The sequence below is a fragment of the Alicycliphilus sp. T452 genome, assembly GCF_054512775.1.
Genome location: NZ_JBTNEH010000008.1, coordinates 109,321 through 164,269, shown reverse-complemented (window position 1 = coordinate 164,269; position 54,949 = coordinate 109,321). Strand labels below are relative to the sequence as shown.

55 protein-coding genes and 1 pseudogene (2 of these 56 running past the window's edge) are annotated in these 54,949 nt (G+C 63.7%); 17 read left to right on the top strand and 39 right to left on the bottom strand.

The window, feature by feature from the left end; genetic code table 11:
• Positions 1 to 755 carry the 3' portion of a heavy metal sensor histidine kinase gene (locus tag ACX12L_RS09790; protein WP_172209247.1) on the top strand. 436 nt of this gene lie to the left of the window's left edge, so only the last 755 of its 1,191 coding nucleotides appear in the window; its start codon lies beyond the left edge, outside the window; it ends in the stop codon at positions 753 to 755.
• A 38-nt stretch (positions 756 to 793) separates the two neighbouring features.
• Here the strand turns inward: ACX12L_RS09790 and ACX12L_RS09785 are convergent, their stop codons facing one another.
• The 3 genes from ACX12L_RS09785 to ACX12L_RS09775 are packed head-to-tail and all read right to left on the bottom strand — an operon-like array spanning position 794 to position 4,043.
• Positions 794 to 1,486, bottom strand: coding sequence for a ZIP family metal transporter (locus ACX12L_RS09785; RefSeq protein WP_172206877.1), 693 nt, complete (start codon positions 1,484 to 1,486; stop codon positions 794 to 796).
• A gap of 3 nt (positions 1,487 to 1,489) precedes the next feature.
• On the bottom strand, positions 1,490 to 1,792 hold the full coding sequence (locus tag ACX12L_RS09780) for a double zinc ribbon domain-containing protein (RefSeq protein ID WP_172206876.1): 303 nt from the start codon (positions 1,790 to 1,792) through the stop codon (positions 1,490 to 1,492).
• Positions 1,793 to 1,814: 22 nt separating this feature from the next.
• Positions 1,815 to 4,043 carry a heavy metal translocating P-type ATPase gene (locus ACX12L_RS09775; RefSeq protein WP_172206875.1) on the bottom strand — a complete coding sequence of 743 codons (2,229 nt, stop codon included), beginning with the start codon at positions 4,041 to 4,043 and terminating at the stop codon, positions 1,815 to 1,817.
• Positions 4,044 to 4,143: 100 nt separating this feature from the next.
• Between ACX12L_RS09775 and cadR (ACX12L_RS09770) the strand changes: the two genes are divergently transcribed.
• Positions 4,144 to 4,599, top strand: a complete 456-nt coding sequence (cadR, locus tag ACX12L_RS09770) for a Cd(II)/Pb(II)-responsive transcriptional regulator (protein ID WP_172206874.1) — start codon at positions 4,144 to 4,146, stop codon at positions 4,597 to 4,599.
• A 159-nt stretch (positions 4,600 to 4,758) separates the two neighbouring features.
• Here cadR (ACX12L_RS09770) and lspA read toward each other — a convergent pair whose 3' ends face one another.
• Entirely contained in the window at positions 4,759 to 5,838 is a 1,080-nt protein-coding gene (gene lspA / locus ACX12L_RS09765) for a signal peptidase II (protein WP_172206873.1), read from the bottom strand.
• On the bottom strand, positions 5,835 to 8,234 hold the full coding sequence (locus ACX12L_RS09760; protein WP_201395551.1) for a heavy metal translocating P-type ATPase: 2,400 nt from the start codon (positions 8,232 to 8,234) through the stop codon (positions 5,835 to 5,837). The genes lspA and ACX12L_RS09760 overlap by 4 nt, the downstream gene beginning before the upstream one ends.
• 87 nt (positions 8,235 to 8,321) lie before the next feature.
• On the opposite strand from ACX12L_RS09760, the gene cadR (ACX12L_RS09755) reads away from it, so the two are divergent.
• Positions 8,322 to 8,756: a Cd(II)/Pb(II)-responsive transcriptional regulator gene (gene cadR / locus ACX12L_RS09755; protein WP_201395550.1), complete on the top strand. Its 435-nt coding sequence runs from the start codon at positions 8,322 to 8,324 to the stop codon at positions 8,754 to 8,756.
• 134 nt (positions 8,757 to 8,890) lie between these two features.
• Positions 8,891 to 10,825, top strand: a complete 1,935-nt coding sequence (locus tag ACX12L_RS09750) for a cytochrome c/FTR1 family iron permease (RefSeq protein WP_201398484.1) — start codon at positions 8,891 to 8,893, stop codon at positions 10,823 to 10,825.
• 44 nt (positions 10,826 to 10,869) lie between these two features.
• Here ACX12L_RS09750 and ACX12L_RS09745 read toward each other — a convergent pair.
• The 7 genes and pseudogenes from ACX12L_RS09745 to ACX12L_RS09715 all read right to left on the bottom strand — a co-directional run.
• Positions 10,870 to 11,066: pseudogene (locus tag ACX12L_RS09745) on the bottom strand (DUF3363 domain-containing protein); the annotation flags it as partial.
• Between the two features lie 13 nt (positions 11,067 to 11,079).
• Entirely contained in the window at positions 11,080 to 14,199 is a 3,120-nt protein-coding gene (locus ACX12L_RS09740) for an efflux RND transporter permease subunit (protein ID WP_172206869.1), read from the bottom strand.
• Complete coding sequence (locus ACX12L_RS09735) at positions 14,196 to 15,710, bottom strand: efflux RND transporter periplasmic adaptor subunit (RefSeq protein ID WP_172206868.1); 1,515 nt, start codon at positions 15,708 to 15,710, stop codon at positions 14,196 to 14,198. The genes ACX12L_RS09740 and ACX12L_RS09735 overlap by 4 nt, the downstream gene beginning before the upstream one ends.
• Before the next feature lie 15 nt (positions 15,711 to 15,725).
• Entirely contained in the window at positions 15,726 to 16,982 is a 1,257-nt protein-coding gene (locus ACX12L_RS09730; protein WP_172209245.1) for a TolC family protein, read from the bottom strand.
• 135 nt (positions 16,983 to 17,117) lie between these two features.
• Complete coding sequence (locus ACX12L_RS09725; RefSeq protein WP_236598192.1) at positions 17,118 to 17,654, bottom strand: hypothetical protein; 537 nt, start codon at positions 17,652 to 17,654, stop codon at positions 17,118 to 17,120.
• Between the two features lie 44 nt (positions 17,655 to 17,698).
• A complete protein-coding gene (locus tag ACX12L_RS09720; RefSeq protein ID WP_236598191.1) occupies positions 17,699 to 17,959 on the bottom strand; it encodes a hypothetical protein in 261 nt (86 codons plus the stop codon).
• Positions 17,960 to 17,994: 35 nt separating this feature from the next.
• Positions 17,995 to 20,337 (bottom strand): copper-transporting P-type ATPase, encoded by a 2,343-nt coding sequence (locus tag ACX12L_RS09715; protein ID WP_201395549.1) that lies wholly within the window; start codon positions 20,335 to 20,337, stop codon positions 17,995 to 17,997.
• Between ACX12L_RS09715 and ACX12L_RS09710 the strand changes: the two genes are divergently transcribed.
• Entirely contained in the window at positions 20,278 to 20,469 is a 192-nt protein-coding gene (locus tag ACX12L_RS09710) for a hypothetical protein (RefSeq protein ID WP_162096607.1), read from the top strand. The two genes, ACX12L_RS09715 and ACX12L_RS09710, sit on opposite strands and share 60 nt — an antisense overlap.
• A gap of 4 nt (positions 20,470 to 20,473) precedes the next feature.
• Here ACX12L_RS09710 and ACX12L_RS09705 read toward each other — a convergent pair whose 3' ends face one another.
• From ACX12L_RS09705 to ACX12L_RS09665, 9 genes are all read right to left on the bottom strand, one after another.
• Positions 20,474 to 22,336 (bottom strand): DUF3141 domain-containing protein, encoded by a 1,863-nt coding sequence (locus ACX12L_RS09705; RefSeq protein WP_013519550.1) that lies wholly within the window; start codon positions 22,334 to 22,336, stop codon positions 20,474 to 20,476.
• Positions 22,337 to 22,445: 109 nt separating this feature from the next.
• On the bottom strand, positions 22,446 to 22,949 hold the full coding sequence (locus ACX12L_RS09700; RefSeq protein WP_013519551.1) for a c-type cytochrome: 504 nt from the start codon (positions 22,947 to 22,949) through the stop codon (positions 22,446 to 22,448).
• A 55-nt stretch (positions 22,950 to 23,004) separates the two neighbouring features.
• On the bottom strand, positions 23,005 to 23,652 hold the full coding sequence (locus ACX12L_RS09695) for a methyltransferase family protein (RefSeq protein WP_013519552.1): 648 nt from the start codon (positions 23,650 to 23,652) through the stop codon (positions 23,005 to 23,007).
• A gap of 4 nt (positions 23,653 to 23,656) precedes the next feature.
• Positions 23,657 to 23,935 (bottom strand): DUF2933 domain-containing protein, encoded by a 279-nt coding sequence (locus ACX12L_RS09690; protein ID WP_013519553.1) that lies wholly within the window; start codon positions 23,933 to 23,935, stop codon positions 23,657 to 23,659.
• Between the two features lie 10 nt (positions 23,936 to 23,945).
• The gene (locus tag ACX12L_RS09685; RefSeq protein WP_013519554.1) at positions 23,946 to 24,416 is read right to left on the bottom strand and encodes a hypothetical protein; all 471 of its coding nucleotides are present in this window, start codon (positions 24,414 to 24,416) and stop codon (positions 23,946 to 23,948) included.
• 75 nt (positions 24,417 to 24,491) lie between these two features.
• Positions 24,492 to 24,833 (bottom strand): copper-binding protein, encoded by a 342-nt coding sequence (locus ACX12L_RS09680; protein ID WP_013519555.1) that lies wholly within the window; start codon positions 24,831 to 24,833, stop codon positions 24,492 to 24,494.
• A gap of 54 nt (positions 24,834 to 24,887) precedes the next feature.
• A complete protein-coding gene (locus ACX12L_RS09675; protein WP_013519556.1) occupies positions 24,888 to 25,394 on the bottom strand; it encodes a cupredoxin domain-containing protein in 507 nt (168 codons plus the stop codon).
• A 22-nt stretch (positions 25,395 to 25,416) separates the two neighbouring features.
• Positions 25,417 to 26,415 (bottom strand): copper resistance protein B, encoded by a 999-nt coding sequence (locus ACX12L_RS09670; protein ID WP_236598396.1) that lies wholly within the window; start codon positions 26,413 to 26,415, stop codon positions 25,417 to 25,419.
• Between the two features lie 206 nt (positions 26,416 to 26,621).
• Positions 26,622 to 28,481 (bottom strand): copper resistance system multicopper oxidase, encoded by a 1,860-nt coding sequence (locus ACX12L_RS09665; RefSeq protein ID WP_201395548.1) that lies wholly within the window; start codon positions 28,479 to 28,481, stop codon positions 26,622 to 26,624.
• A gap of 124 nt (positions 28,482 to 28,605) precedes the next feature.
• On the opposite strand from ACX12L_RS09665, the gene ACX12L_RS09660 reads away from it, so the two are divergent.
• The 6 genes from ACX12L_RS09660 (at position 28,606) to ACX12L_RS09635 (ending at position 32,830) form a co-directional block, all read left to right on the top strand.
• The gene (locus ACX12L_RS09660; RefSeq protein WP_201395547.1) at positions 28,606 to 29,289 is read left to right on the top strand and encodes a heavy metal response regulator transcription factor; all 684 of its coding nucleotides are present in this window, start codon (positions 28,606 to 28,608) and stop codon (positions 29,287 to 29,289) included.
• Complete coding sequence (locus ACX12L_RS09655) at positions 29,290 to 30,693, top strand: heavy metal sensor histidine kinase (RefSeq protein ID WP_013519560.1); 1,404 nt, start codon at positions 29,290 to 29,292, stop codon at positions 30,691 to 30,693.
• 131 nt (positions 30,694 to 30,824) lie between these two features.
• Positions 30,825 to 31,175 carry a DUF4148 domain-containing protein gene (locus ACX12L_RS09650; RefSeq protein ID WP_459262371.1) on the top strand — a complete coding sequence of 117 codons (351 nt, stop codon included), beginning with the start codon at positions 30,825 to 30,827 and terminating at the stop codon, positions 31,173 to 31,175.
• Positions 31,176 to 31,538: 363 nt separating this feature from the next.
• A complete protein-coding gene (locus tag ACX12L_RS09645) occupies positions 31,539 to 31,874 on the top strand; it encodes an ATP-binding protein (RefSeq protein WP_459262374.1) in 336 nt (111 codons plus the stop codon).
• A gap of 122 nt (positions 31,875 to 31,996) precedes the next feature.
• Complete coding sequence (locus tag ACX12L_RS09640) at positions 31,997 to 32,344, top strand: DUF4148 domain-containing protein (RefSeq protein ID WP_201395546.1); 348 nt, start codon at positions 31,997 to 31,999, stop codon at positions 32,342 to 32,344.
• A gap of 228 nt (positions 32,345 to 32,572) precedes the next feature.
• A complete protein-coding gene (locus tag ACX12L_RS09635; protein WP_201395545.1) occupies positions 32,573 to 32,830 on the top strand; it encodes a heavy-metal-associated domain-containing protein in 258 nt (85 codons plus the stop codon).
• 376 nt (positions 32,831 to 33,206) lie between these two features.
• Here the strand turns inward: ACX12L_RS09635 and mobH are convergent, their stop codons facing one another.
• Positions 33,207 to 35,057: a MobH family relaxase gene (gene mobH, locus ACX12L_RS09630; RefSeq protein ID WP_201395544.1), complete on the bottom strand. Its 1,851-nt coding sequence runs from the start codon at positions 35,055 to 35,057 to the stop codon at positions 33,207 to 33,209.
• Positions 35,058 to 35,371: 314 nt separating this feature from the next.
• Here mobH and ACX12L_RS09625 point away from each other — a divergent pair, with 314 nt between their 5' ends.
• Genes ACX12L_RS09625 through ACX12L_RS09615 form a run of 3 tightly spaced genes read left to right on the top strand, consistent with a single transcriptional unit; the run spans position 35,372 to position 36,540 of the window.
• Entirely contained in the window at positions 35,372 to 35,689 is a 318-nt protein-coding gene (locus tag ACX12L_RS09625) for a type II toxin-antitoxin system PrlF family antitoxin (protein WP_201395543.1), read from the top strand.
• Positions 35,689 to 36,147 carry a type II toxin-antitoxin system YhaV family toxin gene (locus ACX12L_RS09620; protein ID WP_187725733.1) on the top strand — a complete coding sequence of 153 codons (459 nt, stop codon included), beginning with the start codon at positions 35,689 to 35,691 and terminating at the stop codon, positions 36,145 to 36,147. The genes ACX12L_RS09625 and ACX12L_RS09620 overlap by 1 nt, the downstream gene beginning before the upstream one ends.
• A 27-nt stretch (positions 36,148 to 36,174) precedes the next feature.
• The gene (locus tag ACX12L_RS09615; protein ID WP_187725732.1) at positions 36,175 to 36,540 is read left to right on the top strand and encodes a DUF3742 family protein; all 366 of its coding nucleotides are present in this window, start codon (positions 36,175 to 36,177) and stop codon (positions 36,538 to 36,540) included.
• 11 nt (positions 36,541 to 36,551) lie between these two features.
• On the opposite strand, the gene ACX12L_RS09610 is transcribed toward ACX12L_RS09615, so the two are convergent.
• The 5 genes from ACX12L_RS09610 to ACX12L_RS09590 are packed head-to-tail and all read right to left on the bottom strand — an operon-like array spanning position 36,552 to position 41,182.
• The gene (locus tag ACX12L_RS09610; RefSeq protein ID WP_187725731.1) at positions 36,552 to 38,072 is read right to left on the bottom strand and encodes a conjugal transfer protein TraG N-terminal domain-containing protein; all 1,521 of its coding nucleotides are present in this window, start codon (positions 38,070 to 38,072) and stop codon (positions 36,552 to 36,554) included.
• Positions 38,073 to 38,087: 15 nt separating this feature from the next.
• Positions 38,088 to 38,450 (bottom strand): hypothetical protein, encoded by a 363-nt coding sequence (locus tag ACX12L_RS09605; protein ID WP_187725730.1) that lies wholly within the window; start codon positions 38,448 to 38,450, stop codon positions 38,088 to 38,090.
• The gene (locus ACX12L_RS09600; protein WP_187725729.1) at positions 38,447 to 39,841 is read right to left on the bottom strand and encodes an integrating conjugative element protein; all 1,395 of its coding nucleotides are present in this window, start codon (positions 39,839 to 39,841) and stop codon (positions 38,447 to 38,449) included. Before ACX12L_RS09600 ends, ACX12L_RS09605 begins: the two co-directional genes overlap by 4 nt.
• 10 nt (positions 39,842 to 39,851) lie before the next feature.
• A complete protein-coding gene (locus ACX12L_RS09595) occupies positions 39,852 to 40,799 on the bottom strand; it encodes a TIGR03756 family integrating conjugative element protein (protein ID WP_201398482.1) in 948 nt (315 codons plus the stop codon).
• A complete protein-coding gene (locus ACX12L_RS09590; RefSeq protein WP_226858639.1) occupies positions 40,799 to 41,182 on the bottom strand; it encodes a TIGR03757 family integrating conjugative element protein in 384 nt (127 codons plus the stop codon). Before ACX12L_RS09590 ends, ACX12L_RS09595 begins: the two co-directional genes overlap by 1 nt.
• 260 nt (positions 41,183 to 41,442) lie before the next feature.
• On the opposite strand from ACX12L_RS09590, the gene ACX12L_RS09585 reads away from it, so the two are divergent.
• Entirely contained in the window at positions 41,443 to 41,754 is a 312-nt protein-coding gene (locus ACX12L_RS09585; protein ID WP_187725727.1) for an HU family DNA-binding protein, read from the top strand.
• 103 nt (positions 41,755 to 41,857) lie between these two features.
• Positions 41,858 to 42,340, top strand: a complete 483-nt coding sequence (locus ACX12L_RS09580; RefSeq protein ID WP_201395542.1) for a helix-turn-helix domain-containing protein — start codon at positions 41,858 to 41,860, stop codon at positions 42,338 to 42,340.
• Between the two features lie 60 nt (positions 42,341 to 42,400).
• Here ACX12L_RS09580 and ACX12L_RS09575 read toward each other — a convergent pair whose 3' ends face one another.
• The 10 genes from ACX12L_RS09575 to ACX12L_RS09530 form a co-directional block, all read right to left on the bottom strand.
• Positions 42,401 to 43,063, bottom strand: coding sequence for a DsbA family protein (locus ACX12L_RS09575; RefSeq protein ID WP_459262370.1), 663 nt, complete (start codon positions 43,061 to 43,063; stop codon positions 42,401 to 42,403).
• Positions 43,064 to 43,201: 138 nt separating this feature from the next.
• Positions 43,202 to 46,081, bottom strand: coding sequence for a conjugative transfer ATPase (locus tag ACX12L_RS09570; RefSeq protein ID WP_201395541.1), 2,880 nt, complete (start codon positions 46,079 to 46,081; stop codon positions 43,202 to 43,204).
• Entirely contained in the window at positions 46,081 to 46,533 is a 453-nt protein-coding gene (locus ACX12L_RS09565; RefSeq protein WP_187725725.1) for a TIGR03751 family conjugal transfer lipoprotein, read from the bottom strand. The genes ACX12L_RS09570 and ACX12L_RS09565 overlap by 1 nt, the downstream gene beginning before the upstream one ends.
• Positions 46,514 to 47,935, bottom strand: coding sequence for a TIGR03752 family integrating conjugative element protein (locus ACX12L_RS09560; protein ID WP_459262369.1), 1,422 nt, complete (start codon positions 47,933 to 47,935; stop codon positions 46,514 to 46,516). Before ACX12L_RS09560 ends, ACX12L_RS09565 begins: the two co-directional genes overlap by 20 nt.
• On the bottom strand, positions 47,925 to 48,836 hold the full coding sequence (locus tag ACX12L_RS09555) for a TIGR03749 family integrating conjugative element protein (protein ID WP_201395539.1): 912 nt from the start codon (positions 48,834 to 48,836) through the stop codon (positions 47,925 to 47,927). The genes ACX12L_RS09560 and ACX12L_RS09555 overlap by 11 nt, the downstream gene beginning before the upstream one ends.
• Positions 48,833 to 49,525, bottom strand: a complete 693-nt coding sequence (locus tag ACX12L_RS09550) for a PFL_4703 family integrating conjugative element protein (protein ID WP_187725724.1) — start codon at positions 49,523 to 49,525, stop codon at positions 48,833 to 48,835. Before ACX12L_RS09550 ends, ACX12L_RS09555 begins: the two co-directional genes overlap by 4 nt.
• Positions 49,522 to 49,932, bottom strand: coding sequence for a TIGR03750 family conjugal transfer protein (locus ACX12L_RS09545; protein WP_187725723.1), 411 nt, complete (start codon positions 49,930 to 49,932; stop codon positions 49,522 to 49,524). Before ACX12L_RS09545 ends, ACX12L_RS09550 begins: the two co-directional genes overlap by 4 nt.
• Before the next feature lie 13 nt (positions 49,933 to 49,945).
• The gene (locus tag ACX12L_RS09540) at positions 49,946 to 50,302 is read right to left on the bottom strand and encodes a TIGR03745 family integrating conjugative element membrane protein (RefSeq protein ID WP_201395538.1); all 357 of its coding nucleotides are present in this window, start codon (positions 50,300 to 50,302) and stop codon (positions 49,946 to 49,948) included.
• Positions 50,303 to 50,313: 11 nt separating this feature from the next.
• Positions 50,314 to 50,547, bottom strand: a complete 234-nt coding sequence (locus tag ACX12L_RS09535; RefSeq protein WP_187725721.1) for a TIGR03758 family integrating conjugative element protein — start codon at positions 50,545 to 50,547, stop codon at positions 50,314 to 50,316.
• Complete coding sequence (locus ACX12L_RS09530) at positions 50,544 to 50,927, bottom strand: integrative conjugative element protein, RAQPRD family (protein ID WP_187725720.1); 384 nt, start codon at positions 50,925 to 50,927, stop codon at positions 50,544 to 50,546. The genes ACX12L_RS09535 and ACX12L_RS09530 overlap by 4 nt, the downstream gene beginning before the upstream one ends.
• Positions 50,928 to 51,104: 177 nt before the next feature.
• On the opposite strand from ACX12L_RS09530, the gene ACX12L_RS09525 reads away from it, so the two are divergent.
• Positions 51,105 to 52,844 carry a hypothetical protein gene (locus ACX12L_RS09525; RefSeq protein ID WP_459262368.1) on the top strand — a complete coding sequence of 580 codons (1,740 nt, stop codon included), beginning with the start codon at positions 51,105 to 51,107 and terminating at the stop codon, positions 52,842 to 52,844.
• Here ACX12L_RS09525 and ACX12L_RS09520 read toward each other — a convergent pair.
• Complete coding sequence (locus tag ACX12L_RS09520; protein WP_187725705.1) at positions 52,828 to 53,577, bottom strand: TIGR03747 family integrating conjugative element membrane protein; 750 nt, start codon at positions 53,575 to 53,577, stop codon at positions 52,828 to 52,830. The two genes, ACX12L_RS09525 and ACX12L_RS09520, sit on opposite strands and share 17 nt — an antisense overlap.
• On the bottom strand, positions 53,574 to 54,949 hold the 3' portion of the coding sequence (gene traD / locus ACX12L_RS09515; RefSeq protein ID WP_187725704.1) for a type IV conjugative transfer system coupling protein TraD. It continues 826 nt past the right edge of the window; the window shows 1,376 of its 2,202 coding nt (coding positions 827–2,202); its start codon lies beyond the right edge, outside the window; its stop codon occupies positions 53,574 to 53,576. The genes ACX12L_RS09520 and traD overlap by 4 nt, the downstream gene beginning before the upstream one ends.

The following is a 54,949-nucleotide window of genomic DNA, read 5'->3' as shown; positions in this document are numbered from 1 at the left end:
ATGGCTCCGCCCAACCCGACGAACTGGTTCCGCTGGTGGCCCATGTCAACGAGCTGCTGAAACGTCTGCACAAAGCCTATGAACAACTGGAAGCATTCAATGCCGATGTTGCGCACGAACTGTTCACGCCGTTGGCGACCCTGATGGTGAGCACCGAGGTCGCTTTGCGCAAGGCACGCGATGCCGACGCGCTACGGGATGTGTTGGGTTCGCATCTCGAAGACCTCCAGCGCATGTCGATGATCGTGCAGGACATGCTCTTCCTGTCGCAAGCCGACCGTGGAGCTGAAGCCCGCCGCGAGCACGTCGGCAGCCTGGCCGGCGTTGTGCGCGCGGTGGTGGATCTGCACGAGGCGGCCATCGAGGAAGCCGGTCTTCAGGTCCGTATCGACGGCGATGCCACATGCACGGCCGACGTGCGCTTGCTACAGCGCGCGCTATCCAACCTAATCGGCAACGCAACCCGGCACGCACATTTGCACAGCACCGTCTTCGTGCAGATCCATCGGCTGGACGGCGAGGTAGCCCTGCGGGTGTTGAACCAAGGCCACACCATTGCTGCCGAACATCTGCCACATCTATTCAACCGCTTCTATCGGGCGGATGCAGCGCGGTCGGACGCCGCCCGCAATCATGGACTGGGCTTGGCCATCGTGGCCGCCATCGCCCGCATGCACGGAGGGCGGATCATGGCCGAGTCGAGCGATGGCGTCACGTCCATCGGGCTCGCGGTGCCTGACTTCCACACACAATAGTTACAACTGATTGAGCACCACCAACAGGCTGGCCTCCACTAACCAATTGCTTCCTCCAGCAGGAGAAGCGCCAGAAAGCCGGCAAAGAATATCGCCGTCACCCATGGGCGATCTGGCGTCTCGTGCGCTTCAATCAACAGTTCTTCGGTCACGAGGTAGAGCAGTGCTATCAGACCAAACGCGAAGAAGCCGGTCAGAGCGGGACTGGGTAACAAGGCCACCGGCGCTCCGAGCAAAGCCCCGATCGGTAGCAAAAACACGAGGGCGGCCGTGATTCCAACGACCTTGGCACGGGAGCGAACGCTCTCGCCGAGTTCCGTCGCCACCGTCAAGCCAAGGAACAGCACTTCGATGGTCAGGGCGATGGTCAGCAGCAGGCCGACTTTCGGGCCAGCCGCAAACCCAATGCCGAGTACCAAGCCATCTATCAGGATGTCGACGCCGATCGCTGTCAAGAGACCGGCTGGCCCTTTCGCCCACGTTTTCAACTGCTTCACCAGTAGCATGGTGGCGACGCCGATCGCACCGCCGATCAGCGTTGCCCAAGGCGAACCCTGGTGCATGATGTCGGGCAGGATTTCGCCAGCCGCCGCTGCGAACACGACGCCAGCGGCAAAGTGCTGAATCGCGCTGACAAGTGTTGGCCCTGGGCGCGCGTTCACCGCGACCGTGGCGCCGATGATGGCGGCCGCTGCCGGGATCAAGGTGTAAAGCCAGGCCGAGATCGCCATGCCTCAGATCACCGCGTTGCCACACTGAGCACAGAATTTCGCGCCGGTCGGAATGACGCTACTGCACTTCGTGCATGAAGCCGGCACCAGCGATGTCCCGCACTGGCTGCAAAAGCGAGAGCCTTGCGGATTGATCGCTTTACATTGCGAGCATGGGATGCCGCTGACCGAAGGCGCTGGATTGCGTCCCCAGTCGTGACCGCTCGGACTGCCGTGGCCGTGGCTATTTCCATGCCCGTGAGAGCTGCCATGCCCCCCGCCGTGATCGCCGCCATGCCCGCCAAGAATTCGATCCCAGATTCCCATTTTCAATACTCCAGACTTCGGTTTACTGGTCCGCCCGCTTCCCGAGCAGCCGCAATCCGTTGAACACCACCAGCAAACTCGCCCCCATGTCGGCGAACACGGCCATCCACATAGTGGCATTGTCGAAGATGGCCAGCAGCAGGAATACCAGCTTGATGCCCAGCGCGAGACTGATGTTTTGCCAAAGTACGGCGTGGGTGCGCTTGGAGAGTCGTATCGTTTCCGGCAGACGACGCAGGTCATCGTTCATGACGACGACATCGGCGGCCTCCATCGCAATGTGGGTCCCTGCAGCGCCCATGGCAAAGCCAATGTCAGCCTTGGCAAGAGCGGGCGCGTCATTGATGCCGTCGCCAGTCATCGCCGTGATGCCCACGCGCTGCTGAAGTTCGCCGATGGCCTGCAACTTGTCTTCGGGTAGCAGGTTGCCACGCACCTCGGCTATGCCCGCCTGGGAGCCAACCGTGCGCGCGGTTGCGACGTTGTCCCCTGTGAGCATGACTGGTGTCACGCCCAGCGACTTCAGGTCGGCTACGGCCTGCGCGGAGGATGGCTTGATGGTGTCCGCCACCGCACAGATCGCCATGACACGCTCGCTGTTGGCAAGAAGCGTGACGGTGCGGCCAGCTTGTTCATGCACTGCAAGGCGGGCTTCGAGTTCAGCCGAGCATTGCCCCCGCTCTTCGATCCAACGGTGGTTGGCCAGCGCGTAGGGGTGATCGCCGATCACCCCTTGCACGCCGCGCCCTGCAACGGCTTGAAACTCTCCCACCTCTTGATCGGCGGTTGACAGCCCCTCTGCGATGGCTTTGGAAACCGGGTGATCCGAGCGACCGGCAAGACTTTTCGCAAGCCCCTCCAGAGCCCATTGATCGAGACTTGAGTCCACAGGCTCGAAGGCCACCAGTTTTGGCTTGCCTTCGGTGATGGTGCCGGTCTTGTCCAATGCCACAGCTTTGATCTTGCGCGCATCCTCCAGGTAAACGCCGCCTTTGATCAAGATCCCCCGCCTTGCCCCAGCCGCCAAGCCGCTGACGACCGTGACAGGTGTGGAAATGACCAAGGCGCAGGGGCAGGCGATGACCAGCAGCACCAGGGCCTTGTAGACGGCCTGCATCCAGCTCAAGTCCGCGATCCACGGCGCTAACAACGCAACTGCCACTGCCAAAATGAAAACTGCGGGTGTGTAGATGGCGGCGAACCGATCCACGAAACGCTGGGTTGGCGCACGGGATGACTGCGCCTGCTCGACGGCGTGGATGATGCGCGCCAGGGTGCTGTCCGAAGCGGGCGCGGTGACTCGGATTTCCAGTGCTGCAGACTGGTTGATGGTGCCTGCATAGACTTCGTCGCCTGGGGCCTTGTCTACCGGCAGGCTTTCCCCTGTCACAGCAGACTGGTCGATGGCACTCTGGCCGAGCGCCACGATGCCATCCAGAGGAACGCGCTCTCCTGGGCGGATGCGCACTATCGCGTCGACAGCGACCGCTTTGACGCCGAAGCGCATCCAGCTGCCATCCCCTTGGCGCACCTCGGCTTGCTCCGGTGCGAGAGCCAGCAAGCTCTTGATGGCGTTCCGCGCCCGATCTACAGCCCGCGCCTCGATGGCTTCTGCGATGGCATACAAGGCCATCACCATGGCGGCTTCTGGCCACTGGCCTATCAAGAAGGCGCCTGTCACGGCCACAGTCATCAGGGCATTGATGTTCAAGCGGCCCTGTCGCAGCGCGGAAAGACCTTTGCCGTAGACCGAGAAGCCCGCCAGTGCGATGGCCACTGCGGCCAGCGCCATCCCCAGCGCTCTTGCTGGCCAACTATCCGGAAAGGCGAATGCCAAGCTTTCAGCCGCCAATGCCAAGCCTAAGGCACCAATCAATTTGCCCCATGCAATCCAGAAGCCTGTTGGCGAGGCAGCGGTAGCTCCCTCCGATTGATCTTCCACGCCGAGTGGCTCCGGTTTGAAGCCCGCCTTGCGAATCGCATCCAGTGCCTGCAGCAAAGCGCGGTCATCGGCTGCGATGGCCAACTCGCGATCTCCCAAGTTGAACTGCAAGCCACGAATGCCTGCCAGGCCGTCCAGCGCTTGACGGATTTCTGACTCTTCCGAAGCGCAGTCCATGTTCGCGATCCGAAATCGCTGTGGCGCGGCAGTCGCCGCACTAGACGCCGCCGGCTCACTCACGACTGGCGGTGCAGCGCAGCCACTTCCACAGCCAGTGTCAACTTTTTGGCGTTGGCGAGCAGGGTTCATGATCTTCTCCTTGTCGGATGGATTAGAAACCCTGTAGCCACTGCAGTGTCAAGTGCCTACAATAACTAGGAAATAACCCGCCACCGCTAAAGGTGAAGATATGAAAATCGGCGAACTGGCCAAGGCCACTCACACCCAGGTCGAGACGATCCGGTATTACGAACGCGAAGGATTGTTGCCAGAAACGCCACGTACAGAAGGTAATTACCGCGTGTACGGCAGCGAACATGTTGAGCGACTGTCCTTCATTCGGCACTGCCGAGGGCTGGACATGACGCTGGGCGAAATCCGAATGTTGCTTCTCTTCAAGGACTCGCCTCACGAGAACTGCGCCCAGGTGAACGACCTGCTCGACGAGCACATCGGCCATGTGGCCACCCGCATCAAGGAGTTGAAGGCGCTGGAACGACAGCTCAAAACCTTGCGGGAAAACTGCCGTGAATCCCAGCAGGCCAGCCAATGCGGCATCCTGACTGAGTTGTCCACGGCGTCGCGCCATGCTCACGGGTCAACGGCTCGACGCGGCCATGTTCATGGGGCACACGGCCTCAAGTGACTGCGCCAAGAGCACTTCAAATTGGCGCTTAAAGTAAGCATTTACCAAGGGTGGTGCGCCAGCTATAGGTCACTTCGATTTCATCAATTCAGACAGACTCATGCTTGCCGCGATCACGCTTTTCGCCGATACAACCAGTTCCTCCGAAAAATCCAACTCTCATTGGTATCCAGGGTCTGACGCAACAGGCTTGCCTTGATGCATCGCAGCAGCAAGCAAGCAGGCCACGCCAAATGAGATCGCAACGTCAGCCAAATTGAAAGCCGGCCAATGCGCTCCCCGCCAATGGAAATCTATGAAGTCGACTACAGCCCCTCGCAACAGTCGGTCCACTGCATTACCCAACGCCCCACCCAAGATCAGGCAATAACCAACGCCTTCCCATTTCGAAACTCCCTGACGCAACAGGCGGATCAGCCAGAGCGAGACTCCCAGTGCTAGCGCGGAAAAACCGAAGCGTGCCCAGTCGCCAGCACCAGCCAGCAGGCTGAAAGCAGCCCCGTTGTTCCTGAAATGGACGAGATTGAAGAAAGGGGTTACAGCGACTTGATCGCCGTAACCGAAAAGGAGCGAGACGACGGCCTTTGTGAATTGATCGCCAAGTAGCACTGCTGCAGCCAAGCTGTACCAGATGCCGGGTGCATGGAGCCCCGCCAACCTCCTGGTACCTGGCAGCATCGTCAACAGCGAGCCCGCAAACACTAGGCTACCGGAGGCAATCACCCAGCCGGCCAGCACATCAGCGGGAAAGTGCATGCCTGCAGCAATGCGCGACCAGCCGACGAGAACGACATAGGCGCCTAACGCCAGGCGCAGGCGAATACTGGCCAGCGGCCACAATGCCCCGGCTACGAGTGCGGCGTAGGTGGAATGACCGCTCGGCAGGCTATAGTGCTTCTCCACTGTGCCAAGCACGTGATCCAACTGGCCAAATACCGCCGCCGGTCGCGGAAAATCGAGCCAGAGCTTCAAGATGGAGGCGATCGCAAACGCGATGCCGAAGCCGATCACGAATTGGAGAAGCTGCCGCCGAATCGCCAAGGCGCGCCCCGCCACCACCGTTGATCTTGACCATGCCCACAGTGCGAACATAACCAAGGGCGCAGTCCAGTAGTTGCCCAGGACGTTGCTGAAGAGCCAAGCCAGCGGCATCAAAATCAGCGGCGTGCCCTCGTTGATGAACTGAAACAGGGCGCCATTCAAGCCACCCCAATCGTAGAGAACGAACTTCCAGCTCATCGGCGCAGGAGCCTCAAACCGTTGCCGACCACCAGTAGGCTGGCCCCCATGTCGGCAAACACCGCCATCCACATCGTGGCCTGCCCTGTGAAAGTCAGGATGAGGAATACCGCCTTGATGCCCAGCGCGAGGGCGATGTTCTGCTTCAAGATGCTGGCTGTTGCACGGGACAGCCGCACAAACGTTGGCAGCTTGCGCAGGTCGTCATCCATCAGCGCAACGTCGGCGGTTTCGATGGCGGTATCGGTTCCCGCCGCCCCCATTGCAAAGCCGATGTCCGCACGCGCGAGCGCCGGCGCGTCGTTGATGCCGTCGCCCACCATGCCGGTTTTCCCGTCTGCCGACAGTTGCTCCACCTCGCGCAGCTTGTCCTCGGGCAGCAGGTTGCCCCGGCTGCGGTCAATGCCGACCTGGCTGGCAATGGCCGTGGCGGTGTGCGGGTTGTCACCGGTCAGCATGATCGCTTTGATTCCAAGGCTGTGCAGTTCTGCAATGGCTTGGCGGCTGCTGTCCTTCACGGTGTCAGCCACTGCGAACAGCGCCCGCACCCCGTCCTGACCGATCAACATCACCACGGTCTTGCCTTCGGATTCAAGCGCGGACACCCGCGATTCCAGCGTAGGCGAACACATGCCCAGTTCCTCGACCAGGCGGTGGTTGCCCAGGTGATAGGTCTGACCGTCGATGCTGCCACGGACTCCGCGCCCAGGTAGTGCCGCAAAATCGGCTACATCGCGCGGTGCCAATCCATCGTTCACTGCTGCACGTGCCACCGCCAAGGACACTGGGTGATCCGAACGGGCGGCGAGGCTTGCGGCCAGCAATCTGGAAGCATCTGGATCGGTGTTGCCCCATGCCGCGAAATCAGTCTGCGCTGGCTTGCCGTGCGTGATCGTGCCCGTTTTGTCCAGGGCCAGCCATTTGAGATTGCGACCCTCTTCCAGATAGACGCCACCTTTGATCAGGATGCCGCGCCGTGCGGCCGCAGCTAGACCGCTGACAATGGTCACCGGGGTGGAGATCACCAGAGCGCAAGGACAAGCGATGACCAGCAGAACCAGTGCCTTGTAGATCCAGTCCAGCCACGGCTGGCCGAACACCAGCGGGGGCAGGAACGCTATTACGAGGGCGACGGCAAATACGATTGGCGTGTACAACCGCGCAAATTGATCGACGAAGCGCTGTGTCGGCGCGCGGCTTCCCTGGGCCGCTTCGACGGCATGGATGATGCGGGCCAATGTCGAGGCGCTGGCGGCCGCGGTGACGCGGAACTCCAACGAACCCTCCCCATTGATCGTGCCAGCGAACACGGGATCGCCTTCAGCCTTGTCGACCGGAAGGCTCTCGCCAGTGATCGGTGCTTGGTTGACGGTGGAGCGGCCCTCGACGACCTTACCGTCGAGGGCGATGCGTTCACCAGGTTTGACGCGAACACGGCTGCAGACGGGCACGGTCTTGGCGTTCATTTCAGCCCAACTACCGTCTGCTTGCTGGACTAGTGCCGTATCCGGGGCGAGATCCATCAAACCACGGATGGCGTTGCGGGCCCGATCCAGGGACTTGGCCTCGATCACTTCGGCCAGTGCAAACAGCACCATCACCATGGCCGCCTCGGGCCAATGGCCTATGAGCATGGCGCCGGTGACCGCAATGGACATCAGCGCGTTCATGTTCAGGTTGCGGTTCCTGAGCGCAATCCAGCCCTTTTTATAAGTCGTGAGGCCGCCAGTGAGGATGGCCACCAAGGCCAGCGCGACCACGGCCCAGTGGTTGCCGCCGTTGAGCCAGTACACGACCTCGGCCAGCGTTGCGGCTGCGCCTGATACCGCAAGCGGCCACCAGTTTGTGCGTGCGGGCGCTTGTGCCTCGGCCGCCGCAGGTGCCGAGGCCGTGCGTACCTCGGCGTCGAAGCCGAGCGATTTCAGGGCTGCAAGCACATGGGGAAGTGCGTCGGGTGTGTGCCCGACTTGCAGGCTTCGCTGGACGAGGTTGAACTCAAGATTCGCAACGCCTGGCACACCCGCAAGCTTGCCGCGAATCAGTGCCTCCTCGGTGGGGCAGTCCATTTGCTGGATGGACAAGACGGTACTTTGCTGGGCTGTCTCCTCGTCCATCCGAACCGCTCGCATGCCGATGGCCGATAGCGCTTCTTCGATGGGGCGGAGCGAGGCGGGCTGATAGCTGATGCCCAGCGTTCTCTGCACCAGATTGAATTCGAGGCTGCCCACGCCCGGCACTTTCCCGAGCTTGTCGCGGATCAGCGCTTCCTCGGTCGGGCAATCCATGTTCTCGATGCGGTAGCGCACATGCGGCAACGCTGCATCGACCGCATTCGGTTTCGGGCCGGGCATCGCAACGGCAGCGCAGCCGCATCCCTTGGAGCCACATTCGCTCATGGCAATTCCTCTTTTGTAGATCTGAGATTGATGATTTAACACTCTATAGTTACTATAGAGTCAAGTCATTTACCCTAAATCCGCACCATGAACCTCCAGATCGGAGAACTTGCCAAGCGCACTGCCTGCCCGGTGGTGACGATCCGCTATTACGAGCGAGAGGGGCTGCTGCCGCTGGCTCGCCGCAGCCAGGGAAATTTCCGCTTGTATGGAGAGGCGCATGTGGAACGCCTGCAGTTCATACTTCGCTGCCGCTCGCTGGACATGCCATTGAGCGACGTGCGGACTTTGTTGAGCTACCGGGACAGTCCTACGCAGGATTGCGGCGAAGTCAACGCGCTTCTGGATGAGCGCATCCGCGAGGTGAAATCACGGATCGATGCGCTGCGCGAACTCGAACACCAGTTGGCCGACTTGAGCGACGCGTGCTCCGGCGCCAGACCTGTCGAAGCGTGTGGAATTCTGCAAGGACTGTCGGGATGCGCGTGTGATGCGCGGGGAGCCATTGCTCCCGTCGAGTGACCAGTGGGTGGGCTGATCACGCGATGGCAGACCCCGGTGCAGCCCCTGATGCTCTTCCGGTTGTGGTGCCGCGCACGGATGATGAATTACAATCATTCTCATTTACAAGCAAATTCTCCGCCGGTAAGGCCCTCATGCAAGCCCTACGCATACTCTCAGCCGTTCTGTTCTCTTGGTTTGTGACCGTCTTGGTCGCTCATGCTGATCCCCTGGCTACGCAAGACAAGGCCAAGCAAACTTGGCAATTGCTGGACTACCTCGCGGTCGATTACGGCGGCGCCGTGCATGAGGGCAAGGTTCAACGCGCCAGCGAATATGAAGAAATGAAGGAGTTTGCTGCGACGGCAGGACAGCAACTTGCTGTGCTGCCGAGCACGCCTGCACTCCCAGAACTGAAACGCCAGGCCACGGCACTGAGCGAACTCATCGCGGCCAAGGCCGACGCGAAGGCCGTGGCCGACAGTGCCCATTCACTGGCGGCGGCGCTGGTCAAGGCATACCCGTTCCCGCTTTCGCCCTCCACGCCGCCGGATCTCGCGCGAGCCAAGGTGCTTTTTGAAGCCAACTGCGCGGCATGCCACGGGGCGACAGGCCAGGGCGATGGCCCGCTCGGCGAAAAGCTGACCCCACCGCCGATCGCGTTCACCGATCACGACCGGGCACGCTCGCGCAGCGTGCTCGCGCTCTATCAGGTCATCTCTCAAGGCGTTGCTGGCACATCGATGCCCAGTTTCGCCACGCTCTCCGACGAAGATCGGTGGGCGTTGGCATTTTTTGCAGGGACACTGTCGCACGACGATGCCATGCGCACGCGCGGCGAGCAGTCTTGGGGCCGAGACGCCACCGCCAAAGCCGCCTTTCCCGACTTGGCGGCCGCAGCTACATTGACCGAGGTCGCCTTGTCCGAACGGATGCCGCCAGACACGGCACGCGATCTGACCGCCTACGTCCGCAGCCATCCAAAAGTGACCGTTGCCGCCAACGGCACGGGCGGGTTGTGCCTGGCCCGATCGCGGCTTCAGGAGAGCTTGGCCGCAGCGCGCGCAGGCGACCAAGCCAACGCGACACGCTTGGCTTTGTCCGCCTATCTGGATGGCTTTGAGCCCCTGGAGCCGGCATTGCGCGCACGCAACCAGGCGCTGCTCACCGAAGTGGAAAATTCCATGCTGGCCTACCGCGGCGCACTTGCCAGCGGCAAGTTGGAGCAAGCCGACGCCACGGCGCAGAAGCTGGACTACCTATTTGCCCAAGTCGATACCGAACTGGGGGCGGACAAAGCCGAGCCGCTGACCACCTTCATTGCCTCGATCACCATCCTGTTGCGCGAAGGCGTGGAAGCGCTGTTGATCGTCGTTGGCATGCTCGCCTTCCTGAAGAAGGCCGAACGGCGCGATGTCCTGGCCTACGTCCATGGGGGTTGGATCGTGGCGCTCGCCTGCGGCGGCCTAACCTGGGCCGTGGCAACCTATTTCGTGAGCATCAGCGGTGCCAGCCGGGAAGTGACCGAAGGGGTGTCGTCACTCTTCGCTGCCATTGTTCTGTTGAGTGTCGGTCTCTGGATGCACCAAAAGAGCACCGCCGGCAAATGGCAGGCCTATTTGAAGGAAAAGCTCTCCGCAGCGATGACGCGACGCTCGGCGTGGGCGTTGTTTGCGCTGTCGTTCATTGCTGTGTACCGCGAAGTTTTCGAGACGGTACTGTTTTACTCGGCCTTGGCCGGTGACGGCAACAACGGTGCGTTGCTCGGCGGACTGCTGAGTGGGATGGCCGTCCTTGCCATCCTCGCATGGCTCATGCTGCGTACCAGCGCTCGCATGCCGATTGGCAAGTTTTTCAGCCTCAGCTCGATTCTGGTGGCCGTCCTCGCCGTCGTACTCGCGGGCAAGGGAGTCGCAGGTCTTCAAGAAGCCGGTTGGCTGAGCGCCAGTCCGATCCATTGGCCACGCATCGAAGTGCTTGGGGTCTATCCTTCGGCAGAGACCACCATAGCGCAAGCTGTGATCCTCATCATTGCCTTGGCCGGTTTTGCGCTGAATGCCCAGACTGCTCGCCGGTCGCAGCCGGCGTGATGCTTGGTGCTCCTGAATCGTTGGGCTGGGAGCCATCGCACTGATTACCCCAAAGATGCTCCGCGTTGACGCCCAACTTCCCATGACGCAATTCCGCCGCGCATCTTTACGGCGAGCTGCTGCCCCAGCCGCTGCTTGATCACCGGCTTCCACGGCACCAGGCTGAACCTAGCTGAACCCCATGCCGTCATCGAGCTATCGCATAGCGCCCGCTGGCCAGCATGACGCTACGGCGGTAGATAAGGATGGTCAAGTTAGCGCGGCCTGCGCATCAACACATAAGCAGCGGGAATCACGAACAGCGACAGTAGTGGCGCTGTCACCATGCCCCCGAGCATCGGCGCCGCGATGCGGCTCATGACCTCCGAACCCGTGCCACTGCTCCAGACGATGGGCACCAAGCCGGCCAAGATGACCGCTACCGTCATGGCCTTGGGTCGCACGCGCAGCACGGCGCCTTCCCGGATCGCATCCAGCAGTTCTTCGCGCGTCGGCCTGCGTCCGTCTGGGCAGCGCTCACCCAGGGCCTGCTTCAGGTAGATGAGCATGACCACGCCGAACTCAGCCGCAACGCCCGCCAGGGCGATGAAGCCCACCCCCGTCGCGATGGAGAGGTTGTAGTTCATCAAATACAGGAACCAGATACCGCCCGTGAGGGCGAACGGCAAGGTGGCCATGATCAGGCCTGCCTCGTCGACGCGCCCAAAGGTCAGGTACAGCAAGACGAAGATGATCAACAAGGTGGCCGGCACCACGACCTTCAGCCGCGCATTGGCCCTCTCCATGTACTCGAACTGCCCTGAGTAGGCAATGCTCACCCCCGGCTCCAGCTTCACCTGACGGCCGACCGCATCGCGCAACTCGTTGGCTACCGAAGCGAGATCGCGCCCACGCACATCGACATATACCCAGCCGGACGGCCGGGCGTTCTCGCTCTTGAGCATGGGCGGCCCATCGGTGATGGCGATGCGTGCCACCGTGCCCAGCGTGATCTGCTGCCCCATGGGAGTGAAAATAGGCAGTTGCTTCAGCCTTTGCGGTGAATCCCTCCATTCACGCGCATATCGCAGATTGATTGGGAAGCGCGCCAGCCCTTCGACCGTTTCCGACACGTTTTCACCGCCGATGGCGCCGGCGACAACAGCCTGGACATCGGCCACGTTCAGCCCATAGCGTCCCGCCGCCACGCGGTCGATCTGCACATCCACATAGCGGCCGCCGGTCAGCCGTTCCGCCAACGATGACGACACGCCTGGAATGCCCTTGGCGACCTGCTCCACCTCTGCCGCGATGCGGTCGATCACGTGCAGGTCGTTGCCCGTCACCTTGACCCCGATCGGACTCTTGATGCCAGTGGCCAGCATGTCGATGCGGTTGCGGATGGGCGGAATCCAGATGTTGGACAGTCCGGGGATCTTCACGGCCCGATCCAATTCCTCGACGAGCTTCTCGGGCGTCATGCCGGCACGCCATTGCTCCCTGGGCTTGAGTTTCACCGTGGTCTCGAACATTTCCAGCGGCGCGGGGTCGGTGGCGGTTTCCGCGCGTCCGGCCTTGCCGAACACGCGTTCGACCTCGGGCACCGTCTTGATCATGCGGTTGCTGATCTGCAGCAGCTCCGTGGCGCGTTGCGCCGACAGCCCCGGCAGGGCCGAGGGCATATAAAGCAAATCCCCCTCATCCAGCCGGGGCAGGAATTCACCGCCAAGCCGGGCCAGCGGCCAGGCCGTGGTCGCCAGCGCCAGCACCGCGATCAACAAGGTCGCCTTGGGCCGGCGCAGCACCCATTCCAAGCTGGGCCGGTAGACTGCGATCAGCATGCGGGTGATGGGGTTCTTCTGCTCGTCGGGAATGCGGCCGCGAATCCAGTAGCCCATGAGCACCGGGATCAGCGTCACGGACAGGCCGGCCGCCGCCGCCATGGCGTAGGTCTTGGTGAACGCCAGCGGCCCGAACATGCGTCCCTCCTGGGCTTCGAGGGTAAAGACGGGAATGAACGACAGCGTGATGATCAGCAGCGAGAAGAACAGCGCCGGCCCGACTTCCTCTGCGGCCCGCGTGATCACCTCCCAGCGCTCCTTGCCTTGCAGCCGCTGGTCCGGATGCGCGTGCTGCCAGGCCTCAAGTTTCTTGTGCGCGTTCTCTATCATCACCACGGCCGCATCCACCATCGCGCCCACGGCGATGGCAATGCCGCCCAGCGACATGATGTTGGCATTGATCCCCTGGTAGCGCATGACGAGGAACGCCGTCATCACCCCCAGCGGCAGGGAAATGATGGCCACCAGCGCGGAGCGCAGATGCCACAGGAACAGCACGCAGACCAGAGCCACGACCAGGAACTCCTCGCCCAGCTTGGTCGTGAGGTTGCGGATGGCGCGCTCGATCAGTGCGCTGCGGTCGTAGGTGGTGACGATCTCGACCCCCTGGGGCAGGCTGGCCTGCAGCTCACTCAGCTTGGCCTTGACGGCGGCAATCGTCTCCTGGGCATTCTTGCCCGAACGCAGGATGACCACGCCGCCGGCGACCTCGCCCTCGCCATCGAGTTCGGCGATGCCGCGCCGCATCTCCGGTCCGATCTGCAGCGTGGCCACGTCGCCCAGGCGCACCGGCACGCCGCCGCGCGCCACCAGCGGCACGGCGCGGAAATCGTCCAGGCTTTTCAGGTAGCCGCTGGCGCGCACCATGTATTCGGCCCCCGACAGCTCCAGCACTGAGCCGCCGGTTTCCTGATTGGCGGCCACCAGCGCCGCGCGCACCTGCTCCTGGCTGAGCCCATGGGATGCCAGCTTGATCGGATCGAGCACGACCTGGTACTGCTTGACCATGCCGCCCACCGAGGCCACCTCCGCAACATTGGGCAGGCTCTTGAGCTCGAACTTCAGGAACCAGTCCTGCAGCGCGCGCAGCTGCGCCAGGTCGTTCTTGCCCGTGCGGTCCACTAGCGCGTACTGGAAGATCCAGCCCACCCCCGTGGCATCGGGCCCGAGGGCCGGCTTGGCCGTGGCCGGCAGGCGGCCCTGGACCTGGTTCAGGTACTCCAGCACACGCGAGCGCGCCCAGTACAGATCGGTGCCATCCTCGAACAGCACATAGACGAACGAGTCCCCGAAGAACGAGAAAGCACGCACCGTCTTGGCGCCCGGCACCGACAGCATGGTGGTGGCCAATGGATAGGTCACCTGGTTTTCGACAATCTGCGGTGCCTGGCCGGGGTAGCTGGTGCGGATGATGACCTGCACGTCGGACAGGTCCGGCAAGGCATCCACGGGCGTGCTGCGTACACCCCACACCCCCCACGCCGTGAGCATGGCCGTGGCCAGCAGCACCAGAAAGCGGTTCGCCACCGACCAGCGGATCAACTTGGCAATCATGGCTTGGCCCTTTCGATTGCGGTGATCACGTAGTCCTCGCCCTGCTTGGAGAATGTGAAGCGCACTTGTTGCTTCGGTGCCAGGCCCGCGGCGAGGCGGGGATCGGCCAGCTTGAAGCCCATGGTCATGGCGGGCCACTTGAGGGCCGGCACGGCGTCGTGGGCCAGCGTCAGCTCGGTAGGAGAAACCTCCTCGATCACGCCGCGGACCGTGAAGGCGTTGGCAGCGCCGGCCGAGGGGGCGGAGGCGCCATGCTCGCCGTGCCCCTGCGCCGGTGTGGAGGCACCGGATTGTGCGGGCAACACCCCGCGCAGGCTGGCCTCCGAGTCGATCAGGAACTGCGCCGAGGCTACCACTTGCTGCCCCGCCTCCAGCCCGCTTTGCACCACGAGTTGGTCACCGATCTCTGCACCCAACTGCACGTCCACGGGATGGAACCTGCCGGGGCCATCGACCACATATGCCAGGGCGCGCTTACCGGTACGGATGACGGCCTCGCTGGGCACCAGCAGGGCGGGCTGCTCGCGGCCCTTGAGCGTGATCTGGCCGGACATGCCGGCCTTCAGGCGCTGGCCGGGATTGGCCAGCTCCAGCCGCACGCGCACCGTGCGGGTGTCGCTGTTGGCCTGCGGCAGGATGCTCACGATGCGCGCCTTCAGGACTTCGCCGGGAAACGCCGCCAGGCGCACCTGGGCCTCATGGCCCGGTTGCAGCGGGCCGCTTTGCGCCTCGGGTACGGCGGCCTCGATCCAGACGGTGGCCAGGCCATTCACGCGCGCCAGGCTGGCGCCAGCGGAAACGGTCATGCCCTGGCGCACCATGAGTTCGGCCACCAGGCCGCCCTGGGGCGCGCTTACGGTGTAGATGCCCCTGGGCTCGCCCGTGCGCTCCACCTGGGCCACCAGGGCCTGCGGCATGCCCAGCAGCAGCAGCCTTTGCCGGGCGGCCGTCGTCAGCGACTCGTCCTTGAGCGCACGCACCGCCAGGAACTCGCGCTGCGCCGCCACCCATTCGGGCAGCAGCAGGTCCGCCAGCGGCGCGCCGGCACCGATCACGTCGCCCGGCGCGCGCGCATAGACCCGCTCCACGAAGCCCGCTGAGCGCACCTGCACAATGCTCACATCCCGGTCATTAAGCAGGACGTTGCCCACGACGTCCACGTCGGAGCCGATGGCCCGTTGCACCACCACGGCCGTGCGCAGGCCCAGCGCCTGCACGGTCTGGGCGGAAATGCTGATGCCTGTGCTGCCCTGGGCGTCCTCGTCCGCGTACTTGGGCACCAGATCCATGTCCATAAAGGGGGACTTGCCAGGCTTGTCGAACTTCTGCGTCGGCGACATGGGGTCGTACCAGTACAGCACCTTGCGCTCGGCCGCCGCGGCGGCATGGGGTGCCGCGCTGTCGACGGCGTGCGTGCTGCTGGCGCGCCATTGGGCCAGGCCCCAGCCCGCAGCCACGCCCATGGCGATCAGCGTCAGGCCCGCGAGGGATTTCTTCAAAGAATTGTTCATGTTCGTGGGCTCCGTTCAATCGGCGATCAGGCTGTTCAGGCGCGCGGTCACGCCATCGCGCTGGGCTTGCAGGTCGATCAGGCGCAGGCGCGTCTCCAGCACCTGGGCGCGTGCGCCGAGCACGGCGCTCAGGTCGCCCTTGGCGGCCCGGTAGTTGCTCAGAGCAAGCTCCGCTCGCCCCTGCGCCAACTGCAGCCCGGTGGACTTGAGGCGCTCGATCTGGCTGTCCAGGGCCTGCAGTTCGGCCGCGCTGTCGTCAAGCTCCTGCAAATGCCGCCGGGACACGTCTTCCTGCTCAGCTTCCAGGCGCTCCAGCTCGCGCTGCTTGGCCTGGATCATCGGGGTCTGGCGTCTATCCTTTTGCCATGGCAGATCGAACGTCACCTGGAACGACACCATGTCGCCCCATCGTCGATCGCGCCGGCTGTAGGCGAGCTCCCAGGACCAGTCGCCACGCGATTCCGACTGCGCCTCGTGGGACTCTGCCCGTGCGATGCTTTGCATGGCCGGGTACAGCGCCAGCTCGGCGTGGCTGGAGAGCTCGGTGCGCAGTTGTGCCACGGGCCGCACCAAGGCGCCGGTGTCGCCCTGCAGCGCCTCGTCGGCGCGTGGCCCCACCCACCGCCGCAACATGGCACGTGCCTTGGCCCGGTCGCGCTGCAGGTCGTCGCGCCGGTCCGACAGCGCCAGCGCCTCCTGCTGTGCGGCCAGCAGGTCGCCCGCCTGGGCCGACCCGCCAGCCACCCGCGCGGGCAGGCTGTCTTGCAGGCGCTGGTTCTCGGCCAGCAGTTCGGCGAGCAGTTGATCGCGCTGTTCCACGGCCTGCGCGGCAATCCAGGCCAGGCCGAGCTCCTGCCGTATCTGCAGGCGCTGCAAAACCAGCGCCGCGCGTTCGCGTTCCACGCGCGCCTGGGCGCTGGCAACCTTGGCATCGCGCTTGGCCTGGTTCGGCACCTCCTGCATGAGGGCGAGGCGCTGCATGGTCATGGGCTCGCGCGTCAGGCTCCAGCGGTCCATGCCGCTGATGGGGAAGTTTTCGAGGCCAACGGAAAGCTTGGGGTCGGGCAGCGTGCCGGCGGCCTTCTGCGCGGACTCGACCGCATCGATCTGCAATCGCTGCGCGGAAACGCGCGGGCTTTGCTGTTCAGCGATTTCCCGCGCTTCGGCAAAGCTGAGCGCGTAGGCCCCGCTGGAAGCGAGCATGCTGCCAGCCAGGGCGATGCTCACGATGCTCAGCCGATGTATCGGTGTGCGGCACGAGATCGCACACATGACGCCACGGCCAGGCGCGGCGCAACGCTCGCCGGGAGCGCCGGAGGAAGAAACAAGCATGATGGTCCTCGAAATTGATAGCCACGAAGTCACGTGTTCTGCCGTGCCAATGCACGGCGGGCACGACCTGGTGTGTCAATTGCGCAGGACCTGGAAAGTGAGATAGAGGGGGAGAGAGCCCGTTCGGTGGTCGAGCCACGCTGGGTCAAACCTGGCGCCGGTCGATGATTGCGGGTCGGGCACCACGGGAAGCAGGTAGGCTATCCAGACCGTATGGGCCGCCGCAATGGATGGAACGTCCAGCCCTTGCGGAGACGGCGCGGGCTTGCCATCACCGCCGCAATGGGCGCGGCACAACTGCGGAGACTCGTCGTCCATCGTCCCGGGCATGGCATGGCAGTCCGGCATCGCGGACATGCCGGTGGCTTCGTCCATGGCCATACCCGCCATCTGCATCGATGCCGCGTGCGTATCCGCATCCAGCCTGGGGCAGGCATACATCGCCAGCGCCATCTGCGAGAACAGCAAGGTCACGATGAGGCCGCCGACGATTCGGCGGCCCCATTGTGTGACGATGCGTCGGATGGAAACCATGGTGGGATGTTCGCTGTGCTGGATGTGTGACAACTTGCCGCGGATCAGAGAGCCGTCCCAGGAAAGAAGTGCCACCATGGCTCATCTACCCGCGTGACAGCCCAGTCACCGCGCATGCGAGGTCACCGAGACCCTGGATTCATTTCACCGGAATCCAACTTGTCGGCGCGTTTCGATCTCGGCCACTCCGAGAACGCAAGCACGTACAGTGCGATCAGGTTGACCATGGGGACGATCATCAGCAGGCCCAGCCAGCCGGAAAAGCCCGCCTTGGCAAAGATCTTCCAAAACGGCAGCACGATCACCACCGCACCCAGCAGCATCATCAGCCAGTGGGCGCCAAACCACCACACCATGTCGTTCATATACATTCCGTTCATCATGATCGATATCCTTTCTTTGATTGTCTCGATGCGGGTTAGCCTCGTGCGCGCCGCAGCCGCAGCGCGTTGAAGATGACAGAGGCCGAGCTCAGGCTCATGGCCAGCGCTGCAATCAATGGAGACAGCAACCAGCCCGTGATGGGATAAAGCACGCCGGCGGCGATGGGCACGCCGATACCGTTGTAGATGAAGGCGAACAACAGGTTCTGGCGCATGTTGCGCACCGTGTCGATGGATATCTCGCGCGCCGCCGCGATGCCGCGCAGGTCGCCTTTAACCAAGGTGACCTGGCCGCTATTCATCGCCACGTCGGTGCCCGTTCCCATGGCCACGCCCACGTCGGCCCGTGCCAGCGCCGGCGCATCGTTGATGCCGTCGCCGGCCATCGCGACCACATGGCCCTCGCGCTGCAATTTCTCGACCAGGGCCAGCTTGTCGGCGGGCTTGACCTCGCCGTGCACCTCGTCGATGCCCAGCCGGGTGGCCACGGCCCTGGCTGTGGTGAGGCCGTCGCCCGTGGCCATGACGATGCGCAGGCCGCTGGCGTGCAGGGTGTGGATGGCCTCGGGCGTGCTGGATTTGATGGGGTCGGTCACGGCCAGCAGGCCGGCCAGCTGGCCATCGACGGCCAGGTGCATGACGCTGGCGCCTTCGCCGCGCAGGCGCTCAGCATCGGTTTTCAGGGCGTCCACTTTGATGCCTTCCTGCTCCATGAGCGTGGTGTTGCCCAGCGCCAAGCGCCGGCCGTCGACAGCGCCGCGCACGCCGATGCCGCTGCCGGACTCGAAATCGTCGGCCTTGGTCAGGTTCAGCCCCTTGTCCCGAGCGGCGCGGACGATGGCATCCGCCAGCGGGTGCTCGCTGCCCTGATCCAGACTGGCGGCCAGGCGCAGCACCTCGTCCGGCGTGTAGCCGGGGGCGGCGACGGCGGTGTCGAAGGCCGGCTTGCCTTCGGTCAGGGTGCCGGTCTTGTCGACGATCAGCGTATCCACCTCGCGCATTTTTTCAATGGCGCCAGCGTCGCGGAACAGAATCCCCTGTGTGGCCGCACGGCCGGTGGCGACCATCACGGACATCGGGGTGGCCAGGCCTAGCGCGCACGGGCAGGCGATGATCAGCACCGCCACGGCGTTGATCAGGCCAAACACCCAGCTCGGCTCGGGGCCGAAGAATCCCCAAACGAAGAAGGTCGCGATTGCGATCAGCACCACCACGACCACAAACTTGCCGGCCACCACGTCGGCCATGCGCTGCATCGGCGCCTTGGAGCGCTGGGCATTGGCCACCATCTGCACGATCTGCGACAGCATGGTGGCGGCGCCGACCTTGTCTGCGCGCATGACCAGCGCGCCGCTGGTGTTCATCGTGGCGCCAATCAGGCCGTCGCCGGCGCGCTTGGTCACCGGCACGGGCTCGCCGGTGAGCATGGATTCATCGACGGCACTGCTGCCCTCGGTCACCACGCCATCGACGGGCACTTTCTCGCCGGGCCGCACGCGCAGCAGGTCGCCGACGTGAACATGGTTCAAAGGCACGTCCTCCTCGCTGCCGTCGGCATTGATGCGGCGCGCCGTCTTGGGGGCCAGGCCCAGCAGAGCTTTGATGGCCGCCGAAGTCTGCGAGCGCGCCTTCAATTCGATGATCTGACCCAGCATGGTCAGCGAGATGATGACGACCGCCGCCTCGAAATAGACGGCGACGCGGCCGTGGGCGATGAACGAGTCTGGAAACACGCCGGGCGCGAGGGTGGCGACCACGCTGTAGACAAAGGCGGCGCCGGTGCCCAGGCCGATCAGCGTCCACATATTGGGGCTGCGGTTGACGATGGACTGCCAGCAGCGGACGAAAAATGGCCACCCCGTCCACAACACCACCGGCAGCGACAGCACCAGCTCGACCCAGGTCTGGGTCTTCATGTCGAACCAGCCGAGGCGGTGGCCGAACATCGCCAGGATGGTGACCACCACGGTCAGCGGCAGGGTCCACCAGAAGCGGCGCTGAAAATCGATCAGTTCGCTGTTGTCCTCCTCATCCAGCGGAATCACCGGTTCGAGCGACATGCCGCATTTCGGGCAATTGCCGGGATGATCCTGCTGCACTTCCGGGTGCATGGGGCAGGTGTAGATGGTGCCCGCCGGGACCTCCATGGGCGCCGCTGCAGAAGCTGCCGGGGTCTGTTCGCCAGCGGCATGGCCGTGGTGATGGTGGCCATGTGCCGCTTCGCCCTCGGGCACCAGGTGCATCTGGCACTTGGGGCAGCGACCCGGTTGCTTCTGCCGCACTTCTGAATGCATGGGGCAGACATAGAACATGTCGGAATGCGCACCACCCAAGGCAGCCGAATCTCCCTTGCCGTGCTGATGTATGTGATTGCTCATGTCAATGTCCTTGTGGAGTTTGGCTCGACCCTTGACCTGTTCAGCATGGCAAGGTCGAGGCTGTTTTTATTGGACGAATCTGGCTTGTTCTACTTTTTGTATGCTTGCCCGGCGGCTGCACGCGACGGCTAAACCGTCAAGGCGTAACGCTGATGCCGTTGGGCGTCTTACCCACCGGAACGGTTTTCACGACCTGATCGTCTTTCACATCGAGCACAGAAACTGAATTGGGGCGCCCTAGATTGCCATCACCGACCTTTTTTCCCATCATGCTCAGAACGCTTGAGAACAAGTCAGGGTTTTGAAACATCAGGCGAAACGCCTGCTCCCTCGCAGCGTCGCGGCCTTCGCGCAGTTGTCCCATCGCATGGGTTACTTCCCCTACGGCTTCACGCTCCCGCTTGATGAACGGGTGGTTCTGCGCAAGCGGTTGGCGGTTCTTGCTAAGCGACTCGGCCAGCAAGGCAACGCCGCGCATCCATGGACTGAACGCTTCAGAGAGCAAATAACGGCTGGTGCGCATCGGATGGAGCCACTTGAGCATTTCGGCTGTCCAGGGCGTGGCCAGCGCTTGCGCCCAAGGACTGACGAATGCCCGGTAAAGTGCTTCGTTGACCGTCGAGACTTGTTTCACTCGCTCAAAAGCTTCCTGCGGGTAATCCGTTTTCAGGTCTTGCACCTGACGGGGTTCGAAGCGGATGCTGTAGCTGGGTTTATGGCAGTCCGGGTCACCCGACGGATTGTCGATCTTCATTTCATAGAGGCCCGGGGCCAGCGCTTCAATGTCAGCCAGGCTCTCCAGGATGGCCCGGTGCTCTAAACGAGCCACCCTGGCAGAGACAAAAATGCCGAGATGGCCGACATGCGGGTTTGTGAGGTAGACGATGCGCTGCCCGGCTTGCCTGAGATTCTCTGTGTCGCTGTAGACAGCGGGGATCCATCCAAGCGCCTGGTGCGGTGGCGTGATGTTGTCGCCGTAGGATGCAAAGATGACGATTGGATTCGTGATCCGCCTCAGGTCAGCAGTGCAACCCTGGCAAATCCGGAAAAGACCTTGTTCAATCTGATTGCCGATGAACAGGTTCTCAACGATCGCGAGAATCTCTTCTCGGCTCAGGAAATAAAAACCGTTCCACCAGCGTTCGAACTCCAGAAAGCGTTCCTGCTCGCTGTCAACGTTGGTGAAGAGTTGGGCGTACTTTTCCCAAACGGCCTTTTCGGGCTTGAGGTTTTCGAAATTCTGCGCTAGCCAGGCCCCGTCGAAGCGGCCATTTCCCAGGTCGGCCGTCAGATGCGCCAACCAGCTGCCGCCAAGAAGCCCTCCGGAAAGACGCATCGGATTGACACCGGACTCACCGGCCCAATACGACAAGGGTGAGCCATTGAGCACCACCGGCCCGGCCAGACCGGCGCAGTCTGCGGACAGTAGCGTCACCGCCCACCCAGCCTGACAGTTGCCATAGAGCACAGGAGGCTTGCCAGGATGGCGTAGTGCGACCTCTTCGACGAAGCTCCGCAGCACATGCAACACGTCTGCCAGGGTCTGCCCCAGAGTCGGCTCCGGAAAGAAGATGACGAAATAAACCGGATGGCCTTCGCGCATGGCCATTCCAACTTCAGAGTCGCGCTTGAAACCGCCAATCCCAGGGCCATGGCCGGCGCGTGGATCTACGACGATGACCGGCGGTTTGTCAGGGTCGACGCAGTCGTCCCAGCAATGCTCGTCGATTTCGGTGATGCGCAGCAGTGCATAGTTGACTGGCCGCTCGAAGCGGCGCGCGTCCAGCAGCGTTTCGTGCTTGAAATCCAGAAGCGGCGGCAACCCGGCTCGCTCGTGCTCAAGCATGTTGTTCGCGCGCTGGCGAAGCGTGTCCCAGAAAAGTACCGTGCGTTCGAGGAAGTCCCGCTGGTAGTCGAAAAAGTCCAGCGCCGACAGTGCCTGAGTTGCCGGGGTCTGTTCGCCAGCGGCATGGCCGTGGTGATGCAGGTGATGGTTCATGCCCATGCCTTTGTGGAGTTGACTCGATTCTTTACCTTGCCATCGTGGCAAGGTAAAGCCTTTTTCCTTGTGGACGCATCAAGCCCCGCACTGGTCCATGCCCCGATGGCTAGCGGGACAAAGACTGGCGGTACTGGATATTGATTTCATCGTGGCGGCGCCGTATCTCTGGCGGCCATTGCGCCTTGATCCATGACAGCACGGCCACGATCTCGTCGTCGCTCAGCACACCGCCGTAGATCGGCATGGCTGTGCGGTAGTCGGGCTGATTGATCAACTGGGCCAGCCCCTGCTTGGTGATGGCGAACAACTGCTCGTCCGGGTGGTGCCAGGTGTGGCCGCTCGCGTCGTGGGGCGGCGCCGGCAGCAGGCCATCGGGCCCACGATCACGCCAACTGGGCTGCCCCTCGCTCCTGGCGCCATGGCAGGCCGCACATTGTTGGGCATAGATGCGGGCGCCGACACGCAGCACCTGGGGATCATCGGGACGCAGGCTGTGCACCGGCGCCGCCGCCTGCCGATTGCTGACGCGCAGAGAAAAATAGCCCGCCCCTGCCACCAGCAGCAGGGCCAGCAGTCCTGCGGCCCACAAGGCCAGCGGTTTCAACGTCATCGCAACTTCCTTGATTTCATGCTGATGGTCACATTCTGGTCATCGGATGCATCGCTCAAGGCTGGGCCCATGCGCCCCAGCGCGGAATGAAGCGTGGCACGTGGAGCGCATACTCCTGCCAGGCCTGTCCAAAACGGCGTGCACTCTCCTGCTCCTCGTTGTGCGCCAGGCGGGCATACATCACCACAAGCACCGGGAACATCAACAGCGTCAGCAAGGTCGGCCATTGCAGGAGAAAGCCGAACATGATCAGCACGAAGGCGATGTACTGCGGATGCCGCACCCGAGCGTAAACACCGGTGCGCGCCAGCCGCCCCTGCCGCTGGGCCTCGTAGAGCACGGGCCAAGCCGCGGCCAGCAGCCAGAAGCCGCCGCCAATGAACAGGTAGCTGAGAATGTGGAACGGCCCAAGGTGCGGATCACCGCCCCAGCCGAACAGCAGTTCCAGCAGGTGACCAGCGTTGTGGTTCAGCAGATCCACGCCCGGAAGCTTCTGGCCCAGCCAGCCCGACAGGAAGTAGATGGTCAGCGGGAAGCCGTACATCTCCACGAACAGCGCCACGATGAAGGCCGTAAACGCTCCGAAACTGCGCCAGTCGCGCGCACTGGCCGGCTTGAAGAAGCTGAAGGCGAACATGACGAAGATCGCCACGTTGACCACCACCAGAGGCCACAGGCCATACGACGATCCCGTGTGCTCCATGGCCTCAGCCCCTGCCGGAGTTTTGTCCAGTGCCCTGGCCAGTGGCTCCGGAGCCACCACCGTGGCCGCCATGACTACTATGGCCCTTGTGCATGAAGACATGGATCAGCGGGCAGGCCAGCAGGAAGGCATAGGGCCACCATTGCGCCAGGTGGGCACGGTGTTCGGTCCATAGGAAGTACCCGGCGACGGCGCCGAACACGAGCAGGCCGATGGCATAGCGCGAGCGCCAGAACCCGCCGGTCTGCACACTCTGCGGATGGGATGCATGGTCATGGGTCATGACGGCCTCCTCACTTTGTGCCGGGAGTGGAGGTTTGCGGCATGGACATTCGATCCATCATCATCTGCATCATCGACTCCATCATGTCCATGCGCCTTTCCATCATCTGCGGGTCGTGCTGCATGCCAGCCATACCGGCGGGCGGGTTGCCCGATGCCATCTGGCCGTGCATCGACTCCATCATGCGCATGCCGTCCTGCATGGTCTTCATGTGTTCGGCCATCAATGCCTGCCGCTCCTGGGGCGTCTTGGCGGCTACCATCTTCTCGTGCACGGCCCGCATGCGTTGTTCCATCGCGGCCATCATGTCCGGGCTCATGGCCTGCGATGGCGGCGCTGCAGCCGGCGCCGGAGTTGCCGCCGCAGGGGCGGTCGTTTCCCCCGGGTGGTGGTCCTTGTGCTCGTCGGAGCCTTGCGCCAGCACGCCCACGGAGGCGGCGGCGACACAGAGGCCGATCAGGGAGTGGCGAATGTGAATCATGATGCTTCCTTCTTGCGGTGGAGGGGGGAGACTCGGGCTGCCGCGTCCGGCGGCATGATGCGGTGGTGACTCTGCTCAGCGCGCGGGTTGGATGTCGGTGACAACCATCTTTCCGCCTTCCTGGACGACCGTGAATTGCACCTTGTCGCCGGGCTTGAGCTTGGTGAGCTGACCCTTGTCGCGAACGGTGAAGACCATGGTCATTCCGGGCATGTCCAGGTTCTTGATGTCGCCGTGCTTGAGGGTGACCTTGCCGTTGTCCGGATCGACCTTCTTGACCTCGCCATTGGTTATCGAGTCCGACGCAGGCGCCGCCACCTGACCTGGACTGGGGCTGACCTGGGCATGGCCCGCCATCGGCAGGGCAACGCCCATGGCCAGGGCGGAGATGGTGAGCAGACGTTGGATGGTGGTCACGATGATCTCTGAAGGAATAACCGATGGGGGTTCAAAAAGACTTGCAAGATCAGTTCAGCGAGCAACCTCGACTTGCCCGGCCATGCCGGCTTCAAGGTGTCCCGGTTCGGTGCAAGCAAAATCGACCTTGCCCGGCTGGGTGAACTGCCACACCATCGTGCCGCGCTGGCCGGGCTTAAGGTTCACCTGGTTAGGTTCGCTGTGCACCATGCCGGGATTGGCGCGCATTTCCTTGGCGTGCTCCTTCAATTCGTCCAGCGAGCCGAGCACCATTTCGTGCCTTATCTTGCCGGCGTTGCGCACCATGAAGCGCACGGTCTCGCCCTCCTTCACATTGATGCTGGAGGGATCGAAGCGCATGTTGTCGTTCATCACCACGTCGATCGTGCGCGTGACCTTGGCGGGGTCGCCGGGCTGGCCGAACATGGCGCTGTGCTCCGACATGCTCATGTTGCCGTGCGAGGCGGGCATGTCGTGGCCACCAGCGTGCGTGCCAGCAGCCAGCGCAGCTAGCGGAAACGCCGCAGCGGCAAACAGGGAAATGACGATGCTTTTATTCATTCAAACGACTCCTTGGGAAAAATCAGAACCAGAAACTCAAGCCCGCCAACCAGCGCGTCTGGGTGGCACTGCCACCCGAGGCGCGCACGAAGTCTCCCGTGCGGCCAAAGCCGTGTTGCCATTCGACGCCGATGTAGGGTGCGATCTGGCGCGTGATTTCGTAGCGCAGGCGCAAACCCGCACTGGCGTTGGCAAGGCCGCTGCCGATGGCGTTGGCAGGATCGCTCTTGCCGTAGAAATTCCATTCGGTGCGCGGCTGCAGAATCAGCTTTTGCGTGAGAAGCCAGTCATAGCTCCCTTCGAGCCGCAGCGCGGTGCGGCCGCCACTGCCCAGATAGGCCGTGGCATCGAGCTCAAACCAGTAGGGCGCGAGGCCCTGAACGCCAGCCGCAAGCCACTGGCGATCCTTGCCTGTGCCGTGGTCGAAGCGCACGCCGAGCTGACTGTCCCAGAAGGCGGCGATGGCGTGGCCCCAGAGCAGTTCGGTGCGCGAATCCTGTAGCTTGCCCTGGGCGATGTCGCCCTCGGCCTTGATGACCAGGTGATTGAAGTCGCGGCCGATGCGCGCTTGCAGGTCATACGTCGTGGCGTTATCGCCGTGGCGCGCCCAGGCGCGCTCCAAGCGGTTGACCCTCAGGTTCGCAAAGCTCATCTGGTCGCCCAGTTGCAGGCGCGACACGCCCGTGAGCGAATACTTGCCGCTGCCGCGCTCGAAGCCGTCGGAATAGCCGTTGGGGTCGCGCGCATCGGCGGGCGGGCTGCCGCCTTGCATTTGCATGGCACCGTGGCCCATGCCAGCCATCGCGCCGCCGGACGCCGGCGCCGCGCCGTGCTCCATCGCGGAAGCGGGGCCGCTGTCGGTACCTTGGGATGGCACGGTGCCGTGATCCATTCCCGGCATGACGCCATGATCCATGGTTGGCGCGCCAGGATTTGCAGCCGGAGCGCTGCCTCGCATGGGCATGCTGCCGTGATTCATGGCAGGCGCTTCATCCCCTGCTGGCGCGCTGCCCGCGGGCATCGGCATTCCCCCATGATCCATGCCAGTCATTGCCCCCGCCGCAGGCGCGGCGCTGGACTGTGCCGCAGCATCGTGTGCGCCATGCGCATCGTGATCCTGAGCCAGAGCGGACGTGGCGGCGCCCGAGAGAATCAGGGCTGCAGCCACCGGCGCCAGCCGCAAGGCCACAGTGTGCGGGGTAAGTCGGTTCATTTTCAGGTTCTTTTTCATGCCACCACCACTTCGCGGAACATGCCCATTTCCATGTGGAACATCAGGTGACAGTGCCAGACCCAGCGGCCGAGCGCGTCGGCGCTGACGAGAAAGCTCACGCGCTGCGCCGGCTGCACGGGGATGGTGTGCAGCCGCGCGACGAATTCGCCTGAGGCGTTTTCCAGCTCCTGCCACATGCCGTGCAGGTGCATGGGGTGGGTCATCATGGTGTCGTTGTGCAGGATCACGCGCAGGCGCTCGCCATAGCGGAAATGCACGGGGCGGCTGTCGGTGAAGTCCAGGCCGTCGAACGACCAGGTGTAGCGTTCCATGTTGCCCGTCAGATGCAACTCGATTTCGCGCTCGGGCCCCCCGGCATAGAGCGATCCGCCGACGGTCTTGAGATCGGCCAGCGTGAGCACGCGCCGGCCGTTGTCGCGCAGACCGACGCCGGGGTCATCGAGGTTGGTGCGCGGCATGTCCACCCGCATGTCGGCGCCGGGGCCCCATTCGGTGCGCGCGTGGCGCACGGTGGTGCCGGGCTTTTGCAACGGATTGGACGCCATGCTGTGCGCCATGCCGGGCATGCTGCCCATGGCCGACATGTCGTGCCCGCCGCCCATGCCCTGCATGCTGGCCATGCCAGCATGGTTCATCCCGACCATGGAGCCGTGGCCCATCGCGGCCATGTCGTGGCCACCGCCTTGCGCCATGCCGCCCATCATGTCGGCCATGGTGAGCCACTGCACCGCATCCAGCGCGGGCACCGGCGCGCTCAGGCCCGGGCGTACCGCCAGTGTGGCGCGCGCGTAGCCGGTGCGATCCATCGATTGCGCAAAGAGCGTGTAGGCGTCGTCCCTGGGCTGCACGATCACGTCGTAGGTCTGGCCTGGGCCGAAGCGGAACTCATCCACCGTCACCGGCTCCACGTCTTGCCCGTCGGCCTGCACCACGGTGAGCTTGAGGCCCGGAATGCGCACGTCATAGAACGTATTGCCGCTGCCGTTGATGCAGCGCAGGCGCACGCGCTCGCCGGGTTTGAAGAGGGCCGTCCAGTTGGCGCCCGGTGCGCTGCCGTTGACGAGGTAACTGAGTACGGTCGAGGACAAATCGGCCATGTCGCTCGGACTCATGCGCATGGCGTACCACATGTCGCGCTCCTGCAGCGCCACATCCATGCCATTCGCGCGCACGTCGCGCAGGAATTTGACGAAGGTGGGCCGGTGCTGGTTAAACACGTCGCCTTGCGCCTTGAGCTTGGCCAACGCGCGCATCGGGTCGGTGCCGGTCCAGTCCGACAGCAGCACGACGTGCTCGCGATCGGCGCGAATGGTTTCATGATCGCGCGGCTCAACGATGAGCGCGCCATACAGGCCGGTCACCTCCTGCATGCCGCTGTGCGAGTGGTACCAGTAGGTGCCGCTCTGCTCCAGCGTGTAGCGGTAGATGAAGGTCTCGCCGGGTGCGATGCCGGCAAAGCTCACGCCCGGTACGCCGTCCATCTGGAACGGCAGGATGATGCCGTGCCAGTGGATCGATGCCGTCTCGCGCAGGCGGTTGGTGACGCGAATCGTCACGGTCTCGCCTTCGCGCATGCGCAGCGTCGGCCCGGGCAGACTGCCGTTGATGGTGGTGGCGATGCCCGTGCGGCCGTCGAAGTCGACGCGGGTTTCGGCCAGCGTCAGGTCGAAGACGGGGCCACGCAACTCGGGTGGCGTTCCCGTACGGGCTGCTGGCAGGTCTTGCAGTGCCCAGGCGGGCAGTGCAGCATCGAGCGTGCCCAATGCGGTACCCGCCGCCAGCGCCCTCAGAAAGCGCCGGCGCTGGATGGCCTGGCCTGGGGAGGCGGAAAAGGAAGGGGTTTTGAATCGCATGTCGCAGATTCTGAAGAGCCCGTCCTTTCAGAAAGATGTTTGCAACATTACATTCTTGTCAGCTTCGTGTTGGTGCCTCTCCAACGCGGCACACTTACGTGGGAACCTTTAACGGAGCATGCGGGTGAAGATACTGATCGTCGAAGACGAGCCCAAGACTGGCGAATATTTGCGCCAAGGATTGAGCGAGGCCGGGTATGTCGCGGACCTGGTGCCCCATGGCACCGATGGGCTGCACATGGCCTTGCACGGTGCCTACGACCTCGTGATCCTGGATGTCATGCTGCCCGGGCTGAACGGCTGGCAGGTGCTGCAATCGCTGCGCGAGCGCGGCCTGCAAATGCCAGTGCTGTTCCTGACCGCACGCGACCAGGTGGAAGACCGTGTCAAGGGGCTGGAGCTTGGCGCCGACGACTATCTGGTCAAGCCGTTCTCGTTTGCGGAACTGCTGGCCCGCGTGCGCATCATCTTGCGCCGTGGCCCGGCGGGCAACGAAGGCACCATGTTGCGCGTCGCGGATCTGGAGCTGGATCTGCTGCGCCGCCGGGTCTCGCGCAACGGCAGGCGCGTGGACCTGACGGCCAAGGAGTTCGGCCTGCTGGAACTGCTGATGCGCCGCCATGGCGAGGTGCTGCCGCGCTCCCTGATCGCTTCGCAGGTGTGGGACATGAACTTCGACAGCGACACCAACGTCATCGAAGTGGCGATGCGCCGACTGCGCATGAAGATTGACGAGGGCCACGCGGTCAAGCTGATCCAGACCGTGCGCGGCATGGGCTATGTGCTCGACGTGCCGCAGGAGGAGTAGGTGGCGTTGCGGATTCGTTGGGGCCGGTTGCCACTGACGCGGCGCCTGACATTGCTGTTTACCGCCGTGGCGGCCTCGGTGGTGCTAGGGCTGGGCGCATTGTTTCTGGTCGAGACTGAGCGGCATTTCGTCGAGCTCGATCGGATGGCGCTGCAAGACAAGCAACACCTGATCGAGGAAATTCTGCGCAATGCCAACTCGGCGGACGACGCTCACCGGCGACTGGGCGAGGCGCTGAGCTATCACCATGATCTCTACGCCCAAGTCCAGGATGGACAAGGAGCGGTGGTCTTTCAGTCCCGAGGGTTCATCCCTACCATGCGCGGCGATAAGCCCCTGAGCGCCGGTGAAAATAAGGTGTTTGGGGTGTGGCGGCACGACGGTGCCCGGTTCCATACGCTGGTCTTCAAGGCCGCCCCTGCCTACTCCAGCACCCCCCTGATGGTCTGGATCGCCGCGGATACGGATCACCACACGCAGTTTCTCGACCGCCTGCGGCGCAGCCTCGCCCTGTATGTGCTCGCCGCCATCGCCATCTGCGGCCTGCTCTCGTGGTTCGCCGCGCGCCAGGGGCTGGCGCCCTTGCGCGACATGAAGTCACGGGCTGCCAAGGTGACGGGGCAGAAGCTTGGCGAGCGCATGCCCGTGCAGGCCGTACCGGTGGAAATGGCCGACCTGGCGCAAGAGCTGAACCGTATGCTGGATCGGCTGCAGGAGGATTTCCAGCGCCTGACCGATTTCGCGTCGGACCTCGCGCACGAGCTGCGCACCCCCATCAGCAATCTGCTGACGCAGACCCAGGTGGCGCTGGCGACCAAGCGCGATGCCGCAACCTACCGCGACATCCTGGCATCGAACGCCGAGGAATTTCAGCGGCTGGCGCGCATGGTGTCCGACATGCTGTTCCTGGCCAAGACCGAGCGCGGCGTGGATCTGCCGCACAAGGAGCGGTTTTCCGCGCGCCAGGACGCACTGGCACTGCTGGAGTTCTACGAGGCCGTGGCCGAGGAAAAGCGCATTCGGCTGCGGGTGGAAGGCGCTGGCGAGATCGAAGGCGACCGCCTGATGTTCCGCCGCGCGGTGAGCAACCTGCTGTCCAATGCCCTGCGTTACACGCCCGAGGCCGGCGACATCACCATCCGCATCACCGGCACGGCACAAGCCACGACCGTGGCCGTAGAGAACACTGGCGCCGACATCGATGCCAAGGTTCTGCCCCGGCTGTTCGACCGCTTCTACCGCGCCGATGCTTCCAGGGCCCATCCGGACACCGACGGATCGGGCTTGGGTCTAGCCATTACGCGCGCCATTGCCGAGGCCCACGGCGGCCGCGTCACGGCAAGCTCGGGTCAGGGGCGCACCTGTTTCACCCTGGTGTTTCCGCATCGCGTCGCGAAGCCCTGAAGCTGACAACAAACTCATCGGGCTGTCTAGATTCTGTTGGGGTGCGCTCCCTACGATGAACACATCTCCTCAGCGCCTAACCAAGGCATGGGAGATGCAAGTTTCATCCACCTTTGTCAGGAGCTTCAATCATGACCCAACAACGCCTCTCCCTTTCTTCCATGATCGCCGCCGCGGCCGCAGTGGCCGCCCTGGGTCTTCCAGGGATGGCTTCGGCAGCGTACGAGCATCCCGCCAACAATGAAAAGGGTGTCATCGTTCACCCGGAACACTTCAAGAGCGAGAAAACGCGAGAGCAGGTCATCGCGGAGACCAAGGCTGCTATGCAGCAAGGCCGTCTTTTCTACGGAGAAGCCAGCAACTACCCGCTTCCCGTTCCTGACGCCGGTTCCGGCAAGACGCGTGCGCAAGTCATCAACGAACTGTTGAGTGAGTCGGCCGCCGAGCGCGATGCGCGTATGCGCCTTTACTCTCCGGGCTGATTCTCCTGCTGCTACACCGACAACATTGATCCGGCAATTCAGGATATGCCGAGGCGACACGTGATGTCTCGTGAAGCAGTGCTGCTTATAACCACGCCCGGCAGCCGATCTCAAACGCTTGCCGTGTGAGAAGCCGCACGCCCGAAATCAGTCATTTCTTCTCGGGTGCCGATCTCGCCCGAACAATTCCCCGAACATATTCCTGACCTTGGCGTCAGCACTGCCCAGTGTGGCACGATCCTGTTCGGTGACGGCAATGCAACATCAGACACTGGGTGCCGACGCTGAACTCGTGGCCGCAGTGGAGCAGACTCTTGATGACAACGTGGCCGAAGAAGACCTCTTCGGCGGTGTGATGCAGCAATTCCGCCGTGCGCTGAGCAATCTGCTGTCCAATGCCACACGCCCGAGGGCGGTAATACCACCAGACGCATTACCCATACGGTAGAAGCTACCACGGTTGCGGTAGAGAACGGCTGCACAGACATCGTATTTGAGGGAGGTCAGCAGCTGTTTGACCGCTCCTACCGCGCTAACGCAGCGCAGGTTCATCCCGACATCGATAGCTCTGGCCTGGGCCTGGCCATCACGCGCGCCATCGCCCAGGCCCACGGCGGCAGCGTCACGGCGAGCTCGGGCCAGGGGCGCACCTGCTTCACCCTGGTGTTTCCGCATCGCGTGGTCAAGCCGCGAAGCTGACAACAATCTCATCGGGCTGTCCAGATTCTGTTGGGGTGCGCTCCCTACGATGAACCCATCTCCTCAACGCCCGTCCAGGGCATGAGAGATGCAAGTTTCATCCACCTTTCAGGAGCTTCACCATGACCCAATACCGCCTCTCCCTTCCCTCCATGATCGCCGCTGTCGCAGCGGCGGCTGCCCTGGGCCTTCCAGGGATGGCTTCGGCGGCGTACGAGCATCCGGCCAACAACGAAAAGGGCGTCATCGTTCATCCGGAGCACTTCAAGAGCGAGAAGACGCGCACGCAGGTCATCGAGGAAACCAAGGCCGCCATGCAGCGGGGACGTCTTTCCTACGGCCAGAGCAACTTCCCAATCCGCACGCCCGATGTGGGGTCTAGCAAGACGCGCGAGCAGGTGATCAACGAACTGTTGAGCGAATCGCCTGGCGAACGAGACGCACGTCTGCGCCTCTACTCTCCGGGTTAATGGCCTCCCGTTGGAGTTGCGGCTGGGTACGTTGAATCCATTCTGTGAAATCGTTGGCGTCGGCCTGACTAATTTTGGGACAGCCCAGGCCGTCGTCCAATTTCCCAAGACACCCCACCGCCGCGCACTGTCGCGGCGATTTGTTGTCCCAACCGCTCCTCGAACTTGACCCTGCCATGGTGGCAAGGTCTAGAGTCACTAGCACCTAACTACTGAAGGAGAAATCCGATGCTTGCATTCGAAGTCAACGACATGACCTGCGGCCACTGCGCCAGCACGATCACCAAGGCGGTCAAGACCGTCGATCCGGAAGCCGATGTCCAGGTCGACCTGGACCGCCATCTGGTGAGCGTAGCAACCGCGTCGGACGCCGGCGCCGTCCAGAAAGCGATCTCTGATGCGGGGTACACACCTGCTCAGGTGAGCACACCGAAGACAGACGCGCCCGCTGTCAAGCGGGGCGGCTGCTGCGGCTCTTGCCACTGATTCCGGCGCAAAGACGCCTATTGCGCGACCAAGGGTGCGGGCTGCACCCACTGCAACATGCTGGCGAACTCGGTGTATCCAGGAACCATTTTCTCGCCGATAGTCGTTGCGTTGCTGCCCTTGGATCAGTTCATACTCCACACATTCGCAATCTCCCTGACCACGGCACAGGGAGGACGCTGACTTGCCTGAATGCTAGAAAAGGGAACCTGTCGAAAGCATTGCCCATTCATTACGATCGCGTCATTTTCATGTAATCTCCCGCCGCCAATAGCGCTTCAGCTACACGGGATCGCTCGCCCTCGATGGAATTGCGCTCAGTTGGCGTTTGCGGCACGAGCGAGAACCCCTTGCACACTTGGCAAGACCGGCATGCTCAGGAGTCTTTCGTTACTCTGAGGTAGGGATTATTGGGGGGGACAGCATCGAACAAATAACTCGCATCGGCCAGTAGATAGCCATGGAGCCGCCGAGATTTGCGAGGCCCAGTGACTTCACAGGCCCAGATGTTCAGGCCGTTCGGCTGCTTTCGATGCAGTTGCAGTCGCTCGAAGCGCTTTTGCACCCACTGCCAATCCTGCTGGTTCTCCTGCTTGGCGAGCGTGCCGACTTCCGGGTGTTCTTGCGTATAGCGTTGGAACACGCCCGGGCTGACCAGGTAGGTCGTGTCGCTCACCGTATGCACAAGCGCTTTTGCGTCGTTGATGATGAGCCGGCGGGAGGCGACCCCCTGTTTCAGCCACGCCATGAAATGCTCCCCGGATGGCTTCGTTACCGATGAAGCTGGCGCAGGCGTGGGTGCAAGTGGCGGAGGAGACGTTGCGACTATCGCTGGCATGGACGCGTCAAGGACCTGCCCCGGGATCTCCTCCGCATCCTGGCCGGCGCCAGACGAGCCGCCCAAGCCCACCATCGCGAGCATGTCCTCCATGACGTCGGGTACGGGCTGGGCCGTAGGCGGCGAAACGGTGGCGGTACTACTGCCTTCCCAAGGTGGAGGCTCCTGGCCTTCCCGGGTTGGTTTCGCCACGACCGTAGGTGGGGTGACTGGCGCACCGGCGTCGTTCTCCACGGGCGTCGCGTCGATCTCTACCGTGCCTGCAAAGGGTGTTGGCCGCTCGCCGGATTCCCAGATCAGCGCGGGAGCGAGACGCAACAGGGTGAACGAGTGGGACCAGCCGGTCGCGCTGGTCACGGTCGCGCGCCAGACCGCCTTGCCGTCCGGCGTGGGCTGCAACATGCCGTGATCCTGCAGCACGTTGAACACGGCGGTGTTGTTCGCAGGAATGCCGTCGATGCCCTGAGACAGGAGATGCGCGCGCAGTTTGTCCGAGACCGTCTTGCTCACCAGCCACAAACCATCCTCGGTGAGCCAGCCATCGGAGGCTTCCGGCTGGTTCAGCTTCAACTGTTCCTTGAGCAGGTAGCGCAACCCGTCCAGCAGCTTGCGTTGCAGCGCGTGCTTGGGCGCGGCCATGGCGCGGGTTGGATCGCCACCCAGTTCCTGGGCCACCGAAGCCCGGTCGGCTTGCACGACGAGCTCTCCTAGGACTCCGGCGTGTTCGTATTGGCCGGCGAGAACGTAGAGCAGCGCTCCCCAGAGCGCGGGGTAGCCGCTGAGCCAGTCCAGAACGTGACGGTCGAGCAGTTGGCGGTAGAGCAAGCCCGTCGCGGCGCTGTGCAGGCGGTACTCGCGATCGTCACGGTAGCGGAAACGGTACGCCTGGTGCAGCGGGCCATGCCACGGGTGCCAGATCGAGCCGTCGGCAAGCTCGACGTGCAGATCGACGGCAAGCTTGCCGATGTCGTGCAGCAGCGCGGCGTAGGCGATGGCGGCGGTCCAGGCCTCGGACTGCGCCGCCTGGTCCTCGGGGCTGGCGCCAATGGGCAGCAGATGGGACTGCCGCAATTTCAAGCTGTAGGCGACGATTTCCAGGCCGTGGTCGAGCATGCCGCCGGCGTAGGCGTGGTGGTGGCTTTCGGAGGCAGGGAACTGTTGAACCAGCTCGGCATAGCGCTCCAGTGGCGCGCGATAGAGGGTGGCGAACTGCTTGCGCGATAGCGACGTGCGCTGCCAGATGTGCTCCAGAAGTTTCCGCCTGCGCGACGTCGTGAGCAGCGATGCGGCCGACTCGGGCCGCAGTAGCCCTTTGGGGAGATCGGCGGCGGGTGTAGGCACCGCAGTGGCCAAGATCACAGGCCGTTTTCGCTGGAACAGGGAGAGCATGCGGATGTCCTGGTGATGGGCCGACCGGGTGGCCTTTTAGCCTTTTTGGGTAGAGCCTTTCCCCTTGCACCCCATTCCCTTCCCCTTTCGGCCCTTTGGCCTTTAGCAGCCTTCGGCCTTTGGGTATAGGGCGATGGGGCATTGATCGTCCACTGCCAATGCGGGTGTGGCGGGGCCGGATTGGTGTGGGAAGGCTCGCTGTTACCGTCCTACGATGGATTGCTTGTTGGATTCGGAAGGACGCCATGAGGCCCTATATTGACATGGTAAGGAATTTTCCTTACCATGCGGGCATTGCGATCAGGAGAACCGCCATGCCTGCCATTCATGAAGTTGCCACGCTGACCTCCAAAGGCCAGATCACGTTGCCCAAGTCCATCCGGCAGGCGCTGGGGGTGGATACCGGCGGCAAAGTCGCGTTCAACCTGCGTGACGGCGAAGTGGTCGTGACCCGTGCTGATGCCGAGCATGAAGACCCCGCCATTGCCGCGTTCCTGACCCTGCTGGCGCGCGATATGGAGGCTGGCCGGAACATTCGCGGTCTGCCGGAGGATCTGGCTCGTACGATGCTGGAGCATGCGGGCCACAAGGTGAACCTGGGTGACGATTTCGATGAGGACGTGGAAATCTGATGCAACAGCATGGCTGGACGCTGCTGTTCCACGACAACCTGATCGAGCAGTTGATGAAACTGCGCGCGGCCGTGCTGCGTGCGCAAGAGAACGACCCGGAGGGCTTCGGATCCAACGCCAACGTTAAGTTCTTCCGGGCCTTGGTCCAGTTGATGCAAGACGTGGTGCCGGGCGATCCGGCGCGCGACGAATACCGCCAGGGCAATACCATGGGGCCGGCTTATCGCCACTGGCGGCGGGCCAAGCTCGGAAGACGGTACCGGCTGTTTTTCCGGTACGACTCGAAGGCGAAGGTCATCGTGTACGCCTGGGTCAACGACGAGCAGACGCTGCGGTCATCGGGTAGCAAGTCAGACCCGTATGCAGTGTTCGAGAAGATGCTCGGGCGCGGAAACCCGCCAGACGACTGGGACGCATTGGTACTGGCAAGCAAGCAGGATTGGAGCAAACTGGAGTAGCGATCTCACATGTAGCAGGTGACGACCATGAACACGACTACCCGCATCAGTACCGCAGAACGCCTCGGCCGCAGCTTTGGCCGTGGATGGCGCGCCTATGCGCGTGGTGAGCGGCGGGTGTCGAGCTGGCTGGCATCCAAGGGGATGCCGGTGGCTGGCGCCGCCGCGCTGCTGTGGGTGGTCAAGCTGGCTGTACTGGGATTGCTGTTCTATGTGGCGTTCTGGTTCGCGGTCGTGTTGCTGGGCTTGGCAATGGCGGGATGGGCTGCTGCTACCACTCCCTCTGATGAAGAAGAGTGGCCTTTCACTGACCTCACCGAACTGCGGAAAACGCCGGGCTACGATCCCAATCTGTACAACGACATTTCGCACGAGTTGTACACAGACGATTGACCGTGTCCACGCTATTTCAGCTTGCCCCCGGTGAGCGCCCCAGCACCCTTGCCACCCGCTTGGCCGGCGCTCTTGCTGCCATCTGAAAGTCCTTGGATGGCATGTCCAGCTCGAATCCCAACCCAGGCGAGGCTCGCCAGCCAGAATCCGGGAAGGACCAGGAACATCGTCGCCATGACGAAGTTCAGCAGCATATCGCCGAAGGCATTGTTCAGCCCCATCACCGGATCGAAATTGCTGTGCGGCCGGTTCCAGCCCCAGCCCCATCCGTAGAGCGCATCAAGGATCGTACTGTCGATCCAGCGGGCCAACTGGAACCAGAAGTCCACGAAGAACAAAGCGAATTGCACGACGCTCACGGTCACAACCGTCTTCAGGTCGTAGGTCCCAATGAGCAGCACCAACGGGATGCAGATCACCAAGGCCATCTTGAGTAACGCGAGCACCATGGGCAGGGCCTGGCGCACCACATCCATCGCCGGAAAAACCCCCGTCGCACCCATCGTCATGCCGACGTCGCCCGCTGCGCGTGTGATGATGTTCGGCAAGGTCTTGTCGATCTGGCCGCCGTAGTCGGTATAGACGGAACCCCTGTTGAGCTTCTGCTGCCGCGGCGACGCAATCGTGCGGATCACCGAATCGTCCACCTCGGCGCGGCTCAGGAACCCAGCCCAGCCGGCCAGTCGCGTGAGCAGGTTCGGGTCCACCTGGCCCAGCAGCCGCGTCCGCAGGCCGCTGCCGCCATCGGCCCACCATTGCCGGCAGGTCGGATAGCCGCCGCCGCTGGACACCTGCGCCAGTCCGGCGTCGCGGTCGCTGTCGTAGGGCCAGTCGTCGCGCGGGGTGCTGGAGCGATAGCTGTCGTAGTAGCCGGCCGTGTCTATGAAAAAGCGTGAGCCAATCCAGGTGACATCGTGCATCTGGGCTTCATCGAGGTCGGGGCGCTGCATGAACAGCTTGGCGCGGGCCGGTCCGTAGCAGTTGTGTGTGAAGTCCGCCACCGCCTGGGCCAGGACCGGATCGTCGATGCGCGTGGCGTCGATCTCCATGCGCATCTGCCGCAGATCGGTGCCGCAGGGGATCGCCGCTACGGAAGCGCCCGTGACGGCACGCGAGAGCGTGTGCATGAAGGCCCACCAGACCGGCACCTTGGCACTCTGGTTGTTTATGGTGCTAAAGGACTGCGACCAGCCGGTATCGGTGGGCTGCGGCACGCTGACCTGGCACTGGGCCGAGCGCGAGTTGTCGTACTGGATGGTGTTGAGATCCACGTCGATGAACGGGATGCCGGCGAACATCACGACCACGATGGCGACGAACACCCGGTTCTCGATGCGCGCGGCCGAGAGCACGCCCTTGTTGCCTTCGTCGGCCCCTTCGGCGCGGGCCTTCAGCCACTCCTGGATGATGATGGCCACGAAGGGGAGGGCGAACACGCCGCTGGCCACCAGAACCGCCCAGATCCCGTTGTGGACGATCCAGGACACCAGCGTCAGGTAGTACTCCAGGTAGTCGGTCGTGAAAAGCGTCATGGCCCGAACCTCCCCTCAACCGGCTTGAATCAAAAGGCTGGCTTCCAGCGCCACGAGAGCGACAACGCCCGCGATCTCACTGCGCACCAGGCGGCGCCGCGCCTGCCTATCTGCCCCGTTTTGGTCCTCGCGCGCCAACAGTCGGCGGCGCATCCAGACCCAACCGTAGGCCGTCGCCCCATACAGGCCAAGCCGCCACACCAGGAAGTAGCCCGCGGCGGCCGCGAGCCACCGCTCCCAGCCGGCGACACCGCCGACCAAGTAGATGCCGGCGATGTTGGCCGCCACGGCAGAGGCGACGATCAGCACCGTCCACAGCAGCGCCTTTGCCACGCGCCGGCTGAACAGCCAGCGAGGCCGCAGCCAGGCCGCGTTCATGGCCGGCCTCCCGGGTTGCCCTTCTGCAATCGATCGAGGCGATCGGGCACCGGATCGCCCTCGTAGATGCCGCGCGAGCCAGCTGCACGCGTGCCGTGGCGCTGGATGATCGCCATCGGCGAGTTGTTCGTCAGCTCGCGGCGCAGCTCCAATTCCGTCTTCAGGTTGCGGATCTCGCGGTCGAGCGTGTCGCTCTCGTGGTTCACGGCATCGACCGCCAACTGGTTGGCCGCCACGTTGGGCTCCTTCTTGCCCGTCAGCAGGGTCCGCTGGAGCAGCAGGGCTTTTTCCAGCACCGACGAAAGCGCCACCTCGGACGCGAGGCGCCGCGCCAGCAGGTCCTGGTCAGGCTCGTCGCGCAAGGCTTCGATCACGCCCCGCGTGATGGGAAGCGACGTGCTGCCAGCCCCGCGCAGGTTCTCGAACGTCGTGTGGCGCGTCCCGGAAATCAGCTCTTGCAGGGCTTCCAGCTTGGTCTCGTACTCCTCCTGGATCAGCGGTGTCAGCCCGACGCCGGGCACCGTCTCGGTCTTGGTGCAGGAATCGCACGTGCGTTGCTCCTTCTCCCCCAGTACCCGCGTGGCCCATGCGACCGCCTGCTGTGGCGACGTCCAGGTCTGGCAGGACAGGCTCGCGCAACTGGCCTGGGCGATGGACGACGTGTCGGTCACGCCGCGGCCGTTGACCAAGTTGTAGCCCGCCCGAGTGACGTCACCGACCACCTTGATAGCCGACTGGCCCCTACCACCGGCGTTGCTGCCGCCCACCCAGGGCACACCGTCGTTGCCGCGGTTGGTCTCCGCTTGCTCGATCGCCGAAACGGCATCCGTGCTCGACACCGCCTGGCGCAGCGCCATGCCCTCGGCAAGCTGGCTCCATCCGAGCTGGCCTCCCGCCGTGTCGGCCATCTTCTCGGCCATGGCGCGGCACGTCAGCTTCGAGCGGTCGAAGTCCAGGCGCGCCTGCAGCACGCCATTGGTGAGCAGGTTGTAGAGGCCGGGATCTGCGCGCTGAATGATGAGGGCCGGCAGAGACGCCACCGCGCTGGTGGCGCTCTGGATCACGTTGCTCATGATCTGCTGAAAGCCATTCGTGATGCCGTTGAGCTGGTTCTTGAGCGTCGTTGTGATGCTCATATCGCCGCAGATCAGGTTGCTGTTCCAACCCACGCCGACCCCAATCGAACGCATGCCGGCCGCGCGGCCCATGGACACCGCACTGCCGCCGCCGATCGAGTACATGACTTCATCGCCGATCACGGGGCCGCTGGTCTGGAATCCCGTCTGTGCCCACGCCAGGCCGCAGCCCAGGACGAGCGCGCCGACGAGTACTGTCGGCCGCAGCAGGCGGTACGCCTTGGTGGAGAGGTTCGTCAGTTCAGGACGCTTCATCGCCATACCCTCAATTGAAATCGACGCTGCCAAGGAACACCTGTCCACGGCGTTCGCAGCAGGCATAGGGCCGCCACAGCGCCCAGGCGTAATCGCTTTGCTGGGCTTGCGTTAGGAAACCGCTGTGCGGGAAAACCGTGCAGGACGAGGACAGGACGGGCGCGAGTTCCTGCCATTTGCCGGTCGAGGCATCGCCCTCGACCAGTGCGCCGGCAGGCCAGTAGCCATCGCGTGCATTGGCCAGCAGCGGCTGATAGACGTGCAACTGCCCGCGGCGCGTGACGACATCGCCGGCCCGCTGGGCCACCACGGCGCCGGCCTTGTGGTCGTCGGTCTGGTGCAGGAAGCCGCCGCGCGGATAGACATTGCCCCAGAGGTTCATCGTCGAGCGCGCGCCGACCTCGCGCATGCCCGGGATCAATGCCTCCGGGTACACCATCTCCGGTACGTTGTAGCGCCAGGCCAGCGTGTCCAGCGTACTGAGCAGGTACGGCATGAATGCCGTGCCCGCGCCCTCGCAGAAATAACCCGAGGACGAGACGAACTGGTTGAACACCTCGACGCCGGGGTGGCCGATGACGTCCGCGTTCTTGAACTTCGCGAGATTGTTTTCGTTGTCGTGGTTGGTGGTTCCGTCCCCGCCAGCCTGGGCCGAGGGGTTGGGCGCGCTCATGGCGCGGACTTCGACCCAGGGGTTCTCGCCGGTGTTGCTGTAGCTGGAGACGACCGCATCGGGCACGTAGTGGCGCACCTTGACGGACGTGCGCACCGTGCAGCCGGTCCAGGTGCAGTAGAGCCAGTAGCAGATCCCCACCACGCGGTATTCCAGGCAGTCCGGCGACAGGACCGATGAGACGATGGTGGCCGTGTTCAAGGCGTGGCTGCCGGTGGCGCTGACCAGCAGCAGCGAGGCCACGGCGACGCGCAGGCGGCGCAGCAGGTCGAATGGGCGGGGGATCACGGCCGCTCCTTGCGATATCGGGCGATGCGAGCCAGCGCCTGGTCCAGGTTGGCCTCGCCATAGACCACGTAGCGTTGGTCCACCACGACCGCCGGAAGCGTTGTGATGCCCAAGCTCCAGGCATCGGTGATGCCTTGGTAGGCGGTCTGCATGCGGTGTTGCAATGCCGGCCCGCCTTCCTTGAGGCGTCGCCGCACGATCGGTTCGGCCTGCCGTGGATCGCTGGGCAAGCCTGTTGTGAGTTCCGCCTCGATGCGTTGCGCAGCATCCAGTTCGATCACGCGCGTGGGAGAGTGCGCGCCGTGCAGCGGTTGTCCGGACTCGGTGATGACCCAGACTTCTTGGGCCGAGGAAGTACCCGAGCACACGAGGACTGCCATGAGAGCCCATGCAAACCGGCACAAGCGTGGATGGGAGGGCGTGGGATGGAACATGAGGTGGCGCCAAAGAAGAGGGAGGACCCCGATAGTCCAAACCAAAGCGCCGTCGCAGGCCACGAACAATGCGCAGCGTGGCGCGCCCCTATTTCCTGGTGACGCGATGGCTCGTCGCCAGGAATCTGATGTAAGTTGGTTTGGATCGACCCAACTGGGTATCGGCTATAAACCATGGATCGCAACCTTCACCCATACCCGTCCCTATGAATCGCACCCAACTCGTTGAAATCCTCGCTGCCAAGAACGACCTGTCCAAAGCTGCCGCCAACGCCGTCCTCGACACCTTGATCGACACCGTCCAGACGGCCGTGAAGAAAGGCGATGCCGTTCAACTCGTGGGCTTCGGCACCTTCAAGGCGGCCAAGCGTGCCGCGCGCATGGGCAAGAACCCCGCCACCGGCGCAGCCCTGAAGATCCCGGCCGCGACCGTGCCGAAGTTCGTTGCGGGCGCCAAGTTCAAAGCCGTGGTCGATCCCAAGGCCGCCAAGCGCAAGGCCGAGAAGGCCGGCAAGTAAGCCGGCTCGCCTTTCCGGGAAGGCGCCGTCGTTCGCAAGGCTCGGCGGCGTTGGATTTTCTGAGTGATCCACAACAAGTCCAACAGCGACGGGGCCATAAACCATGACTGCGTTTTCTGAATCGTTCCGGTCGGAAGTTGCGCGCATTGCACGCAAAGAGAACAAGGAGGAGATGGCCTCCCTGCGCAAGACGGCAACGAGCCAGCGCTCAGAGATCGCGACACTCAAGCGCGACGTCAAAGATCTGGCAGGGCAGGTGCGCAGCCTGGCCAAGGCATTGGAAAAAGCCCTGGCAACGGCTGAGCGCCAGCAGCCCCGGGAGCCGTCCGCGGATTCGTCTACGGGGGCGCAGGCGCCTGCCAAACGAAGAGGCCGCGCATTCGTCTTCAGCCATGAGGCGCTGGTCGCCAAGCGGCAGGCGTTTCACATGACCCAGAAAGAGATGGCCCGGCTGCTCGGTGTGTCGCCACTGAGCGTCTACAAATGGGAAACCGGCCAGGTCACGCCCCGCGAGGCGCAACTCGTGCGCGTGCGCGAAGTGCTTCAGATGGGCGTGCGCGAAGCCCGCAGGCAGATTGCAGAGTGAACATCGCCGACGCTGCACCTGCCGCAGGTAACCATCCTGGATAGACTTTCGACAGGTTGGCTATCGCGGCGTGTCGTCCTCTGCGCTGGCGGGCGTGTCAGGGGAGACCGTGGCCTTGGCTTCGGCCGGGTCGTTGGTGGCGAGCATGTCGATCGCCGACAGCAGTGAATCGCCGGGCACTGGGCCAGGCAGCACGAGGCTCCTGCCGCTCGTGCGGTCGACCAGCCGCAGCGAAGGCGTCGCCGTGATGCCCGACGCGGTGGCTTCGCCAGCCTGTGCCTGCACGATGCGCGCGGACTCTTCGCCGCTCATGCACGTCTTCAGAGCCTTGGACATGCCGGGAAATGCCTCCAGGTTCGGCACGCCCTGGCCGTCGCTGCGCGTGTGGGCATAGACCCATTGGACCGCCGCCCAGAACGCCTCGTGTCCTCCCGCCTGGCCGGCGCATTCGACCAGGCGTGCCTCCTGGCTTGCGGCGGGCTCGTGGATGGACAGCGGCAGGTGATGCCACTGCAGGCTCACGTCCTGGTGTGTATCGATCCACTGCCGCAGCTGCGGTGAGTAGCTCTTGCAGTACGGGCACTCCAGATCGGCATAGAAGATGATGCTGAAACGCGCCTCGGGACTGCCTAAGCGCCAAAGAGGCCCGGTCAACTGCTCGATACTCGCGGCGCTGACCGGGGCGGCCGGTTGCGGCGCAGGCTCGCCTGGCGACCTGAACATGAACCAGATCAACGGCACCCCGACCAGCCCAGCAGCCACGGCCCAGTGCCAGCGAGGCCACCGGCGCGGGCGACGGCGGAAAGCTTGCACCTGGATTGGAATGGAGGGACGTTTTGGAGCCATGGCACTCTCCTGTGATCACTGTGGCAAGTTCAGAGCCGGCGACTCGATGCCGCGCGCCTGGTCGATCTTCTCGGCCACTTTGAAGGCGGCCTCCAACTCGCTGATCCCGTACTGCTGCATGATCTGGTAGCGCTCGGCTTTCTCCTCGGGTTCGGTTTGTGCGAGCGCGAGATACAGACTCGGCGGAACGGCTCGGAACAGCACTTCCATGCTCTTGGACAGGATCACACCCTCGGTGAATTTCCCCGCCTCTTTGCGCGCCGACAGCATCAGCGCTTTCTGTGCGGGCGAGAGTTCGCGGAAACGCGCGATCTTCTCCACCTCGTCCGGGGGCATCGACAGGCAGATCCACCACTCGATCATGTTGAGCATCGGCTCCGCGGCCCGCGGCAGATCGTCGATGTTCTGCGTCGCGAGCCAGAACCACGCACCCAGCTTGCGCCACATCTTCGTGATCTTCACCACGTAGGGTGCGAGCAGTGGATTCTTCGTGATGATGTGCCCTTCATCGGTGACGTTGATGATCGGCCGCCCGAGGTACTGGTCGCGCTCGGCGATGTTGTTGACCGTGCTGATGAGGCTGATGTAGGCGATGGAAAGCTGTGCGTTGTAGCCCTCACGGGCATACGTCGCGAGATCAACCAGCGTGATGTCGGCCTCGGGCCAAGGGGTGCCGGCCCGGTCGAACATTTCGCCATCGGTGCCCTGGCAGAACATGTCCATGGCGTCCGCCATTTCCAGCAGGCGCACGCGCCGCATCTCGGGGAGCGTGGTGTCGCTGGCCCGTTCGCGCAGCGCGTCGCGCACGTCGCGCGTGAGCACGGTGCGCTTCTCGCCGTGGCAGCGCTCGGCCGCATCAAGGATGCATTGGCGGATCAGCGAACGGTCCGCCCGCGTCATCCGGGCTTCTTCCTTGTCCTCGCCGCCGGTGATCATCAGGCGCGCCGTGATCTCCAACTCGCCGAGCACGTCACGCTGCTCGTCCACCTCGGTCGCCGTGGCGTCCGGTGGCTGATCCTCGTCCAGCGCATCGGCATCGAGCGTCTGCACGGCGCTCGGGGTCTCGATGAGCCGGCGCGCGTCGGCAAAGGGCGCCAGGCTCACACCCACGCCCGGCGCCAACTTGACGCGGTGGACCGTCAGGCCGAGCTTGCGCGCGAATTCGGCGAACAACCCGAAGCTGTTGCCAGCCTCCACGATGAACAGGCGCGGCCGGTAGACCGCCGTGACCTGGTTCAGCAGGTTGTTGAGCGTCGCGGACTTGCCCGAGCCCGTCGGACCGAACAGGAACAGGTGGGCGTTCATCTGCCGGTCCAGCCGGTTGAGCGGATCGAAGGTGATCGGGCCGCCCCCACGGTTGAACATCGTGACGCCGGGATGCCCGGTGCCCTGGCTGCGCCCCCACACCGGTGAGAGATTCGCCGCGTGCTGCGCGAACATCAGTTGCGTGTACCACTTCTTGCGATCCTGGCTGGGGTTGTAGCAGCATGGCAGCCAGCGCAGATAGCTGTTCAGCGGCGCCACTTCGTCGTCCTCACGCACCGGCTGCAAACCGGCGTTGAGCATCACGTTCGCCAGATCCAGGCCGCGTCGGTCCAGCTCGGCCTCGTCGCGTCCGCGCAGGTAGAACGCCAGGGTGCCGCGGTAGAGCTTGTGCGCGCTGCCGATCAGCGAGCGGGCCTCGTGCACGTCCTTGAGCGTCTGCTCGGACGCCAGGGTTTCGCCCACGGCCTTTCTCGCCAGGTGGTTCAAATCCGATTCGAGGACGTCCTGGGGCGTGGCGACCATCGTCAGGCACATCAACGTGTCCTCTGGCATCTGGTCGAACAGCGTGTTGATCGCATCGCCCTTGCGGGTCTCGCCCGTCAGATGCCCGGTGCCGGGTGGCATGCGCAGTCGGTCGGTGATCAGGACGCGGTGCGGCATTCCGTCGAAATACCAGGTCCCTTGCGCGACATCGGAGCGCGGCGGTCCGAAGAACAGCCGCTGGCTGAAATCCCGCCCGCTTGCCAGTTCGATCTCGCCGTCCTCGCTCTCCTCGGGGTAACGCGCGAGCGCATAGAAGCGCTCCCGGTCCTCGCCCCCCGGGCCGAGCAGCGCGGGATTGGGGTTGAACCAGCGCAAGAGCCAGTCGTGAACATCTGCCGCACCCAGGCGCCGGGCCTGGATGCCGGCGTTGGCGAGCCCGCCGCACAGGCGGTCGCAGACGATGCCCAGCAATTGCTCGGGCGTTTGCCCGCGGCGTGTGGCTTGCCCGGTGGAGCGGCGATAGACCACCATCCGAACTCGCCGTGTCTGGCCGCGCCAGCGCAGTCGCGTGACCACCGTGTCCTCGAACAGCCCGCCGGGCTTGGCCACTGCGCGCAGGTGGTGGCCGAAGAAACGCAGGTAGAACTCCGTGAAATCCGTGCCGCGGGCGCGCGGTTGCACGTAGTTGCGCAAGGTCTGCATGTACTGGTCGAAGCTGGGCTCGTCCTGGGCGTAGAGCTGCAGCACCCAGGGGTTCTCGTCCAACTCATCGAAGCTGTCCTGCAGCGCGTTCTCCAAGGCGTCACGGGCATGCGCGAGCCATCCGGGTTCCCGACCTTCGGTGCCCAGAGGCACCAGCTCGAAGAACGCGGCCACGGACTGTCCATCCTCCAGCAGCATGGACTTCGACTTGGGCAGGAACTCCACCCAGGGCAGCAGTTCCACGAACGACGGCGCCACGTCGTACAGCGCCTGTTCGTCGGCCACGGTCGCCGGCCTGCGGCCCTGGACCGCCGCGCCGGGTTCGGGGATGCTGGCCTGGCGCAGGGTCTCGACGTGGCGCTGCCAGTGGTCCGGCTGGTCGTCGCCTTCGGATTCGCCCGGTGCGGCGACGGCCAGCTTCGGCCAGGAAAATTTCCACCGCATCAGTAGTCCTCCACGCGCTCGCCCGGCATGGCGTACTGGATGCGCTGGTACAGCGGGAAGACCGTCGTGTAGCCCGGCACAGGGACAGGGTCCGTGCCGGCCAGGTGTGGGTACACGTACATCACAAGGTCAGGATTGGGCAGTCGCTGGAACTGGCGATAGATCTCATTGCGGGCCGTGCGCGTGTAGCGCATCTGTTCGGCGGGCGCGGCCAGCACATCCGCGTCGGTCAACGGCCGGCGCAGGCTCTGGCGTGCATCGAGCAGTTGGCGGCGCGCGACCTGGCCTGCACCGCCACCCGAGCCGTCGCCGGTTTCCTGCTGCCAGATGTCCATCATCGTGCGGTCGCCGTGGGTCAGCAGTTCCTCCTTGCTGGTGGCGCAGGCGCTGAGTGCGGCCACGGCAACGGCCAGTGCGAGGCCCTTGGCCAAGTTAATCAAGTTCGAGCGCATGGGCTTCTCCTGCACGGTGATCGACGCGGCGGCCTTCGGGGTCGAAGTCGATGGCAAGGGGTTTTTCGAGGTGGACGGCGACCTTGGCGCCGGGCTGCACATAGACGGCGGCAAAGGCCTGGCCATACAGCTTGTTGACCCAGCTCGACATCTCCTGGACCCCGCCCGCGAGAATCCGGCCGACCGCTTCCTGTCCGCTGATGCCGACGCTGCCAATCGAGCCATCGGCGCCGACATAGGAGGCCCTGCCGCTGTCGGATTCGATGAGCGAGGCCACGCCCGCGCCCGCCGCGGTGATCAGGGCCTGCGAGCCGAGGTACTGCTGGGCGTTGCTGCGCCGTTCCCCGCTGACGCAAGGAATGCCATGCGGATCGCTGATCCAGCCAAGGCCGTCGCGCTGCTGGTTGTTCTGCTGGTTGCCTTCGCGGTCCTCGGGGATCGTGCGGATGGTCCCGTCGTGAAAGACGAAGGTGATGCTGCGCACCTGACCACGCACGCACGAGAGCGTCCAGTCACCAGAGGCCGTGCCGCTGAACACGGCACCCGCGACGTCGGGGATGTCGATGCCGTTGGCCGTCAGGTTGTCGGGGCCGACGAGTACCTTGAACGGATAGGGATCGTTCACCGTGCCGTCGATCGGCACGCGGCCAATCAGCGCGGTCATCGCCACCGACCCCATGAGGGTTGAATTCGTCGGCACCGTATAGACGGGCCTGGCAATTTTGACCCCGGCGGCGCGGGCGCCCGCATTCGCCACGGTTTCCGCAGTGGTTTCCAGCGTGCGCTGCGCCGGGCCGAAGCTCGTCGGGAAGCTCATGCCGCCGCTGGCCTTGCCGCTCGTGTTGCTACGGCCATCGGTCTGCTTCGCATCCTGAGGTTCCACCCACCGCACACCATCTTCCATCCCGGCCTCATCGCCGTCGCGCAGTCCCAGGCCCACCGGCAGATCGGCGTGGCCGCCGCCGCGTCCGCCGATGCTGTCGAGCCGACGTTGGAGGTCCGCGAGCAATCCCTCGGTCTGCTGGCGTTCGCTGGTAGCCTGTTGCTGGTCGCGCCGCAGGTCGGAGCGTTCGGACTCCAGCGCGGAACTGATGCGCTGGTCGATCGAGTTCTCGCGCTGGCGCAGGCGCTGGTTCTCGGAGCGCTGGGCCTTGTTGTCAGAGAGTGCAGCCTGAAGCTCGGTGCGCAGTTGCTTCACCTGCGCCACGAGCGTCGCCACCGTGTCGCGCGGGGTATCGCCCTCGATGCCCAGCGCCTTCATCTCCTCGGACGTGAGCTGGCTACCGCTTTCGGCTTGGGACGGTGCCGGGGTACCGCTTCCCGAGAACAGCCGGATGCCGACGAACAGCACCAGGAGGGCCACCGGGATCATCAGCCACTTGAGCAGGCCGTTACTGCGCATGATGGGCCTCCTTGTCGTCGCTGACCTCGGGTTGCCGCAGGTGCGCAGCCGGGTCGAAGCGGTGAATGGCCGGCAGCAGCGATGGTGCGAGGCCACGGCCGCGCGTCACCAGGTACAGAGCGGTGGTGTCCTCGGGTGTGCCGCGCGGGCCGAGCACCTCATGTTGGAAGGTTGCCGTCAAAAAGTCGCCTTGCAGCACCCGCGGGTCGAGCGTGATCCATCCCGCGCCGTAATTGCTGAGGCGCACGGCCGTCACCCACTGGTCTTCCAGGCGCCAGGAGGCGAGCGCGGTGGCGCGTACCGGCAGCGTCGACAGCAGCGTGCCGACTTCCAGGTCGCGGCGCAGGTTGACCCGCATGACGCCTGGCAGCGGTTCGACGGTGCGCAGTGGCGCGTACAGGTTCTGCGCGGCGAAGCGCGTCAGCACCACGGGGATTGGCGTTTCGCGATGGGTTGATCGCGCGGCCGCCTGGCCCTTGGCGAGTGCCGAGGCCTCGTCGGCATCGGCCCGCTGGTCGCCGTAACGCGCAGGGGTGGTACTGCTTTCGACGATGCGCACCGGCTCCAGCGCCGGCTCGCCGTCCTTGGCCGGCTCGGCGGCTATGTCCAGCAGGATCAAGACGCCCGTGTCAGCGTCCTGCAGTTGCAACCGCGTGGGCTCGATCGGCTCGTTCGCACGCAGGTACACCGCACCGCCTGCGCTTTGCACGCGCAGCCGCTCGCCAACACCCGCCGGTACGCCCACGCGCACGTTCCTGTCGATGAACACGATACGCTCCTGACCCACCCGCAAGGGCACGGCCAGCGGCATGCGTTCCCAGCGCAGGATCTCCACGGCCTGGGCAATGGGGGCCGTGGCCACGGCCAGCAGCCCCAGCCAGGCAAGTACGGGGTACTTCATGGGGTTTCTCCTTGAGGCGGCGGCGCCAGGCCGCCTTGGGTGGGCGCCGAGCGCGTCGGCTCCGGCGCGCTGATGCGCTGCGGCGTGCCGTCGTAGCAGTCGAGGGCCAGGCCGAACGGGTTGCGCGCTGGATCGATATCTACCCGCGTCACCTTGATGGGGTAGCGGACCAGGGCGCGCTTGACCTGTTCAGCGCCGTGGTACTCGTCGGCGCTGATGTCCAGCGTCACCACCCAGTCGCGGTCGGAGACCACGCGCACGCGCGCAGTGGGGTCTTCGCCGTAGCCGCGGCCGGGGATTTCGTAGATGCCGCGCACGCGCTGCCGCAGCTCGCCGGTGCTGCGCCGGTAGTCGTAGTCGGCGCGCAGGAATGCATGGCATGCGGGCGTGAGGTACGGAGACAGTGCATGCAGGTTGCGCGGGTAGTCTTCCTCGCCATTGGTCGGCCAGCGGTTGAGCTGCTGGAACACATAGAACGTGAAGGCATACACCGACTCGGGCGGCACCTCCCACCACTTGCGGGTGCTTCCCGAGCGCAGGTCTGGCGGCACATGGATGGTCAGGTCGCGCGGTGCGCTCCACCAGCCGCCGCCCATCACCAGTGCGACGACGATCAGCGCGCCAACGCCCAGGCGCAGCGTCTTGATGTGCGCCTGCAGGTGGGTGACCTCGTTCTTGAAACGACTCATCGCGCGCTCCTTTGCAGGAATCTGCGGGTGGACCAGAAGCCCGAGCGCGAGATCAGTACATGGCCGCCCACCCAACCGGCCACCAGCGGATGCCGCGTGGCGATGCGCCACTGCAACTGTCGGTACAGCCAGGTATCGGGCCGGCCGCGCTTGAGCCGACGCAGGATGCCGCCGCCCACAAAGACGCCCAGGGCCACGCCCAGGACGACGAAGGTGGGCGCCAGCGCGATCGTACGGAACACCCAGGACAGAGGCGCGCCGATCAGCAGGCCGGCGGCGCCGGACAGGCCGCAGCAGACCCACAGCTCGTCCGCCGTGAGGCCGCGCACGACCACCGGGTGGCGGTTGAGCCGGTGCGGAAGGAACGTGAGTGTTCCGTCAGCACGGATGTGCTGGTGCTCGGACATGGCCTGCACCCGCTTACAGGATGCCGGTGGCTTCGGTGAGCAGCCAGATGCCGATCACGAGCAGGACGGCACCGATGGCGACGGTGAGTCCGAACTGGCCCCAGGTCTTGCGGCCAGTGTGGATTTCCGCGTAGGTTCCGTAGGCGTGGTAGCACACGCCAATGAACATCGAGGCCACCACCAGCAAGGCCACGAGCATGATGATGTCGTAGCCGTAATTGCGGATGGTTTGCATGATGCCGCTGCCGGTGCCCCGCGTGGGGTTCTCCAGTTGCGGCAGTCCCTGTGCGAACGACAGCGCGGGCAGCGCGCCGGCGAGGGCCACGGCAGCGCGCTGGGCGAGACGGGAGGTGAGGATGCGGCTTTGCATGGTCAGTCCTTTCAGGAGAGGAGGAAGAAAGTCAGTACGACGTACATCGCGACGAAGCGGATGCACACGCCCAGGAACTGGCGTTGGTTGAGGCGGCTTTCCGACCACCCTACGTAGGCCGTTCGGATAGCCCACACGCCCCACACCAGCAACACGGCGAAGACGGCGCCGACCAGCACGGTTGCCATCGCGGCAGGCGCGATGCCGCTGTTGGCCTGGAAAGCCGAAAGCTGGGCGCCATTCATGGCTGGCCCTCCGGCGCGGGTGTCTGCGATGCAGGCGTGGCCCGCTCGGTGCGGTAGTCACCTGCCAGTTCGGAGGGGGCGCGCGGCTGGGCGCGCGATGGCGTAAGGTAGGCTTGGATGCCGGCGCGCATGCGCGCCAGGTCGGCCAGAATCCGTGGGTAGTCGAAGTGGTAGCGCTCGCCCGGAGCGACGGGGGTATGGGCGGCGCTGTACGCGACGGTGCGCTCCAGCGCATCAAGTTGACGCAGCGCGGTGGCAAGTTCTTGCCGTTGCGCCGGGTTCTCGGCGCGGGCTATCGGCGACAGGCCCATCAGGAGGACCGTCACGAGAAGCAGAGGCACGCCGCGATGCGCGACGCGCAGCCGGGTTGAAGCGACCATCGCACCATTCCTGTGTGATCAGCAATGACGCGATGGTGGAGATCCAGGCGACTTCAGGTCGCAAACAATGGGAATTCGCGAGTGACCGGATTGATGAGGGTTTGGGGCTGAAAATCTCGCTCAGCGTATCCTCTCCAAGTTACGCATCACCGGCAACCTTAGAAACGCAAACCAATCATGAGCAGGGAAACCACCAAGCAAGATCTTCTGTACTACCTGAGCGATGTCAAGGTTCCGGTAATCGCATTGAAAGGTCTATGGGGCACAGGAAAGACCCATTTATGGGAAGAGATCAAAGACAAGTACCCTCCCGTGGAAGGGAATGAGCACCTGTATACATCATGCTTTGGCCTGGAATCTATAGAGCAGATAAAAACCACCCTATTCCAGAACTCCCTAGGAAAAGCCGAAGGGGCAGTAGGCACCGTGCAGAAGTACTCAGGATTCGCCATTGATGTACTTGAGAAAATCACGGCCAAGGTAGCCCCTGCAGCTGGAGGTGGTGCTACTGTTCTTGGGAGCCTCGGCGGTTTGGTCCAATCGACCCTGGTAGACAAGATATTGCATTCACGTCTGATTGTGTTGGACGATATTGAGCGCCGTGGCAACGACTTTCAGATCGACGCACTGCTTGGCTTCATCGATCTCCTCAAGCGGAATCGCTGCAAGGTTCTGCTCATCCTCAATGAGGAGCCGCTGGTGAAAGCGCATACTTCAGATTGGCGAACGTTGAAGGAAAAATGCGTTGATCGGGAAGTCACACTGCTAACGTCTACCGAGGAAGCCGCCAATATCGGGCTGAGCACGGATCTGCAATATCGGGCCACCGTCATAAAGACGCTGGTGCAGCTATCGGTGACCAATATCCGTGTCATCCAGCGCATCGACCGAGTGGTGAAGACGGTGTTCGAGGGTGTGGATGATCTACATGGCACCATAGAGCATTCGCTGCTGCCGGCCGCGGTCTTGATGACTGCGCTTAATTTCAATGCCGTTCCCAACGGACCGGATATCTCTCAGTTGATGAGCGAGTGGTCCGCATGGTGCGTCAAGCCCAGCTACTTTGGAAAGAAGACGGAGGAAATTAGTGACGCTGTAGCATTTGCCACGAATGTGGAACTCACCCGCGATGGAGAGTTCCTGGATTTGGTTGTACAGCACATCCTGACTGGCCACAGGCTCAAGGAGAAGTTCGACGCACTCTTTCAGCATCGAAGCAAAAGGGATGCATCCAGCCAAGCGGAAAGCGCAGCCGTCCGATACATCGAAGATTCGTACCTAGACCCTTGGATGGCGGACGATGAATTCATCTCACAAGCTGCAGCCCATAAGGGAGCATGGGTGAATCTATCTGCCGACAAGGTCAGCGCCATTGTCAATGACCTCGAGGAAAGAGGTGCCGACGTGCTGGCTCGTGATATCGCAGAAGCCTGGGCAGAGCGTTGGAGCGGTTCACCAAGTCGTTGGCTCAGCCAACTGATGCCACTGGACGACTTTCACACAGTTATCAAAGAAGCCCTCATGGAAGGTAATCGCCGGCTTTCGGCCAGATCCTCTCTCCTTGATGCTGTCCTACAAGTGGCGACAGGAGGCTGGGACCCCAGTGATACAGACACCATCAATGAAGCAAGTGTCAAAGAAGCGTACGACACAATTCTTGCGCTGACGAGAAAGAACTTCGGCACGTTCGTCCACTTCTATCGAAAAGAGATCAAGAATCCTTTGCTCGGAAGCGGGGAAAGAGGCACCTTTTCCACAGGAGTGCCCCCATTTTTGGAAGCTGCCCAGCAGATAGTGTCCGAAAATGCGCGCCCGCGACTTACAAAGTTGTTGCGACTGCATTTGGGTGAGGCACTCAACGCGTCCCCTACCGCTCTCGAACAGACCTCGGATACCAATCTCACAGGTACTTCTTGAAGCTCCCCGCCGTCAGGCTCACCGCCAGCCCCAGCAACGCTGCGCTGGGCAACAGAATCACCAGCGGATGCACCGAGATTGGCAGCGCCAGGTATGTGACCCAAGGCAGCACGGCCAGCGGCATCAAGCTCGCTTTCGCGCGGTGGTAGATGAAGCCGGATTCCCGGCCCGCGCCGAAGCGGCGCACGTCACGCCGCACCAGGCCATCGATCAAACCGACAAAGGCCGCCGTGAAGATCAGCGGCAGCGTGAGAGCCAGCACCAGCAGCCGCACGAGGAAGGTCAGTGTCGTGAAGGCCGCGGCGATCAGATAGCTCTCGGTCCAGACATAGACTTGACTGATGAAGTACCGGAAGTTCCGCGTGGGCCCTTGACTGGGCGCGCGAGCGCGTTCGGCGGTCTGGCTCATCCGCTCCAGCAATCCCGAGCGCACGAACACCCATTCGTACCCGGTATCCACCAGCTCGTGCGCCGTGCGCCCCGGCTCCTGGACCACGACGCTGCGCGTGAAGTGGTTGGACAGGTGCCCCAACTCGTACTGCAGCATTTGCTGGGAGTGCCGCCAGCCCTGATCCTTCCAGAACAGGTGCATGCCCACGCACTCCACCACGATCGAGAACAGCAGCGAGCCGATCAACACCCCGAGCAGCCGGAACGGCAATGTGATGGCACCAATGATCAGGCCCTGGCGCTCGTTCTGTTCCCGCTGTGCGGTGGCGGCGGCATCACTCATGGTGCAGCCTCGTTACCGGCCGTGTCACCCGCGCGGGAGGCGGTGGCAGGCTCGCCAGTGGCTACTCCATCAAGCAGATCGTCGGGCAAAGCCGCATCCTGCAACGCAGGGGAACTGGTGAACACCCACCATTGGGTCGCATCGGTGTAGCTCTGGCGCATGTAGCCGGCGAGTTGCTGCAAGTCCCGCGGCATCACTTCATCTGGATCGGGCGCGGGCAGCGGCATCCTGATCTTCCAGAGCTGCCCGCCCTGCAGGAGCGCAAAACACTGTCCCTTGGGCAGGCCGACGATGTGCGGTGGCTCGATCATCGGTACGCTGGACATGCTGATGCGGTCCTGGGTGTTTGATGTGAAGTCTGTTGCGCCACGGATGTCCGAGCTGTCGGTCGCCCCAGAAACGATGGTGGTGGTATAGACCTCGACCTTGGGCAGTTGCCGGGTCAGCAGCTCGGCGGTGGCCGTCTCCCGGACTCGGAGCATGAACAGGTTGTTGAAGTTGCCGATCACCTGACCGGCCTTCGCGCGATTGCCGATGCGAGCTTCGATGTCGGAAAGCGTCTGCGTGTAGGCGGTGACCTGGATGCCGGCGCCGCCGCCTTTATTGATCATCGGGATGAACTCGTCGCCCATGAGTTCGTTGAATTCATCCGCATGAACGTTGATCGGCACCCGGGCGTCCGCGGATGCCGATGTCGACACGTTTGGCAGACCGTCGTCGATCCCGTGCTTGTAGATGTGCCCTGCGACCGACACCAGATCGGAGAACATGGAGTTCCCGACTGCTGCGGAGACCTCGGCGTCAGACAGCGCATCCAGCCCCACATAGACCACGGCGCGCTTTCTGATCACCTGCATCCAATCGAAGATCGGGCGGGGGTCGGCCAGGTCGGAATAGTTCGGCGCCAGGAGTTGCGCGATCTTGCCGCTGGTGAGTTTTTCCAGCAGCGGCAGCAACGATGCGACGATCTTGTCGAAGTAGGTCTTGTCGTACCGGACGGCCGAGCGCAGGCCGTCCAGCACCGGGTCGTAGTTGCGCGCCTGGGAGAGGTACTGCTCCAGTGCCACCACGCGCTTCTCGCGCCCGATCATGTTGCGCGGGATGTTCTTGTCGTTGATGCGCGCCTCGAGCTGGACGATGACCTCCCAGGCCTTGGGCTCGGTCTTCGCGAAGTAGTGCTGCGCATACTCGATAAACAGCGCATCGATGTTGATGACGTGGCGCTGGATCAGCATGTAGTCCGGCCGCTGTCCCAGTTCCACCAGGGCGCGCGCGATGATGTTCACGAAGCGCCAGGCGAACTCGCGGAAGGCCGCGCTGTTGCCTTCGCCGGAAAGCTGGCCCGCGATACGGGTGGCAACCTCGCTGATCC

What these genes read in the sequence shown, in the direction of transcription:
- cadR (WP_172206874.1), top strand. Translation starts at nt 4,144, where the DNA reads ATGAAAATCGGCGAACTGGCCAAGGCCACTCACACCCAGGTCGAGACG.
- ACX12L_RS09780 (WP_172206876.1), bottom strand. Translation starts at nt 1,792, where the DNA reads ATGGGAATCTGGGATCGAATTCTTGGCGGGCATGGCGGCGATCACGGC.
- ACX12L_RS09520 (WP_187725705.1), bottom strand. Translation starts at nt 53,577, where the DNA reads ATGAGTGATGCCGCCGCCACCGCACAGCGGGAACAGAACGAGCGCCAG.
- ACX12L_RS09695 (WP_013519552.1), bottom strand. Translation starts at nt 23,652, where the DNA reads ATGGAGCACACGGGATCGTCGTATGGCCTGTGGCCTCTGGTGGTGGTC.
- ACX12L_RS09590 (WP_226858639.1), bottom strand. Translation starts at nt 41,182, where the DNA reads ATGGCAGTCCTCGTGTGCTCGGGTACTTCCTCGGCCCAAGAAGTCTGG.
- ACX12L_RS09540 (WP_201395538.1), bottom strand. Translation starts at nt 50,302, where the DNA reads ATGCAAAGCCGCATCCTCACCTCCCGTCTCGCCCAGCGCGCTGCCGTG.
- ACX12L_RS09650 (WP_459262371.1), top strand. Translation starts at nt 30,825, where the DNA reads ATGACCCAACAACGCCTCTCCCTTTCTTCCATGATCGCCGCCGCGGCC.
- ACX12L_RS09605 (WP_187725730.1), bottom strand. Translation starts at nt 38,450, where the DNA reads ATGAACGCGGCCTGGCTGCGGCCTCGCTGGCTGTTCAGCCGGCGCGTG.
- ACX12L_RS09665 (WP_201395548.1), bottom strand. Translation starts at nt 28,481, where the DNA reads ATGCGATTCAAAACCCCTTCCTTTTCCGCCTCCCCAGGCCAGGCCATC.
- ACX12L_RS09545 (WP_187725723.1), bottom strand. Translation starts at nt 49,932, where the DNA reads ATGTCCGAGCACCAGCACATCCGTGCTGACGGAACACTCACGTTCCTT.
- ACX12L_RS09740 (WP_172206869.1), bottom strand. Translation starts at nt 14,199, where the DNA reads ATGATTGCCAAGTTGATCCGCTGGTCGGTGGCGAACCGCTTTCTGGTG.
- ACX12L_RS09775 (WP_172206875.1), bottom strand. Translation starts at nt 4,043, where the DNA reads ATGAACCCTGCTCGCCAACGCCAAAAAGTTGACACTGGCTGTGGAAGT.
- ACX12L_RS09580 (WP_201395542.1), top strand. Translation starts at nt 41,858, where the DNA reads ATGACTGCGTTTTCTGAATCGTTCCGGTCGGAAGTTGCGCGCATTGCA.
- ACX12L_RS09720 (WP_236598191.1), bottom strand. Translation starts at nt 17,959, where the DNA reads ATGATGAACGGAATGTATATGAACGACATGGTGTGGTGGTTTGGCGCC.
- ACX12L_RS09750 (WP_201398484.1), top strand. Translation starts at nt 8,891, where the DNA reads ATGCAAGCCCTACGCATACTCTCAGCCGTTCTGTTCTCTTGGTTTGTG.
- ACX12L_RS09530 (WP_187725720.1), bottom strand. Translation starts at nt 50,927, where the DNA reads ATGGTCGCTTCAACCCGGCTGCGCGTCGCGCATCGCGGCGTGCCTCTG.
- ACX12L_RS09615 (WP_187725732.1), top strand. Translation starts at nt 36,175, where the DNA reads ATGAACACGACTACCCGCATCAGTACCGCAGAACGCCTCGGCCGCAGC.
- ACX12L_RS09600 (WP_187725729.1), bottom strand. Translation starts at nt 39,841, where the DNA reads ATGAAGCGTCCTGAACTGACGAACCTCTCCACCAAGGCGTACCGCCTG.
- ACX12L_RS09735 (WP_172206868.1), bottom strand. Translation starts at nt 15,710, where the DNA reads ATGAACAATTCTTTGAAGAAATCCCTCGCGGGCCTGACGCTGATCGCC.
- lspA (WP_172206873.1), bottom strand. Translation starts at nt 5,838, where the DNA reads ATGAGCTGGAAGTTCGTTCTCTACGATTGGGGTGGCTTGAATGGCGCC.
- ACX12L_RS09700 (WP_013519551.1), bottom strand. Translation starts at nt 22,949, where the DNA reads ATGACGTTGAAACCGCTGGCCTTGTGGGCCGCAGGACTGCTGGCCCTG.
- ACX12L_RS09730 (WP_172209245.1), bottom strand. Translation starts at nt 16,982, where the DNA reads ATGTGTGCGATCTCGTGCCGCACACCGATACATCGGCTGAGCATCGTG.
- ACX12L_RS09670 (WP_236598396.1), bottom strand. Translation starts at nt 26,415, where the DNA reads ATGCCCGCGGGCAGCGCGCCAGCAGGGGATGAAGCGCCTGCCATGAAT.
- ACX12L_RS09705 (WP_013519550.1), bottom strand. Translation starts at nt 22,336, where the DNA reads ATGAACCATCACCTGCATCACCACGGCCATGCCGCTGGCGAACAGACC.
- ACX12L_RS09610 (WP_187725731.1), bottom strand. Translation starts at nt 38,072, where the DNA reads ATGACGCTTTTCACGACCGACTACCTGGAGTACTACCTGACGCTGGTG.
- ACX12L_RS09760 (WP_201395551.1), bottom strand. Translation starts at nt 8,234, where the DNA reads ATGAGCGAATGTGGCTCCAAGGGATGCGGCTGCGCTGCCGTTGCGATG.
- ACX12L_RS09585 (WP_187725727.1), top strand. Translation starts at nt 41,443, where the DNA reads ATGAATCGCACCCAACTCGTTGAAATCCTCGCTGCCAAGAACGACCTG.
- ACX12L_RS09715 (WP_201395549.1), bottom strand. Translation starts at nt 20,337, where the DNA reads ATGAGCAATCACATACATCAGCACGGCAAGGGAGATTCGGCTGCCTTG.
- ACX12L_RS09675 (WP_013519556.1), bottom strand. Translation starts at nt 25,394, where the DNA reads ATGAATAAAAGCATCGTCATTTCCCTGTTTGCCGCTGCGGCGTTTCCG.
- ACX12L_RS09725 (WP_236598192.1), bottom strand. Translation starts at nt 17,654, where the DNA reads ATGGTGGCACTTCTTTCCTGGGACGGCTCTCTGATCCGCGGCAAGTTG.
- ACX12L_RS09550 (WP_187725724.1), bottom strand. Translation starts at nt 49,525, where the DNA reads ATGAGTCGTTTCAAGAACGAGGTCACCCACCTGCAGGCGCACATCAAG.
- ACX12L_RS09620 (WP_187725733.1), top strand. Translation starts at nt 35,689, where the DNA reads ATGCAACAGCATGGCTGGACGCTGCTGTTCCACGACAACCTGATCGAG.
- ACX12L_RS09785 (WP_172206877.1), bottom strand. Translation starts at nt 1,486, where the DNA reads ATGGCGATCTCGGCCTGGCTTTACACCTTGATCCCGGCAGCGGCCGCC.
- ACX12L_RS09690 (WP_013519553.1), bottom strand. Translation starts at nt 23,935, where the DNA reads ATGACCCATGACCATGCATCCCATCCGCAGAGTGTGCAGACCGGCGGG.
- ACX12L_RS09555 (WP_201395539.1), bottom strand. Translation starts at nt 48,836, where the DNA reads ATGAAGTACCCCGTACTTGCCTGGCTGGGGCTGCTGGCCGTGGCCACG.
- ACX12L_RS09625 (WP_201395543.1), top strand. Translation starts at nt 35,372, where the DNA reads ATGCCTGCCATTCATGAAGTTGCCACGCTGACCTCCAAAGGCCAGATC.
- ACX12L_RS09710 (WP_162096607.1), top strand. Translation starts at nt 20,278, where the DNA reads ATGCGCACCACCCAAGGCAGCCGAATCTCCCTTGCCGTGCTGATGTAT.
- mobH (WP_201395544.1), bottom strand. Translation starts at nt 35,057, where the DNA reads ATGCTCTCCCTGTTCCAGCGAAAACGGCCTGTGATCTTGGCCACTGCG.
- ACX12L_RS09570 (WP_201395541.1), bottom strand. Translation starts at nt 46,081, where the DNA reads ATGCGGTGGAAATTTTCCTGGCCGAAGCTGGCCGTCGCCGCACCGGGC.
- ACX12L_RS09640 (WP_201395546.1), top strand. Translation starts at nt 31,997, where the DNA reads ATGACCCAATACCGCCTCTCCCTTCCCTCCATGATCGCCGCTGTCGCA.
- ACX12L_RS09560 (WP_459262369.1), bottom strand. Translation starts at nt 47,935, where the DNA reads ATGCGCAGTAACGGCCTGCTCAAGTGGCTGATGATCCCGGTGGCCCTC.
- ACX12L_RS09535 (WP_187725721.1), bottom strand. Translation starts at nt 50,547, where the DNA reads ATGAATGGCGCCCAGCTTTCGGCTTTCCAGGCCAACAGCGGCATCGCG.
- ACX12L_RS09635 (WP_201395545.1), top strand. Translation starts at nt 32,573, where the DNA reads ATGCTTGCATTCGAAGTCAACGACATGACCTGCGGCCACTGCGCCAGC.
- ACX12L_RS09565 (WP_187725725.1), bottom strand. Translation starts at nt 46,533, where the DNA reads ATGCGCTCGAACTTGATTAACTTGGCCAAGGGCCTCGCACTGGCCGTT.
- ACX12L_RS09685 (WP_013519554.1), bottom strand. Translation starts at nt 24,416, where the DNA reads ATGATTCACATTCGCCACTCCCTGATCGGCCTCTGTGTCGCCGCCGCC.
- ACX12L_RS09575 (WP_459262370.1), bottom strand. Translation starts at nt 43,063, where the DNA reads ATGTTCAGGTCGCCAGGCGAGCCTGCGCCGCAACCGGCCGCCCCGGTC.
- cadR (WP_201395550.1), top strand. Translation starts at nt 8,322, where the DNA reads ATGAACCTCCAGATCGGAGAACTTGCCAAGCGCACTGCCTGCCCGGTG.
- ACX12L_RS09525 (WP_459262368.1), top strand. Translation starts at nt 51,105, where the DNA reads ATGAGCAGGGAAACCACCAAGCAAGATCTTCTGTACTACCTGAGCGAT.